This is a genomic window from Lentzea sp. NPDC006480, from assembly GCF_040611995.1.
GTDB lineage: Bacteria > Actinomycetota > Actinomycetes > Mycobacteriales > Pseudonocardiaceae > Lentzea.
Genome location: NZ_JBEXPJ010000022.1, coordinates 1 through 57247 on the forward strand (window position 1 = coordinate 1; position 57247 = coordinate 57247).

Consider the following 57247-nt stretch of genomic DNA (forward strand, 5'->3'; position numbering starts at 1 on the left):
CACAATCTCCGCCACCCTCTTCCCCTACCCGCCGCTCTCCCGATCGCCCGAACCCGCCACCCGGGCGATCCCGCCCCCCGCCGTCCGGGCCCGCACGCAGCTCACGGCGAGCTGCACCAGCAACGCGAGCGCCCAGGTCGTGTGTTCGTCGACCGTCAGATCGCCACGAACACCCACCAAGAAGGTCGCGTAGAGGCCCCAGCACTGCAGTGCGGCCAGCCCTGCGCCGATGATCGTCGTGCGCAGGGACACGATCACCACGACGGCGGCGAGCAGGATGAGGGCGAGCAGCGGCCAGGCACCGGTGAACGTGGTCACGCCGACTCCGCCGCCGAATCCGAGCGCGGAGCCGTAACCACCTTTCATTCTTCGCATCCAATCGGTGTATCGCCTCGGATGAGATCAGCGCCACCTCTCCAGCGTGAAGTTGGTGCTTTCGAGTGAGGCACGATCGCACGAATGAACCTGTACGAAGTAGTGCACCGCCGCAGGGACACCCGTGCCGAGTTCTCCGGCGAGGAAATCCCGCCGGAGGTGCTGCGCCGCGTGCTCACCGCAGCTCACGCCGCTCCGAGCGTCGGGCTTTCTCAGCCGTGGGACTTCGTGCTGGTGCGCGATGAATCGATTCGGCGCGCATTCCGGGACCACGTCCAGGCCGAGCGCTCGGTCTTCGCGGCCGAGCTCGATCAGGAACGGGCGGAGACCTTCTCCCGCATCAAGGTCGAGGGCGTCATGGAGTCGTCGCTGGGCATCGTCGTCACCTACGACCCGGAGCGGGGTTCGCCCGCGGTGCTGGGCAGGCACGCGATCGCGGACGCGGGTTTGTACTCCGTGTGCCTGGCCATCCAGAATCTGTGGCTGGCCGCGACGGAGGAGGGCCTCGGTGTCGGGTGGGTGAGCTTCTACCGAGAAGATGTGCTGCGCCGTCTGCTGGACATCCCCACGAGGGTCCGTCCGGTGGCGTGGCTCTGCGTCGGACCGGTGCGATCCCTGCCGGACACGCCTGACCTGGAACGGCACGGCTGGCGCAACCGGATGCCCCTCGAAGACGTGCTGCACTACGACTCATACGGCCGGCGAGACTGATGCGAACCATCTCTGTCGTAACACCTGTACATCCGCCTCACCTGTCTTTCCTGGCTGAGGCGTACGAGTCGCTGCGCGCGCAGGAGATGCCACCGGGCTGGCAGTGGGAGTGGTTGATCCAGCACGACGGTGAGACAGCGGCAGAACCGCCGTTCGAGGACCCGCGCGTCTCGTTCGCCTCGTCGCCGCCTGCCGGCGAGGCGTGCACGCGGAACATGGCCGTCGCACGGTCCACCGGCGAGTTCGTCCGCAACCTCGACGCGGACGACCAGCTGACGGCCGGAGCTCTGCGACGGGACATCGCGGTCCTGCTAGAGCACGAACGCGTCGGCTGGGTGACCTCGAGCGCGCGTGACCTGCTGCCGGACGGGGAGGTCGTCTCCCGGGCCTTCGGCGACCCCGACGAAGGGGTGCTCGAACCCGGACAGGTGCTCGACGCGTTCACCGGCAACGAGTGGCGGTTGCCCGTCCACCCGGTCACCCTGTGCGTGCGACGCGACCTGCTTCTCGCGATGGGCGGGTGGATGGCGCTGCCCAGGTCGGCGGACACGGGGCTGCTCATGGCGCTGCAAACGGTTTCGGCCGGCTACTTCATCGCGACACCCAGCCTGCTCTACCGCAAGCACCCGGCCCAGGTGACCGCACAAGGCATTCACAACGATCCCGTTGACAAGAAGCTGCGCTACGGAATGATCGTCGATCGAGCCCAGGCGCTGCGCAGCTTGTTGGCGCAACCGACTACCCCTCGATGACGTCCTGCACCACGATCAGCACAGGGCGCGACCGTCCCGGTAGCCTGTGCGGGCCGCTCGGCGAGTCGGAACGGAGTCGATGAACGAGTGGAGCAGCGCGATCCGCTGGTAGCGGGCCAGATTCCGCGGTTGGACCGAGAGGTCCGCGCGTTGCTCAACGCTGGCCGCCTGCCGGAGGCGAACAGTCTTTTCGACGAGGTGGTCACCAAGGTGTCACCCGGCGCGGACCGCTGGGTCCGATCCGCCGTGCTGGTGAACCGCGCCGTCCTGGCGTGGCGGCTCGGCCGCATTCCGCTCGCCCTGGAATTGGCTGCCGAGGGGTGGACGGACCTCGACGCGGACCGCGCGGACAGCCCCGCCGTCGCGCAGACGATGGGCTCGCTCGGCTATCTCATGGAGGGCATCGGCAACCGGCGCGCGGCGCTGGACATGCTGCGGCTGTCGGTGCAGGTGGCTCGCCGTGCGGGCAACACCGACACGTTGGCGCACTGTCTGCAGCGCCTCGGCGGGTCGCTGAACTTCCGCGCCTGCTCCGGCCCTCCCGCGGCGGCTCCGGCGATCTTCGAGGAGGCGCTGGCGTACCTCGACGAAGGCCTGGGGCTCGTCAAGGAAGAGGTCATGCGCCGCGCGTTGATGGGTGCCTATGCCCGTTCCTTGGCCGGTGTCGGTCAGTTGGAGAAGGCAGAGGAGACCGGCACCGAAACTCTGCGACTGTCGCTCGACGCGAGTGACCTCTGGGGCATCTCCGTCGGCAACTGGGTGCTGGCCGTGGTTCGGCGTGAGCAGGGCGATTTCGACGAGGCGCGCACACTCGCGTCGCGTGCGGTCTCCAATGCCGAACGCATCAACGACACGTCGCTGCTGCTGCGGTTCTCCACGGAGCTCGCGGACATCTGCCACTCGCTGGGCGACTCGGTCGGTGAGGCCGAGGCGTTGCGGCGGTCGATGCAGGCCTCGCGCACGGCCACGGAGACGTTGCAGGAAGGCCTGGGCCAGGCGCTGGAGCAGCGCCGGGTGGCCGTTCAGGCACAACGGCTGGCGGTCGCGGCGCAGGAGGCCGCGGCACGTGATCCGTTGACCGGACTGGCGAACCGGCTCGGGCTGGAACGTGCCGCGGCGGCGTTGCTGGAGTCGACGGCGGCGCGCGGGCGGGTGCCGTGGCTCGTGCTGGTCGACGTGGACTGGTTCAAGGGCGTGAACGACGACGCCGGGCACGCGGCGGGTGATGCGGCGTTGCGCGAGATCGCGGCGTTGCTGCGGCGCGAGTGCCGGGCGGACGACTTGGTGGCGCGCTGGGCCGGTGACGAGTTCGTGGTGCTGCTCGGCGACACCGGGCCGAACATGGACGTGGGCCCGAACGTGGCCGAGCGGATCCGCGCGGCCGTCGACGGCCACGACTGGACGATGGTGCTCGGCGCGGTCCGCCGCCCGACGGTGAGCATCGGCGTGGCGGCGGGGCCGGCCAAGCTGGACCAGCTGTTCGCGGCCGCGGACATGGCTCTCTACCGAGCCAAGCGCCACGGCCGGAACAGGGTCGAGGTCCAGCCATCGGTCGAGGACGTCCCGGAGATCGTCTCCGGGAACTAGTGCTTACGCGATCAGGCCGCCGCGATAGGCCACCAGAGCGGCCTGCACGCGGTTGACCGCGCCGATCTTGCCGAGCACCGACGACACGTAGCCCTTCACCGTCGCCTCCGACAGGTGCAGGGTGCCGCCGATCTCCGCGTTGGACATGCCCTGGCCGATCAGCACGAGCACCTCGCGCTCGCGTTCGGACAGGCTCGCGAGGAGCCTGCGTGCCGGCTCGGCCATCCGCTCGCCGTCCGCAACGGCCGCGAGCACCCGTGCCGCCACACCGGGGTCGAGAACCGCACCACCGCGCGCAAGATCACGCACGGCCTTGACGAGCTGTTCCGGTTCGGTGTCTTTCAACAGGAAGCCAGACGCACCGAGCCTCAAGGCTTCCGAAACGTACTCATCGACGTCGAACGTGGTCAGGATGCAGACCCGTGGCTGGTCCGGCAGGGTCCGCAGCCTCCGCAGTGCCGCGAGCCCGTCCGATGTGCGCATCCGGATGTCGAGCAGGACCACGTGAGGACGGTGCTGGCGCGCCAGGTCGGCCACCAGGTGCCCGTCATCGCATTCCGCGACGACCTCGATGTCCCCGACGCTGCTCAGGATCATGCGAAGGCCGGAACGGACGAGGTCCTCGTCGTCGGCCAGCAGAACCTTGATCACGACGCCTCCCGCATTGGCGTTCCGTGCTCCCTCATGTTCGCGATCTTCGCGTACACACGTCGAAGGTCACGTTAATTCTCAGTTATCTCATCATGTGGTAACGGTTTTTCGAGATCACGGGCGTCGTTCACAGTTACCGGATTTGAGCGGTGACTTCGCTGCGTAGGCATGCCACCAGGACTTAGTCGGTTCTGTCGGAACCCTGAGTGACCAAACCCGAAAATCCCACTTAGTGGAATGTCGTACCAGAAACACAGATACGACCGGCGGAATCGGATTGCCGTTCTCGTTTCTGCCCATACGGGTAGTTGATCCGCTTCTGAACCGATACAGGTCATTCCGTCCCGGTCACGAAAACGCGAAGGTCTTTCGCAATAGGCCTACCGGAAAGTAACCTGCGTCACACAGACCCTGTCTGCCCCTGCCCCTGCCCTGTTCGGAGAGGAGCTTCGCGCCATGCGGAGAGCCAATCCGGTGACGTCCCTGCTGGCGACCGCTGCCGTCACCGCCTCCTTCTTGATCGTTCCGTCAGCTGCCCAGGCCGACTCGCGAGAGTCCGCGTTCGCTGCCGACGACTACTGCCTCGGCCAGTGCGGCGACATCGTGCCGCCCGGCAACAACGGCAACGCGACGCTGGCCGAGATCCTCGCGCACAAGGCGTTCAAGACCATGCCTGCGCACTCGAACGACCAGCTCGGCAAGTACGACGCGCTGGTCAACGGCTACAGCAGCTTGACCAACGACCAGCTCACGAACTTCTTCAACGACTCGTCGTTCGGCGTGCCGGCGGACCAGGTCGAGAGCACGATCAAGCCCCGCGCGGACGTGACCATCGTGCGGGACAAGAAGATCGGGATGCCGCACATCACCGGCACCACGCGGTCCGGGACGATGTACGGCGCCGGATTCGCGGCCGCGCAGGACCGGTTGTGGCTGATGGACCTGTTCCGCCACCTCGGCCGCGGCCAGCTGTCGGGCTTCGCCGGTGGTGCTCCGTCGAACCGGGTGCTGGAGCAGAGCTTCTACAACCAGATCCCGTACACCGAGACGGACCTGCAGAAGCAGATCGACACGGCGGCGGTGAACGGTGGTGAGCGCGGGCGGCAGGCGGTGGCCGACGTCAACGACTACATCTCCGGGATCAACGCCTACATCACCCAGTCGGTGTCGGCCCGCAACTTCCCCGGTGAGTACGTGCTGACCGGGCACGCCGACGCGATCACGAACTGGAACGACATCCAGCCGTTCAAGTCGACGGACATGGTGGCGATCGCCTCGGTCGTCGGTGGCCTGTTCGGTGCCGGTGGTGGCGGCGAGGTGCAGTCGGCCCTGGTGAAGCTGGCCGCGCAGAACAAGTACGGTGCTGCCGTCGGTGAGCAGGTGTGGCAGGCGTTCCGGGCGCAGAACGACCCGGAGGCCGTGCTCACCCTCCACAACGGACAGTCCTTCCCGTACTCGGCCTCTCCCGCGTCACCGCAGGGCGTGGCTCTTCCGGACTCCGGCAGCATCACGCCGGAGCGGATGATCTACGACGAGGTGGGCGGGACGGGTACTGCTGTCGCGGTGCCTGCCGCTGAGGACGTCGCCAAGGCACGCGGCATCTTCGAGGACGGCGTGCTGCCCGCCGATCTGCTGAACAAGAAGCACGGCATGTCCAACGCGCTGGCGGTGTCCGGTGCGTACACCGACTCCGGCAACCCGATCGCCGTGTGGGGTCCGCAGACCGGTTACTTCGCGCCGCAGTTGCTGATGCTGCAGGAGCTCAACGGTCCGGGTGTCCGTTCGCGCGGTGTCTCGTTCGCCGGTGTGTCGATGTACGTGCAGCTCGGCCGCGGTGTCGACTACTCGTGGAGCGCGACTTCGTCCGCGCAGGACATGATCGACACCTACGCCGTGGAGCTGTGCAACGCGGACGGTTCTCCCGCTACCAAGGCCTCCACGTCGTACTTGTTCCACGGCGCCTGCCTGCCGATGGAACGCTTGGAGCGCAAGAACGCCTGGAAGCCGACAGTTGCCGATGGCACGCCGGCCGGCTCCTACACGTTGGTGATGTGGCGGACCAAGTACGGCCTGGTCACGAGCCGTGCGACGGTCGGCGGCAAGGTCGTGGCGTACGCGACGTTGCGTTCGACGTACATGCACGAGGTCGACTCGATCATCGGTTTCCAGGAGCTCAACGATCCTGGTGCGATTCATTCGGCCACCGACTTCCAGCGCGCGGCCAACAAGATCGGGTACGCGTTCAACTGGTTCTACGCGGACTCCCGTGACGTGGCGTACTTCAACTCGGGCCTGAACCCGGTGCGCCGCTCCACTGTGGACCCGAACCTGCCGACGTGGGGCCGCGCCGAGTACGAGTGGGTCGACTGGGACGGCAACGAGAACGTCTCCGCGGTGATGCCGTTCGCCGGGCACCCGAACTCGATCAACCAGGACTACTACATCTCGTGGAACAACAAGCAGGCGAAGGACTTCACGTTCGGCGGCTTCGGTCACAGCGCCGTGCACCGAGGCAACCTGCTGGACGTGCGGGTCAAGGCCTTGGTTTCGTCAGGTCAGAAAGTCACGCGTGCGTCGCTGACAAAGGCCATGGCCGAGGCCGCGGTTGCCGACCTGCGGGCCCAGGAGGTGCTGCCGGAGCTGCTCCGCGTGCTGGAGTCGGCGCCGCTGGACTCGACGCTGGCGCCGGTCGTGCAGAAGCTGAAGGACTGGCAGCGCTCCGGCTCGTTGCGCAAGGAGACCGCGAAGGGCAGCAAGACCTACGCCAACGCCGAGGCGATCAGGATCCTTGATGCCTGGTGGCCGCTTCTGGTGCAGGCCGAGTTCAAGCCGTCGCTGGGTGATGGCCTGTACGACGCGATCGTGGGCGCGCAGCAGGTGGACGAGGCCCCGTCGGACGTGCACGGCGCCGCGCCGCACAAAGGTTCGTCGTTCCAGTACGGCTGGTGGGGCTATGTGGACAAGGACCTGCGCAAGGTCCTCGGTGACCCGGTCCAGGGCGCCTTCCCGCAGACCTACTGCGGTGGCGGCACTCTGTCCGGTTGCCGCACGGCGTTGCTGAACTCGCTTTCGGCGGCCGTCGCCAAGCCCGCCAACCAGGTCTACCCCGGTGACGCCGACTGCGCCGCCGGTGACCAGTGGTGCGCCGACACGATCATCCACCGCGCCATGGGCGGCATCACCCAGGAGAAGATCCACTGGCAGAACCGCCCGACCTTCCAGCAGGTCGTGCAGTTCCCGTCCCGTCGCGGCCAGAACATCGTCAACGTGGCCGCGACCGGAACCGCTTCCGCGTCGTCCCACGAAACGGGCGCGAACAACCTCCCGCCGTCGCAGGTGCTGGACGGCAACCTCGGTTCGCGCTGGGCCAGCGACTGGAGCGACAACCAGTGGATCCAGGTCGACCTTGGCTCTGTGCAACGGATCGGTCGCGCAGTGTTGCACTGGGAGTCGGCCTACGGCAGCGGCTACCGCATCGACGTTTCCAATGACGGGACGACTTGGCGGAACGTTTTCTCCACAAGTAGTGGCGATGGAGGCGAGGATGTCGTAGCGTTTGCAGCACAGGACGCGAGATACCTCCGATTGACGGGTACCCAACGGGCCACTCGTTACGGATACTCCCTGTACGAGCTTGAGGTCTACAGCTTGTAGACCTTCGAGATGAGGCCGCCGATCCACCCCCAGGGGTCGGCGGCCTCTACTAATTTCAGGCCCTGAACAGGTAGTTCCGCATCTCGCCACCGATCTTGCCGGTCGGCACCCACCGGTTCGCCTGCCACGTGCTCATCCGGTACCCGCGCTCCGTCAGGAAGTCCGCGACGTCCTGCGCCCGGTACCCGAAGCGCTCGACGTGCCGTTCCTCGATCTCCAGCAGCAACGCCGGCTTGAACCGCTCGATGGTCTCCTTCCCACCCTCGAGCACCCGCAGCTCGGCCCCCTCGACGTCGGCCTTGACGAAGTCGAGCTGCGTGATCTTCTGCTCCTCGACGAAGTGGTCCAGCGTGTCCGTCTTCACCACGACGTCCAGGTGCTCGTCGAACTCCTCGTTGGACCCGAGCCCCTCGGCCCCCACCGTGAGGAACGACCTCCCGGTCACCGGACTCCCGTGCCTGATGGGCACGCTCATGACCTCGCGCCCCTGCCCGTTCCCCAGAGCCACCGAGTGCCTGCGGATGTTCTGCCCCTCCCGCGGCCTGAGCAGGTAGCTGAGGGCGGGATGCGCGAACACCAGCGGCTCGACACTGTGCACAGTCCCTTGTGGACCGACCAGTCTCGACAACGTGACGGTGTACAAGCCAAGCGCGGCCCCGACGTCCACGCAGACATCTCCAGGCTTGACGATCTGACGGAGCCCGATCAGCTCCGCCTCGGCATAAGGCGTGAGCCGGGCAAGCGCCCGCAACCCGGCAACCACCGCGGCACTGCGAAGTTCGGTCAGCACCCGAACCACCCTAGACGTGCCCGTTCGTGTGCTGCCCGTTCGCATGCTGTTCGCCCGCGGGCAACCCGATCTGATCAGCGAACTCGGCAGCCACCCGCGACCCGCCGTACACGCTCAACGCCTTGACCAGATGCTGCTTCAAATCCTTCCGATGCGCGTCCTCAAGCTCCGGCAACGCCCGCTCCACACTGCTGACCAGCGACTCGGCCCAGTGCTTCGCCGGCTGCTGCTGCGCGATCTGCACGAGCTCAGCGAGGTGATGGGAGAGCTTCACCGCCTCCTCGACCTGGTATCCGTTGCGCTGCAGCCACCAGATCGTCGCCGTGCCGACATCCGTCAGCACCTCGTCCCTCAAGTACCTGATCTCGGCCCGCTCAACATCCCGCTCGGCCAACTTGAGCGTGGAGTTCCTCAGCAGGGCGATGTGCTTTCTCGCCATCTCCAGGTCGTCGTCGTTGGTCGTGACCTTGACCCCCTCAGCCCGCGCCCAGATGTGCGTACCCGGCACCTGCCGCTCAGTCGCGAGCTCGTCGGCCAGCTGCACCTGCAGCGCCGCGTGGTGCACCAACATCGCCTTGCCGCTGATCTCCTTGGCCCGCTGCAAAACGTGATGGATCGCAGCACTCCGCGGCGCGTTGTGCCTGAGCCCCGTAGCCAGATCAAGCCGCCACACGATCGTCAGCTTGAGCTGGAAATCCAGCCCGTACACCGCACTGGGCAACGGCGTCTCGAACTCCTGCTGATGACTGCTGACCGGCGGCACGAACGTGATGTCCTCAGCACGTCGCGGCACCCGCCGACGCCACCAAGCCTTGACGGCACCAAGGGGTCCAGGACGGAAGTCGGGCCAGGGTCTGCTCACGCCCTCTCCCTACCTGACGTTTCTGCCCGTTTGAAGGTGGCCTGCCTCACTTCCCTCCAACGGCCGCAGGCATCCCACCGGCTCCCTCACAGTGCGTGAGCGATCGCCTCTCCGCGCTAGGCGGGGGCGCTGGTCAACTCGGTGGCGCCACCCCGCTAGACTGCTCGTGCCAGCCCTAGTAGCTCAGGGGATAGAGCATCGGTTTCCTAAACCGTGTGTCGCAGGTTCGAATCCTGCCTGGGGCACCACCTTTCGCCGGGTGAAATCAAGCTCTGACCAGCGGCAACGCAGGTCGGAGCTTGATCTTTTCCAGGGGTCAGGCGCCCGAGCGGACATGCGCGATGTACGGCTCGTAGGCCGAGAGGTCGCGAGAAGGTTCGTAGGTGCTCAGATAGTAGTAGTCGGCCACGATGTTGGCCTGCTGCTCGGTGTTGAAGTCGGCGAACGACTTCCCGCGCAAGCCCTCAGCCCCGCCGTAGTCGTAGAGCCCCTTCACGAAGAACCCAGCCACAGCGGTCGGCAGCATGCTCAGGACGCTGCGCCCGTGTTGGTACTGGTAGGCGTGGGTCAGCTCGTGGACCAGCCAGTGTTCGTAGCGTGCCTGGTGTTGCGGCGACGTCAGGACTCCCTTGGGGAACGTGACCAACCGAGGCAGGGTGCGGGCCACGCCGAAGCTGCCGAGGAGGCCACCCTCGGCCAGGCGCAGGCGGGTGAGGTCCAGGGCGTCGCCGAAGACGGAGCGAGCTATGTCGGCTTCGCGGGACTCCAGGTTGCGGCGGAACACCATGGTGAACCTCCTGGCGCGGCGGTTGCCTCACGATGGTAGGTCGGGCCTGCCCGGAATTGTGTTGCCCCAACGGTCATTGACTTAGGTAAACAAGGTTCCCTAATTTCCGAGCATGAGTGAGCCTCCGCGACGCAGGTCACAGAACGGTCCGCGGCTTCAGGAGCTGTACGAGGACGCGCGGCGGAGGTACTCGCGGCGCGGCGTGCTCAAGGCCGGGGCGGCGGGTGGGGCCGTGCTGGCCGCGGCGAACCTCGGTATCGCCAAGGCACAAGCGCCGGACGTCCTGATCAAGGGTGATGACCTCGGGCAGGCGTTGAGGCCGTTCGGACGGCACCTCGCGTTCGGGGCGGACCCGACCAGGCAGGTTGTGGTGTCGTGGCAGGTGCCGAAGAACGTGCGGAACCCGTACCTCCGCATCGGGACGAAGGCCGGCGAGTACGGCGAGGCGATCAAGGCTGAGACCAGGGCGCTCACCAGCGACCTCCAGTGGCAGGAGAAGGGGGCGCTGTTCACGGTTTCGCCGCACCTCGGGAAGGCCGTGACGCAGTACTACCAGCACGTCCAGATCAACGATCTGGTGCCGGACACGACGTACTACTACGTAGTTGGGCACCAAGGGTTTGAGCCCACGGAGTTCAGCACGTTCAGGACGGCGCCGACTACGAGCCAACCGTTCAGCTTCACGGCCTTCGGGGACCAAGGGGTTGGCTACAACGCGTTGGCCACCAACAGCCTCATAGCCGACCTCGGGCCGCAGTTCCACCTCGCGATGGGCGATTTGAGCTACGCCAACGATGGCGAGGGCGGACGGGTCGACGACGCGTTCGACGCGCGGAAGTGGGACTCGTTCTTCGCGCAGAACGAACTCGTCGCGGCTACGACACCGTGGATGGTGTCGCTCGGCAACCACGAGATGGAGACCTGGTACGGCGCGCACGGGTATGGCGGGATGAAGCAGCGGTTCACGATGCCCGACAACGCGTGGGACGGCTCCACGTGCATCTACTCCTGGCGGTACCTGAACGTCGGGCTGATCAGCTTGGACGGCAACGACATCTGCTACAACAGCGACGCCAACCTCGACTACACCGAGGGCAAGCAGCAGGCCTGGCTGAAGACGACCCTCGAGAAGTTCCGGAAGGATCCGAAGATCGACTTCATCGTCGTCTACTGCCACCAGTGCACGTACTCGACGTCGGGCAACAACGGGTCCGAGGTCGGCGCGCAGAAGCGGTGGGCGCCGTTGTTCGACCAGTACCAGGTGGACCTGGTTCTCAACGGGCACAACCACGTCTACGAGCGGACGGACCCGATCAAGGCCGGCAAGGGCACGAAGAAGGCGGACATCAAGTCCACCGTCAACCCGGTCAAGGACGGCACCACGTACATCACGGCGGGCGGTGGCGGCGAGAGCATCAACAGCTGGCAGGACGCGAAGGCCGGCGACTCGTACTTCGGCAACGTCAAGGACGCCACGGCGACCATGCGGGTGGACCAGGAGGACGGCGAGGAGAAGCTGGTCAAGGTCACCTGGTCGCGGGTGCGGTATCGCGGGTACGGGCTGGTTGCCGTTGACGTGACGCCGAAAACCGGCAGCACGCCCGCGCAGATGAAGGTCAGAGCGCTCACCGAGACGGGTGCGTTGATCGACGAGCTCACGATCCGGCGCGGCTGAGGGAAGGCGCAGCAGAGATGACTGAGACCACGCGGCGGTCGTTGTTCAGGCTCCTGGCGGCAACGGCACAGGCGCCGGACGGGCTGAAGATCAGGCCAGTGGGCCGGCACATCGCGTACGGCGCGAATCCGGAGAAGCAGGTCGTGATCTCCTGGCAGCAGCTGGAGAAGGTCAACGGGCCGTACGTGCGGATCGCCACCGAGGCAGGCAACTTCGGCGCGAAGATCAGCGCTGAACTTCGCACGCTCAAGAGCGAGATCGGCTGGCAGGAAGGCGACCACAGCTTCCCGCCGCACGGCCCGGATCCCCTGTACCAGTACTACCTGCACGTCAAGCTCGACAACCTGAAGCCGGACACGACGTACTTCTACGTTGTGGGACACCAGGACTACGACCCGATCACCAGCAAACGAAGCGGCGAGACAGCCCAGTTCCGCACTGCGCCAACGACGAACGCGCCCTTCACCTTCACCGCGTTCGGCGACCAGGGGTACGGCTACAACGCGCGCAAGCTCAACAGCCTGGCAAAAGACCAGAACCCCGCGTTCCACCTCGCGCTCGGCAACCTGAGCTACGCGATCCACGGCGGCACGAAGAACTCCGAAGGTGGGCACACCGACACGGACAAGTACGACGCCGCCAGGTGGAACTCGCTGTTCGCGCAGAACGAGTTCATCGCGCAGAACACGCCGTGGATGATCACGCTCGGCAACCGCGAGATGGAGAAGTGGTACTCCTCCAACGGCTACGGCGGCGTCAAGGCGAGGTTCACCATGCCGGACAACGCCTGGAGCGGGTCGACCGGCATCTACGCGTGGCGCTACCAGAACGTCGGGCTGATCAGCTTGGACGGCAACGACATCTGCAACCGCAACGCCGCGAACCTCGACCACACGAAGGGCAAGCAGCTGACCTGGCTGGAGAAGCAGCTCGCCGACCACCGCTCCAACCCGAAGATCGACTTCATCGTCGTCTACCTGCACCACGCCACCTACTCGACGGGTGAGAGCGGCGCGGAGAGCATCGCGCAGCAGAAGTGGGCACCGTTGTTCGACAAGTACCAGGTCGACCTCGTGCTCAACGCGCACAACCGCGTCTACGAACGCACCGACCCGATCAAGGCGGGCAAGAGCACCAAAACCGGCACCACCTACATCACGACCGGAGGTGGCGGCCAGGCGCTCGACACGTTCTACCAGAACGCGCCGGAGTCCTATTTGGGCCACGAGGACCCGAGCGGCACACCGACCATGCGCTGCTTCAAGAAGAACAGCGACAAGTCCACGGACACCAAGGTCACCTGGTCACGAGTGCGCTACCGCGGCTACGGCATCACGGCCGTCGACGTCTCGGCGAAGACGATGAAGATCCGCGCGCTCGACGAGGACGGAGTGCTGATCGACGAGCTGACGCTGCGGCGTGACTGACCCGACGTCAAGGCCACGTTGACACCCACCCTTGTCAAGGCTACCTTGACAAGGGTGGACCTGGCCGCTCTGATCAGGCACAACGCCGATCTGGTCGTGCGGGCGCTCGAAAACGAAGCGTCCGCCCGAGAGGCGTTGGTGGCCGCGTTGTCGTTGTCCGCACTGACCGAGGACGCCACGCGGGCGCTGGTCGTGCTGGCACGTGAGTCGGGCGCCACGTGGGCCGAGATCGGCGAGCTGCTGCACGTGAGCAGACAGGCCGCTCAGCAACGCTTCGGGGGTGCGGAGATGACCGAGTCCACAGTGGCCGGTGTCAAGCAGGCACAACAAGTGGTGGCACATCTGGGCAACGGCGAGTTCGCGGCCGTGCACGCCATGTTCGATCCGCTGATGAGCTCGAAGCTCTCAGGAGAAGAGCTCGGCACGGTGTGGCAGCAGCTCGTGAGCAACCTCGGCGAGCTGACCGGCACCGGTGCCCCGACACCGGCGAAAAAGGGTGGCTACACGATCGTCGACGTGCCGCTCACGTTCGCCGAAGCGGAGATGAAGGCCCGCGTCACCTTCAACGCCGACGGCTCGATCGGCGGTCTCTACATCCTCAACCCGGAGTGATGGCATGCGGAACTCCACGAACTACGACGACGGCCTCATCGCCTGCAACGACACCGAGCTGGTGATCCGGCGCTACTACTTCCCGTTCGGGCTGGCCAAGCGCGTGCGGTACGACCGGATCCGGTCGGCGAGGTGGTTCAAGATGACCGCGCTGACCGGCAGGTACCGCGCCTGGGGCAGCGGGAACCTGACGCAGTGGTTCAACCTGGACTGGCGGCGGCACCGCAAGTCGGCCGGGCTCGTGCTCGACCTCGGCGGCCGGATGCAGCCGGTGATCACCCCCGACGACGTCGACCAGGTGCTCGCGGTGCTGGCCGCTCACGGGGTCGAACGGCGGTAACGCACCTCCGTCAACTCGGCCGTGCCCTCCATCTCCGTTTTCGTCACGCCGTCGGCCCGGAAACCGATGCGTTCGTAGAAGCGGCGGGCCTGCACGTTCGTGTCCAGCACCCAAACGATCACGTCCGGCTCGTCGCCCAGTGCGGCCTTCGTCAGCTCGAAGCCCAGGCCCTTGCCCGCCGCGGAGGACAGCACGTAGATCGCGTACAGCTCGAAGGCCGCGTCGGGGTCGCGCGAGGGACCAGCGGAGGCGAAGCCGACCACGGCGTCGTCGACGAGCGCCACCCAGACGCCGCCGTTCGGGATGGCGCGCTGCCACATCGACGTGCGCGCTTCCACCGACTGGCCGTCGAGCACCTCGTCCGGCATCAAGCCCTTGTAGGCGGTGCGCCAGGTCTGGACCTGCACGGAAGCAACGGCAGGTGCGTCGGAAACCTCAGCGAGACGGACTGTCATGTCATTCCCCCGGTGGCATGATCGAGCGCATGCGGATCATCGTCGACGCGGACCCCGGCATCGATGATGCCCTCGCTTTGTACTACCTGCGCGCCCATCCGGACACCGAAATAGTCGCCATCGGCACGGTGCACGGGAACGTGCCGGTCGAGCAGTCCACGGCCAACGCCCTGCGGCTCACCGAACGCTTAGGCATCAAGGCCCCCGTGGCGAAAGGCGCCGCCAGGCCGCTCGCCCAACCGCTCATGACCGCCGAGGACGTCCACGGCGAGGACGGCCTGGGCGGACACGCCGGAGACGACCCCACCACCACGCACACGAACGAAAGCGCCGCCGAGCAGCTCGCCCGCCTGGCCCGGGCGAACCCGGGCGAGCTGAACCTGCTCGCCATCGGCCCGCTCACCAACGTCGCACTGGCGCTGCAGATCGAGCCACACCTCCCCCGCCTGCTCGACAAAGTCGTCGTCATGGGCGGCGCGCTCAACGTGCCCGGCAACATCACGAGCTACGCCGAGGCCAACTTCTGGCACGACCCGGAAGCAGCCGATCTCGTGCTGCAGGCGGGTTTCGAGGACCTGACGATCGTCGGCCTCGACGTCACGATGGCGAGCCACGCGCCGGGCGAGTGGCTCGAAGCCCTCCCCGAGACCAACTACGCCAGGCAGATCCTCGGCTTCTACGCCGACTTCTACGGCAGCTTCCTCGGCAGGACCGGCTTCGTCCCGCACGACCCGCTCGCCGCCGCGATCTTGCTCGACCCCGACCTGGCGACGTATCGGGAAGACCGGTTCGCGATCGAGCTCACCGGCCGCTACACCCGCGGCGCGCTCGTGGCCGACCAGCGGTTCCTCGCCGAGGGCAGCCCGTTCGGCCGGGACATCGCCATCGAACGCACGAAGGCCCGCTACGCCGTCACGGCCCAGCACGAGATCTTCCTCGACCAGCTGAGGCACGCTGTGACACAACCATGACAAACCACCGACGGGATCCGGACAAACAGCCGGGACCGTCGAGGGTATGAACGTCCACTTGAAACGATGGCTCGCGGTCTCGGGGGCCGCCGTGGTCATCACGGCGGGCGTCGTGGTCGGCGGCTCCTACTGGAAGCTCGAGAGCAATCTCAAGACCGTCGATCTCGCCAAGGAGATCACCCACCCCAGGCCTCCGTCGACGCCTGGCCGCCCGCTCAACATCCTCCTGATCGGCAAGGACGACGGCCGGTCCGACACCGCCATGGTCGTGCAGCTGAACGCCGCGGGCGACCAGGCCAGGGTCGTCAGCATCCCGCGCGACACGATGGTCTCTCGGCCGACGTGCGGCAACCACCCGCCGGCGAGCATCGCCATGTTCAACAGCGCCTTCTCCACGGGTGGCGCGGCGTGCACGGTGGCGACCGTCGAGCAGATGAGCGGCATCCGGATCGACCACTTCGTCCAGATCGACTTCAACGGCTTCCGCGACGTCATCGACCGGCTCGGCGGCATCGACATCAACGTCCCGGAGCCGATCGACGACGAGAAGAGCGGGCTGCACGTGCCGGCCGGGCCCACCAAGCTCGACGGGACGCAGGCGCTCGCATTCGTGCGAACCCGCTACAGCATCGGTGACGGCAGCGACCTGAACCGCATCAAGAACCAGCAGCTCTTCATGCGGGCGCTGAGCGAGAAAATCGCCAACGAGAACTGGCTCGCCAGCCCACAGAAAACGTTCCAGCTCGCGGACGTGCTGACGAAGTCGATCGTCACTGACGAGGAAATCGGGTCCATCTCGAAACTGGCGGACCTCGCGGGAAAACTCACCGCGTTGAAACCGGAGAGCATCACCTACGTGACGCTGCCGACGGAAACGTACCTGCCGGATCCGAACAGGGTTCAGCCCAAACAACCAGAAGCGGATGAGCTGTGGAAGGCAGCCTGATCTAGCAGGCCGCACCCTGCCATTCACTCGGCCTGGGCCACGGCTGAGGAGACCCCCAGTGCTCCTCAGCCGTGGAAACCAAGCCCCAGTTCGCCACTGCCACTTTGACGGTCTCCCCTGTCTCGTGAAGGACGTGCGGTCGAGGTTGTCAGACCACCTCGTTAGGGTGGGCGGAAGACAGCCTGTCCGGTGCGTGCGCCGCAGCTCAGACGGGCGGTCCACGTTTTCCGGTCCGGACGAGGTGGAGGCCGCTTGGGACCCCGTGGCGTCTTCGCGGAGCGCTTCGCGCTGCTCTACGCGGAGGCAGGTGACCCGCCCCTGAAGCGGGTCACGGAGTCGGTCGCCCGTGCCCGCCGAACGGACGAGCAGGGCAGACCGGTTCGCGTACCGGCACAGCGCGTCAGCGACTGGCGGCGAGGGCGAAACGTCCCCGCCAGGTTCAGCGGGCTGAGCGCCGTGCTGGAGATCCTCGTCGGCGAGGCGCGCAAGCGGAAGCCCCAGCCGGCGATCGACGGGTTGTACGACCTGGACGCGTGGCGCACCCTCTGGGAAGAGGCGCTCGCGAGCCCGGTCACGGAAGCGGACACACCCCCGCAGGAAGACAGCGCCGTCTGCCCGTACATGGGTTTGAGCGCATTCGGCCCGCAGGACGCGAATTGGTTCTTCGGCCGGGAAAGGGCGACGAACACCCTTCTCGCCAGAATCAACGAGAACGGCATCACGATGCTCGTCGGCGCATCCGGTGCCGGCAAGTCGAGTTTGATGAAAGCCGGTGTTCTCCCCCGGCTCGGAAAAGACGCCATCATCATTTCGCCCGGCACCGACCCGCTCAAAGAGCTCGCTCTGCAGGTGCCGGACCTGATCCTCACGCTGGAGGCCGCCGCCGACTCCGAGGCGCTGGTCGAGTTCGCGCACGAGGTGCAGCTCGCGGTCGGCAACCGGGTGCTGGTCGTCGACCAGTTCGAGGAGGCGTTCACCCTCGGCGGCGACGAGAACCGGCTGCGGATCTTCGTGCAGGCCCTGCACGCGGCCGCGGAGAAGACGTCGGTCGTGCTGGGCGTGCGGGCCGACTTCTACGCCCGCTGCCTCGACTTCCCCGAGCTGGCGGAGGCCCTGCAGAACCGCCAGATGGTGCTCGGCGCGATGTCCTCCGCCGAGGTGCGCGACGCCGTGACGAACCCGGCCAAGGCCGCCGGCCTGCAGCTCGAACCGGGCCTGGTCGACCTCCTGCTGCGCGACCTCGGCGCGCACAACCGCCGCGGCAAGGACGCCTACGACGCGGGTGCGCTCCCGCTGCTCAGCCACGCCCTGCTGGTCACGTGGCAGCGCAGGCAGGCGGGCAGGCTCACCATCGCCGGCTACCGGGCGGCGGGCGGCATCCAGGGCGCCGTCGCCACCACGGCCGAACGCGCCTGGGCCGACCTCGACGAACCGGCCCGAGCGGCCGCGAAACAGCTGCTCCTGCGCCTGGTCAGGGTGGGCGACGACACCCAGGACACCCGCCGCCGCTCCAGCCGGCACAGCCTGCTCGAAGCCGCCACGAACCTCACCGCGACGGAACGAGCGCTGGAGGTGCTCACCCGCGCCCGGCTGATCACCATGGACGCGGGCAGCGTCGAAATCACGCACGAGGCGTTGCTGCACGCGTGGCCCCGGTTGCGCAGCTGGATCGACGAGGACCGCGCCGGCAACCTGATGCGCCAGCGGCTCGAGGAGGACGCGGCGACGTGGGCCTCCAGCGAGCGCGACTCGTCACTGCTCTACCGCGGCGCCCGGCTGGAGGGCGCTCGACAGCAGGTCACCGCGCTGTCGAAGGAGTTCGTCGACGCCTCGGAACGCCAGCACCGCAAGAGCCAATGGCTGCGCCGCAGCGCCATCTCGCTCGTGGTGGTGTTCGCGCTGATCGCCGCCACGGCCGCGGTGATCGCCGTGCGGCAACGCGACGACGCGGTGTTCCGCCAGGTCGTGGCCGAGTCGGACCGGCTCACCGACACCGATCCGTCGGTGGCCGCGCAGTTGTTGCTCGCCGCGCGCCGGATGCGTCCGGACGACCAGGACGTGGCCTCCAAGCTGCTCACCACCCAGCAGACACCGCTCGCCGTTCCGCTCGCCGGGCACACCGGAGCCGTGTACCTCACGTCCTTCACCAAGGACGGCACGGTCCTCGCGACGGCGAGCTACGACCGCACAGCGCGCCTGTGGGACGTGCGGGACCGCTCGAACCCGAAGCCGCTCGCCGTGATCACCGGTCACACCGACTGGCTCACCTCGGCGGTGTTCTCCCCCGACGACAAGGTGCTCGCCACCACCGGCAACGACAAGACGATCCGCCTGTGGGACATCACCGACCGGGCCAACCCCAAGCATCTCAAGACCCTCGAGACCGGCAACGGCACCAGCTACCTGCTCGAGTTCAGCCCCGACGGCAAGACCCTCGCCGCGGCGAACGAGGACAGGACCGCACGGCTGTGGAACGTCAGCGATCCCGCGAACCCTCAACCGCTCGGCGAACCACTGCGCGGCCACACCGCGGCGGTGCGGACCCTCGCCTTCAGCCCTGACGGCACGAAGCTCGCCACCAGCGGTGACGACCGGACGATCCGGCTGTGGGACGTCGCCACCAGGGCCGTGATCGGAAAGCCGATGACGGGCCACACCGACGGTCTGCACTCGGTGGCGTTCAGCCCGGGCGGCAAGCTGCTCGCGTCCGGCAGCGACGACAGCACGGTCCGGTTGTGGGACCCGAAGACGCAGGAGCCGATCGGAGACGCGCTGGTCGGCCACACCGCCGGCGTGTGGTCGGTGAAGTTCAGCCCCGACGGGCTGATACTGGCCTCCGGCGCATCCGACGGCACCGCGCGGTTGTGGAACCTCAGCGACCCGGCGTCGGTGAGCCAGATCGGCAAGCCGCTGGCGGCTCCCAGCGGCGGCGTGTTCGCTGTCGGTTTCTCCCCGGACGGCCGCACCCTCGCCACCGGTGCCGGCGAGAACTCGGTGCGGTTGTGGTCGTTGCCGCAGAACATGGTGCTGCTCGCCCCTTCGGACGTGCAGGGCCCGACGTTCAGCGGGGACGGCAAGCTCCTCGTGACGGGTTCAGGTGCCAAGACCGCGCGGCTGTGGGACACCACGGATCCCACCGCGCCCAAGCCGGTCGGCTCGGTGGCGGTCGGGGCGGAACGCGGGCTCACCAAACCGAAGCTCGGGCCCGACGGCAAGATCCTCGCCACCATCTCGAACGCCAACGCGCTGCGCCTGTGGGACTCCAGCGATCCAGCGCACGTCGTCCCGCTCGGCCAGCCGATTCCGCTGGCCACCCGGTTCGCGTACCCGATGGCTTTCACGCCGGACGGCAAGGTTCTGGCGACCGGCAACGACGACAAGTCCGTGCAACTGTGGAACATCGCCGACCCGGCTCATCCCGTCCGGCTGGGCGAACCGCTGACCGGGCACGACGGTTACGTCAACGACATGACGTTCAGCCCGGACGGCAAGACGCTGGTCACGGCGAGCAGCGACCGCACGTTCCGGCTGTGGGACGTGACCGACCCGACGAAGCCGCGGCTGCTCGGCCAGCCGGTGACGGATCACCACGAACCCGTGCAGCGCGTCGTGTTCACGCCGGACGGCCGCACGCTGATCACCGGAGGCGTCGACAAGGCGATCCGGCTCTTCGACGTGCGCGACAGGGAGAAGCCGGTCGCGCTCAGCGTGCTCACCGGACACACGCAGCAGGTCAGCATCCTCGCCGTGACACCGGACGGGAAGACGCTCGCGAGCGGCAGCTCGGACAAGACGTTCCGGCTTTGGGACATCAGCAACCCCGCCGAGGCGGCTCCTCTGGGCCAGCAGATGTCGCTCGCTTCGGGCCAGGAGCTGAGCGTCCACTTCAGACCTCACAGCCGGGTGCTGGTGACCGGGTCCGGTGACGGAGTGCTGCGCCTGTGGGACCTCGACACCAAGCACGAGGAGGACCGCATCTGCGCGACCACGCGCGGGGTCCTCACCGAGGAGCTGTGGCAGGCCCGCCTCCCACAGGTCGACTTCCAGGCCCCCTGCTGACCGCCCACCCGATGGGAGAAGGCGCAACCCGGCTCACTGCCAGCACCTCATCGGTTACTGTCCGCGCCATGCGTCTACTTGCTCGGGTCGGCAGCTTGCGCGCGGTTGTGGCGGTGACCGTCGGGTTCATCGCTCTCAACATGCTTCTCGTGGTGCTCGGCAACGTCACGGACTACGGCACGAACGAAGCGTTCGTGAAGCACGTCCTCTCGATGGACACCACGTTCGGCAAAGAGCTGAAGTGGCGGGCCATCACCAGCCCCGCCGCGGTCACGATCGTCTACGTCGCGATCATCGTCTGGGAGGCGATCTCGGCGGTCCTGCTGACCGCGGGCACGATCGCCTACCTCCGCGACCGGGAGGACAGCGCGCGCAAGTTCGCGTCCGCCGGCCTGCTGATGATCGTGGCCCTGTTCCTCGGCGGCTTCATCACCGTGGGCGGCGAGTGGTTCGCCATGTGGCAGTCGAAGGACTGGAACGGCATCACCGCCGCCCTGCGCATGGTGACCATCGCGGGCTTCGCGCTGATCCTCGTGCACCTCAGCCCGCGTCGGGCCACTCAGTAGTCGGCTCCACGCAGAACACCGGCCCGACCCCGGCGTCGGCGCCGAGCTCATTCCACCAGTCCCGCTGCTCAGCGTCCTCGATCGCGTCGATCACGACGAGCCCACCGGCCTCGTGCACGAACCCGACGAGGTCGCTGAGCACGTGCGACACCAGTTCATCGGGCTTCTGGCAACGCCCCTTGATCCGCACGGCCTTCACGCCGAGCGCCCGCACCAGCTCGATCTCGGCCGTCGACCCCTTGAAGTCGCGCGCGCCGATGTGAATCCCCATGTCCGACAACAGATCCAGGTTGTCGGCGGCCTCACTGTCCTCGGACGCCAGCACGTGCACCGGGAACCCGAGCAGCAACCGCGCGGCGGGCAACCCGGTGTCCGCCAGCACCCGCCGCACGTCCCGCACCAGGTCCGGACTGTTGGCCATGCTCTCGGTCAGGCACACCGCGAGAATCTCGTCGTGCACACAGGCCGCCTCGGCAGCCCGGCGCAACATCCACTCGCCCAACGGCAACATCAACCCGGTGTGCTCGGCCATCGACACGCACTTCTCGTGCGCGATCAGCCCGACATCCCGATGCCGCCAGTTCAGCTCGGCCTCGACGCACACCCGTGCCGCCCCGTCGAGCTTCATCACGGGGTTGAACACGACCTCGATCTCGCCGTTCTCCCACGCCCCCGGCATCACCGCGGCCAGCGCGAACTCTTCCTGCTCCCGCTTGTCCTGCGTCGCGTCGTGCAGCCCCCACTGCCGGCGCCCACTCCGCTTCGCCCTGCGCAACGTCATGTCCGACGCCCGCAACACCTCGGCGGGATGCCCTCCAGGATGCAACCGCGGCAGCACTCCGATGCTCGCCGACACCGCGATCCCGTGTTCACCGAAGTAGACCGGTTCGGCCAGTTCATGCTCAATGGTCCGAATCGTGGAATCCACGTCCGGCGTCTCGGCCCCGTTCTCCACGAGCACCGCGAACTCGTCCCCCTCGAGCCGCGCCACCATCGCCTTCTCGCCGGAGAAGACAGAGCTCAACCGCTCCGCCACCAGCTTCAGCACCTTGTCGCCGATCTCCCGCCCCAGCCCGTCCGTGATCACCGCGAAGGCGTCCAGATCCAGGTGGTACAGCGTCACCCCGTGCTCGATGTCGCTGTGCAGCAACGACTCCAACCTCGTCGTCAGATACTGCCGGTTCGGCAACCCGGTCAACGCATCGTGCAGCGACTGGTACTGCAACCGCCCACCCAGCAACGTCAGCTGGCTGTCGTCATCGATCATCACCACGAAGTGCTTCGGGTTGTCCTCCGCGTCCTTCTGCACCGTCGCCGCGAGCAACACCCGGAAGTGCTCCCCGTCCCGGTCGATCAACCGGGGCCGCTCCTCGACCCGCCGCATCCGGCCGAACCTGAGGCCTGCCAACGCATCGTTGATCAACGGCAGATCCGCCGGCGCGACCAGATCCGTCAACGTCATCCCGGCAACGTCCTCGCGCCTCAGGATGTTGCACAACGCCTCGTTGGCCCGCTCCAGCTCCCCGTCGAGACTGACCATCGCAATGCCGGTCGAGGAGTGCGCGAAGATGTCCTCGAACCGCTCTTCACTGGCCTGCAAGTCCAGCTGCACAACCCTGTTGGCCCTGAGCAACGCCTGGCTGACACTCTCCTGCTGCTCCAGCACGAACGACTGAATGGCCCCCGTGTACGCAGCGGACACAGCCCCGATGACCAGCGCCGCGGTCAGCGCGTCGGCGCCTTCCTGCGCGACGAACACAGCCAGCACCTCAACCGACTTCCGCAGGCTCTCCGCCCCGACACAATGCATCTCGACCAGGCGAACACCAACCTGGGAGGCAACGTCAGGATCCTGCGCCAACGCCTCAGCCACGACGTTCAGCAGCTCGTGCAACTCTTCGGTGAGCTTCGCCGCCGACAACGGAATGTACGCAGTCCGGCTGACCTTGACAGCCCAGTCGCGCGCCAGCTCGTCACGTCCCAGCGGGCGTGACGATCTCGCGTCGTCCTGGCTCGGCAAATCATCCACCTGACCTGCTCGGCGAGCAACGGTGCGGAAGCCTACCGCCAGCAAAGCACAACGACCTCATACGCGACCCTCTTCGCCCCAACGGGCGTACCGAGATCTCGCAGCGTGACGACCTCGACTCGCTCGATCGGACCAATTTTGTCACGCACGCCCCCACCCCAACCCCCACGTGCGCCCACCGGCCCCCAAACAGCGCCAAACGGAGAACGCACGGCGGTGGAGCAGCAGCACCGGCAAGTTGGTGGTGGTTACCGGCGTTTCGATCATGTGTTGGCGGTACTTGCAGACGCCATCCCGCCCGCCGAAGGCGGCCCCGACCTCTAAGACCCGACGATATGCCGCAACTGAGCCAGCAAATCCGACCGAGAAGTACTCCCCAACCTCTGCCTCATCCGAGCCATGTGGTGCTCAACAGTCTTGGCCGAGATGAACAACCGGTCCCCGACCTGCCGATAGGTCATTCCCTCCAGAACCAGCCGGGCGACCTCCCTCTCCCGCTCGCTCAACTTCCCGGCATCCTCAGCCACAACAGCGGATTCCGAGTCGCCGGCACCAGGCCGCCGCGAGGAAACGGCCCTCCCCTGCAACAACCGGGCGCAGTCCAGCAACCGAACCATCGCCTGCCGATCAGAAGTCCGGATCGCAGCCTGCCCAGCCAACCGAGCCGCGTCCCACCAAAGCCCCACGGCGTGCAAACTCCGGGCAGCTTCCTCGACCCGATCCGGATCAACCTTCCCGGCGACCACATCCAGCCAGCACTCAGCCGCAGCCGACAAGATCGCGCAGTACCGCGAGTACTCCCGGTTGACCGCCAACGCGGCAGCATGCTCCTCAGCCGCGGCAGAATCCTCATCGATGATCGCCGCGTGCAGCAGCCCCCAATGCAGCTGCGTCGTCCACAACGGCGGATTCCCCAGCCCGCGCAACAGAGCCTGCGCCTGCGCCAGGTGCGGCGCCAGCCGCTCCTGATCCCTCAACCGAGCCGCAGCCGCAGCGAACTCCCCCAACGGCAACAACGAAAAGAGATCCACCGGATGCCGGAGCACAGCCTCACAAGCCTGCTCCCACGTCCGTCGCAACGTAGCCAGATCACTGTTTCGCCGAGCCACCCCGACCTCAAGCGCCACCGCAAAGATCCAGTCACGAGGCTCGAACGCCCCGCGCACGGCCATCAGCCCTTCCCTGGCCACCGCCAGGTTCCCGCGCAGCATGTGCATCCACGACTGCAACAACCGGTGCCGCACCGACATCAGCACACCACCGGTCGAGCACTCGACGGCCCGGTCCAGCACGGACTCGGCCACGTTCGGCTCACCGCAGTGCACCGCGACCAGCGCGGCCAGAGCAGCCGGCGAATCCGGCAGCAGCACCGCGCCGCCGGCGGGTTCGAGCATGGAGGAGGCCCGTACCAGCGTCGACAGCGCGGCGGTCTCGGCTCCGGAAACCGACTGCCGGACTCCTTGCAGCATCAGGGAAGCAGCCCCGCCGAGCATCGTCGGCGGCTGCGGCGGCGTCTCCTCGAACCGGTGCCCGGTGCCGATCAGCCCGATCCCGGCGAACGCGGCCGCATACGGCGTCGCGGCCCACCGGAACAACTCGGTGCTCCGAGCCAACTGCCCGCGGTGCGCCAACGCCACCGCCGCGACCTCGGCAGCCGTGCGCCGATGAGGCGTGTCGGAAGCGCTGATCACCTGATCGGCCAGCCGCAGAGCTGAGTCGAGATCCCCGGCCATCGCCGAAGCGGTGGCCCAGGCGGCAGCGGTCTCAGGCGAAGCCGCCCCTCCGCCGGTAGAAGCCTTGAACAGCCGCGCTGCCAGAGCAGGATCCGACGACAGCGCCTCACGGGCGGCAGCCGCGAACACCGGCCCACCGATTCCGGTGTCCAGCAACGGCCGCACCAGTTCCAGCACCGGCCCGCCGCGTTCGAGCTGCAGCTGCGCCAGCTTCTGCCGGACCGCGATCCGCCGCTCAGCACGGGTCAAGGCCCCGACGGCCCGATGCGCCAACGGCAGCAGAGTGCCGTCCTCGGCCAGCATCCCGGTGGCCCGAGCAGCCTCGATGATGTCACTGACCTCGTCGAAGTCCTTGTCCAGCAACGCTGACAAGAGATCCAACCGCTGAGCCGCGCCGGCCTCGGCAGCCAGCAGGAACTTCTGCAGATCCGGATCCAGCCAGTCGAGCTCGGACCGGAACCCGCTCAGCACCTCGGCGGAAACCTCGGACACAGCACCAAGAGCGGTGACCAACCCGGGCACACCACCGGTCTGCGCGAACACGAAGTCCACGACAGGCTTCGGCGCGTGCAGCAACTCCCGGACCTGCTCACGCGAAAAGGGCGCCAGCGGCACGACAACGGCACCGCGCGTCAGCTCAGCCAGAAGAGCACGGCGCGGCCAAGGCCGATACGCCACCACCAGCAACGGCTCAGCGGCCAAGGCGCGAAGAGCGGCGTCGTCGAGCAGATGAGCGTCGTCGACCACGCGCACAGCCGAGTTGGTGATCTCGTCCAGCAACGCTGTCTTGCCGTAACCACCAGGCGCCACAACGACAACGCGCAGGCGGGAGCCCTCGGCAGCGTCGTTGATCCGGTCGAGGACACCTCGCACGGAAGCGTCCAGCACCAACCTGGCTCGCGTGGTCACGCTCAACGGCCGTCCTCATCGTCGTCGTATTTGTCGGACTTCTCAGAGCGCGAACTGGAGCGCCTGCCGACCGGATTCAGTGCGCTCGCCATGCGCTTCACCCGGCGCGGGGGCAGTTCCAGCGGGGGGACGTCCACCGGCGGGCGGGGCGGCGGCGCGGTGAACTCCTCGTCATCGGGACGGGTGATCTCGCCGACCGGGAACCGCAGCAACGCCTCGCGGGTGTGCACCAGAACGGAGGTCTCGAACGCTTCCGGTTCGGCTTCGGGGCCCACCACGACCAGCCGCGCGGCGACGGCGGCGCCCTTCGCCACCGAGTGTTCCGGCGCGGCCTCGGCCAGCACGCGGCAGTCGACCGCGGCGGACAGCGAGTCGCCGATCACCTGCATCCGGCAGCCACCGCCGACCAGCAGCACCGCGTCCGGCTGAACCGCGCCGACCGCGCGCACGAAGGTGCAGACCAGGTGGTCCACGGACGGCCGGATCTCCTCGACGAACTCGTCGCGGGTGATCTCGACACCGCCGACGACCACCGACGGGCCGAACGCACGCTTCGCCGCCTCGCACTCGGCGGCCGACACGACGCCGTCCTTGCCGAGACGGCCGCGCACCAGCGCGCCGAGCACGTCGTCGAAGTCGCCGCCGGTCTGGTGATCGATGCCCTCGACGTGGTTGACCAGCTCGAACGTCCGCGACTGCGACCGACGGACGACCGATGCGGAGAAAGCGTGGCTGCCCAGCGAGAACACCGCCAACGACGTGTCCGGCACCACACGAGCGCGCACGGCGTGGTTCTCCGCGGCCGCCAACGGTTCCGGCACGAGCGTCACGTCGTGGACCCCGACGGCCCGCAACGCGCCGTAGAGCTGGCCACGGCGATAGGGGCCCCACCCGGCCGGGTGACTGACGGCCACGTGACGGGGCTGTTCACCCTCTCGGGCGACCACTTCGCCGATGACCCACATGATCAGCAACGCGGCGAGCTCCTCCGCCGGGCACGTCTCCGGGCCCAGCGAGAACGGCACCGCGTCACCGACTCTGCGCAGAAAACCGGTGGCCGTCCAACCGGCCACGCCGAACTCGCCGACAGAGAACGTGCCGGCGTCCGTGAGCTGCAGAAACGACGGCACCACCAGGGCGATCTCGGCATCCCGGGCACCGTCGAGACGGCACACGGCAGCAGTCGTGCGGGTGGTCCCGACATCGACTCCGAGTACGTACGCCAAGTCTCTTCCTCACCTGTTCGCAGCAGCGACCAGTACCTACACGGGTGAACAAGAGGCGCTCAAGCGCTGCCCCTAATCCCCTAGGGGGTCAACGAGCGTCACCCCTTCGGGGAACGGGGATCTACTGGGAGTGATCCCCGATGTTGGGGGTGGCCCCGCTCTCATAGCTTTTCGGCACACCAATTGATACGTGCTTCAACAGGAGAGTTCCTCTGATGATCGAGTCCAGCACGCTCCACGACTTCGTGCTCAACCTCCTCAGCGACCCGGCCCTCAAGACCGCGTTCGCGAACGACGCCCAGGGCACTCTGGAGCAGGCTGGCCTGGCCGACATCACCGCTGTCGACGTGCAGGAAGTCATTCCGCTGGTGCTGGACCTGGTCCCCGCGGTGGACGGCCTGCCCGCCGTCGACGGCATCGACCTGATCCTGCCGACCGACGACCTGCTCGCCGAGGGTCCGCTCGGTGCCATCAGCCAGCTGCAGGCGGTCGCGTCTCAGCTGACCTCGTCGGGTGTGAACCTCAGCGACCTGAACGCCTCGACCGGCACCGTGCTCGCGGCCGACGAGAGCAGCCTGCACCTCTGGGCCGCCAACACGGCCCTGGGTGAGTTCACCAACGCGGGCCTCGGCCTCGGCGGCGACTTCTCCGTCGTCGGCGACGTGACCTCGGTCCTCGACCAGACCGCGTCCCCGGTCACCGGCAGCGCGCTCGACGTCGCCGACACCGCGACCGGCACCGTCGACGGCACGCTGGGCACCGTCACCCACGCCGTTCCCGGTGTGGACGGCGTCCTCGGCAACCTGACCGGCGTGACGGGCCTCGGCCACGACGCGCTGGGCGTGCTCGGTGGCGGCGACGCCAACCTCGGCGTCCTCAACGTCTCGGGCCTGGACGACCTGTCCGGCGGCAAGCTCGTCGCGCACTCCACCGACACCGTGAGCACCGTCGAGCACACCGCGTCCGGTGTCGTCGACACCGCGACGGGCCTCACGGGTTCCGCGACCGGCCTGGTCGACCACGCGGGCGTCGGCAACGTGCTCGGCAACGTCACCCACGTCGCACACGACCTGCCCGTCGTCAACGACGGTCTGGACCTGCACGGCCTGCTCGGCTGATCCACCCTCCCCAACGCGGACCGGCCCTGTCTCATCCGGACAGGGCCGGTTCGTCGTCTTGGCAGGTAAAACGCCATTAAAGCCACGATCATCGGCCCGCGCGGTGAGCAACGTCACCGCCTCTCCGAGCAGCCCGGTCTCACCCGAACGGAACCGGTCTTGCGTTCGAGGCTTTCACCCAAGGGGGTGAACACGGCACTATGAGTCAGGTGATGGCACCGCCCTGGCTCGACGTGCTCGACGAGACGATCGGGGCCTGCGTCACGCACCGGAGGCCCGATCTGGAGGCCCGGCTGCGGGAGAAGCGGGCTCAGCAACTCGACCCCAAGTTGCGCGTTCTCGTCGTCGGCGAGTCCAAACAAGGCAAGAGCCAGCTCGTCAACGCGTTGCTCAACGCACCTGTGTGCGCGGTGGGCGACGACATCACGACGACTGTGCCGACCTTCGTCCAGCACGCCGACACCCCGTCGGCTGCGCTGGTCCGCAACGCGTCCGCTCGCGGATCGATCTTCCACACCCCCACCGAGCGCATCGCGGTGCCGATCGAGCAGGTCACGAAGCAGGCCGCCGCGCAGCACGTCGTGCGCGCCGAGATCGGCATTCCGCGCGCGCTGCTCGACAGCGGTCTGGTCCTGATCGACACCCCCGGAGTGGGTGACACCCGCTCCGCTCACACCGCCAGCACGTTCGCGACGCTGATGCAGGCCGACGCCGTGCTGCTGGTCTCCGACGCCACCGGCGAGCTGACCTCGGCGGAGATGACGCTGCTCAAGAAGGTCATGGAGGCGTGCCCCAACGTCACCGTGGTCGTCACCAAGATCGACCTCGTGCCGAGCTGGCGCAGCGTCGTGGAGCGCAACAAGGCGTTGCTCGCCCGCGCCGGCGTCCCGGCCAAGCTCATCCCGGTGTCGAGCGCGCTCCGGCTGCGCGCGGCCAAGACCGGCGACCAGCGGCTCAACACCGAGTCCGGCTTCCCGGAACTGCTGGCGTGCGTGCAGCGCGACATCGTCGCGTCAGCGGACCTCCTGGCCCGCCGCGCCGTCGCCGTCGTCGCGTCGAGCGCGCTCGCCCAGCTCGTCACGCCGCTGCGCGAGGAGCTGACCGCACACGACTCGTCCCACACCGTCGCCACGATCTCGACGCTGCAGGAAGCCCAGCGGCGCGTCGACGAGCTGCGCCGCCGGTCCGCCCGTTGGCAGAACGTGCTCAACGACGAGATGGCCGACCTGATCTCCGACGTCGAGTACGACCTGCGCGACCGCACCCGCAAGATCCTGCGCGAGGTCGACCGGACCTACGACGAGGCCGACCCCGCGATCGGCTGGGACAAGTTCGAGCAGTGGCTGGAGGACAACCTCAACGAGGCCGCCACCACGAACTTCGCCTGGCTGATGGAACGCGCGGAGTGGGTCGCCGCCAAGGTCGCCAAGAACTTCCCGGTCTATCGCGAGGACCTGATCCCCGGTTCGGTGCTGCCCGACGACCTGCTCGAACCCGCGAGCAAGCTGGAGAAGCCGAAGATCGAGCCGTTCTCCATCCCGCAGAAGCTCTTCACCGGTCTGCGCGGCTCCTACGGCGGCGTGCTGATGTTCGGCCTGGTCACCTCGCTCGCCGGCCTGCCGCTGATCAACGTGATCTCGCTCGGCGCCGGTGCGCTGTTCGGCGGAAAGTCCATTTTGGACGAAAGCGACCAACGGCTGAAGCGTCGTCAGGCCGCCGCCAAGGCCGCCGCGCAACGGCACGTCGACGACTTCTTCGTGAAGTTCTCCAAGGACGTCCGCGACTCCGGCCGCCACATCCAGCGCTCGCTGCGCAACCACTTCAGCACGCTCGCCGAGGAGCTGCAGGAGACGTTGCTGGAGTCGGCCCGCAGCGCCAAGCGCGCGGTGCAGGACGACCAGACCGAGCGCGAACGCCGGCTGCGCGAAGGCCGCAAGGAACTGGACAAGCTGATCACGCTCTACAAGCGGGTCCAGACGCTCGGGGGTCCCGCGATGGAGCTCACCGCGTGACCTTGGACCGCGTCGTCTGGTCGATGCTGCAGGAAGCACTGGCCGTGTACCGCGACAGCCCGCGCGCCACCGGCTGGCTGCGCACCCACCTGGAGCGCTACACCGAACCCGTGCGGATCGCGGTGGCCGGTCGATCCCGCATCGGCAAGTCCACTGTGGTCAACGCGCTGATCGGCGACGAGTTCGTGCCGCTCAGCTCCTTCACCTGGTACCGCGGTGGCACCGAGCCGCGGGCGCACGTCTTCTCCGGGCCCGGCCGTCCGCACGAGGTCGCGGTGGGCAGGCGGGGACACCGCCACCACGTGGAGATCGGCCAGATCGACCGGGCCGACCGAGTCGTCGTCGAGTGGCCCGCGCGGACCTTGCGGGACGTCGTGCTGATCGACACGCCGTCCGAGGCCTCGCCCGAGCAGGTGCTCGGCGAGGCGGACGCGTTGCTGTACCTGATGCGGCACGTCCAGGACGACGACCTGAAGTACCTGCAGGCGGCCAACGACCACCCGATCGCCCGCACCGCCGCGATCCACACCGTCGCGGTGCTCGCCCGTGCCGACGAGATCGGTGCCGGGCGGATCGACGCGCTGTCGTCGGCCAAGCAGATCGCCCGCCGCTACCGCAAGGACGTGGCGGTGCAACCGTTGTGCCAGAACGTGGTGTCGGTCGCCGGGCTGCTGGCGGTGGCCGCGAAGACGTTGCGGGAGGACGAGTTCGCGGCACTGCGCACGCTCTCGTCCTTGGGCCGCGAGGAACTTGAGGACAACCTGCTGTCCGCCGACCGGTTCGCCGGCGAGCAGTTCCCGTTGCGAATGGAACCGGCAGTGCGACTGGCGTTGCTGGAGCGGTTCGGGATCTTCGGCGTCCGGCTGATCACGGCGTTGATCCGGCAGGGCTTCGACACCCAGGTCAAGCTGACCGGCCAGCTGGTGCAGCGCAGCGGGCTCGGCGAGCTGCGCGACTCGATCGCCGTCCACTTCACCGAACGCCGCGAGATCCTCAAGGCGCGCTCGGCGTTGCTGGCGCTCGACGTGCTGTTCCGGATGGAGCCGCGGCAGAACGCCCGCAAGCTGATGGCCGATCTCGAACGGGTCGTCGCCTCCGCGCACGACTTCCGCGAGCTGCGCCTCGTGGCCGCGTTGCAGTCCGGGCGCACGAAACTGCCGGGCGACCTGCAGGCCGAAGCGTTGCGGCTGATCGGCGGGGAGGGCACGAACCCGTTGGCCCGCCTGGGTTTCGACTACGAAGCCGACACGCGCGAGCAACGGGAGGTGCTGCTCGACGCGCTGGTCCGGTGGCAGGCGCAGGCTGCCGACGTGCACGCCCCGCACGACCAGCGCAAAGCAGCCCAGATCGTCGTGCGCACCTGTGAAGGGCTTCTTCCGCAGCTGCGCTGAGGCAGGATTGGCCCCATGGAATTCGTGCCGTGGAGCGACGACCACTTCGAGCACATGCTGCGATGGGCGACCGACCCTCGAATGATCACGTACGTCGCCGACGGGAAGCCCTGGACGCCGGAGTACGTGGCCGAACGGCACGAGCAGGCGTTGCAGCACTGGGAAGCGCACGGCTTCGGCCTGCACCTCGTCGTCGAGGACGGGATCGTCGTCGGACTGGCACAACTGGCCCACCGCGGTCCGGACGAGATCGAGATCGGCTACTGGGTCGACCCGGACCACTGGGGTCGCGGGCTCGCCACCAGGATCGCTGCCGAGCTGCGCGACCGGGCGCTCGCCAGGAGGCCTCGCGTGTTCGCCGGGTACCAGGCGGAGAACGTCGCGTCCGGGCGCGTGCTCGAGAAAGCCGGGCTGCGGTACGTCACCAGCAAGATCGTGTTCGGACGGCTTCAGCACGGCTGTGCGTTGGGAGAGGGTATGACCGATCACGGCGTTCTGCGGTACAGCGCGTTCACGGAGGACCCGGCCGGCGGCAACCCGGCCGGGGTCGTGCTGGACGCGACTGGGCTCTCCGACGAGGAGATGCTCGTCATCGCCGCGAAGGTCGGCTACTCGGAGACGGCGTTCGTGCTGCCGCGGGGAGGGCGCGAGTTCGACGTCCGGTACTTCAGCCCCAAGGCGGAGGTGCCGTTCTGCGGCCACGCGACCATCGCCACCTCGGTCGCACTGGCGGAACGGATCGGCGACGGCCCGCTGACGTTCCACACCCGCGCCGGAGAGATCACCATCGAGACCAACGGCGGCACGGCGTCGCTCACCAGTGTGCCGACCAGCACGTCCGAAGCAGACCCCGAGCTCGTGCGCCAGGCGCTGGAAGCGTTGGGGTACGAGGAGACCGCCGGTCCGGTGCACGTCGGCTTCGGTGGCGCCCGGCACCTGCTGGTCCCGCTGAAGTCCCGCGAAGAGCTCGCCGACCTCGACTACGACTTCAACGCGTTGCGCGACCTGATGCTGGCGCACGACCTGACGACCGTGCACCTGTTCTGGCGTGAGTCGGAAGACCTCGTGCACGCCCGCGACCCGTTCCCGGTCGGTGGTGTGGTGGAGGACGCGGCGACGGGAGCTGCCGCCGCCGCGTTCGGTGGTCATCTACGCGATCTCGAAGGGCCGCAACGGTTCGTCATCAGCCAGGGCGAGGACATGGGCCGCCCGTCACGGCTGGAGGTCGACGCCACGCGCGAAGACCGCCGAGTAACCGTGACGGGCGCGGCCGTGGTCATCCCTTGACCGGCTCCAGCACGACAACGGGAATCTCGCGGTCGGTCTTCTTCTGGTACTCGGTGTAGTCCGGCCAGACCTCGTTCATCAGCTTCCACAGCCGGTCCCGCTCCTCGGGTCCGGCCGTGCGAGCGCGCGCCTGGAACTTGTCCGCGGCGACCTGCACGTCCACCACGGGATCTTCCGCCAGGTTCAGGTACCAGGACGGGTGCTGGGGCTTGCCGCCCTGCGAAGCGACCACCACGTAGTTGTCGCCCTCGCGCTGGTAGATCAGCGCGGTGCGGCGCAGCTCGCCGCTCTTGCGCCCCTTGGTGGTCAGCAGCAGCGTGTGCACGCCGGGCCGCCACTCGTGGCCTTCCGCGCCGTCGGTCTCGACGTACTTCTGAATGTGCTCGTTCACCCAGCCAGTGGGAGAGTCCTTCACCGCCATGGGTTCGACGCTACTGCCGCGGAGCGCAGGGTGCGCGGCAGCAGCGTCGAACCGAGGGGTGCGCACCCTCCCGCGCCGGACCCGTTGCGCTGCCGCAAGCGCCGGGCCGGAAGATCGATCGAGGACCACTATGACCCGATCGACGGGTGGCGGCGCATTCAGAAGGGGGATACAAGGTCTTTATGCCCGAGCTGGAGCTCCGCCACCTCCGCGCGGTACGCACGATCGCCGAGGAAGGCAGCGTGACCAGGGCCGCCACGCGGCTCGGACTGACCCAACCCGCCTTGTCCGCGCAGCTGCGCACGGTTGAGAGACTGGTCGGCGGACAGCTGTTCGACCGAACGCGCAACGGTTGCGTCCCAACGGACCTGGGCCGTCGTGTGCTGGGCACGGCCAGACTCGTGCTCGACGAGATGGCTCAGCTGATGGCCACCGCGAGAGAGACGGACCGGCGCGGCCCGTTGTACCTGGGCTGCATCTCGATCCTGTACTTCGCGGCACTGGTCGAGGGGCTGCGGCAGCTCAACGCCGACGTGCGGGCGGAGGTGCGGCAGTCGTCGGCGGAGATCGTGGACCTGCTGGAGCAGGGCCGGGTGCACGTGGCGCTGTTCGAGTTCTTCGACGGCATGCCCTCGCGCGACCTGGCCGGCATCGAGCTGCGCAAGCTGGTCAGCGAACCGGCGTTCGTCGCGGTGTCGGACAAGGACCCGCTGGCCGAGCAGGAGGAGATCGACCTCTCCCAGCTCGCCGACCACGACTGGGTCACGCCGACCGCGCAGATGATGGGCAACCGGATGACGATGTTCCAGGCGTGCTCGGATGCCGGGTTCGTGCCGAGGCTGACCCACCACACCGGCGAGTCGAGCATGGCGCGCGGCCTGGTGGCGAGTGGTGCGGTGTCGTTCGCGGCGGCGCCGTCCCGCACCGGGGACGGCATCGTGATCCGCAAGCTGCGGGGCACCCCGTTGATGACGGACATCTTCGTGGCGACGCGGCGGGACTCACCGGTGGCGGGGCGGGCGCACGAGGTGTTCGCGTGCGCCGCCGACGCCTACCGGTCGGTGCTCGACCGCAACCCGGAGTACCGCAAGTGGTGGGACGCGCATCCTGAGGCGCACCCTGAGTTCACCTAGCCGGTTGTTTCCAACTCATCCATGAACGGTGTGGGAGGCGCGCCCTTGGAATCAACGGTCTAGATGGCGATCGGGCGGGTCGGGCGGCCGATCAGCTTCTCCAGGTCCGGGCGGACCTCGGCGAGCACGCCGTTGCGGATCGCCACGAAGAAGTCGACCACGAACGGCGGCATGCCCGCGGCGATCAGGTCCTCGTCGCTGACGTCGCGGTACCTCTCACCCGCGACCTCGGGGAACGACCAGCTCGTCGAGCCGGTGAGCTCGTAGGTGGTGTTCTCGTGGCCGTCCGTCGTCAGAGAGACAGCAGCGGCCAGTGCGAAGTCGTCACGCGGGGCGCTCGCGATGCGGCCGTCCTTGGTGGAGGTGGCGACCACGTCCTGGGCCAGCGAGTCCAGGTAGTTCTCGTGGTACATGCCGTTGCGCAGGAACGTGAACGTGATGCCGGTGGCGCGGATGGCCTCCTCGGCGGCCTTGTGCACCTCGGCGACACCGAGCGTGGACGTGTCGGCGTCGGTGACGCTCGTGTAGAAGATGTGGCCCACGCCGTGCTCCTCGGCGGCAGCGATGGCGTTGGCGTGCTGCTGGATGCGGATGGCGGGGTCGTGCGCGTCGGCGGACACGATCAGCAGCTTGTCGACGCCGCGGAAGTCGAGCGTCTCCGGCTTGTCGAAGTCGCCCTGACGGACCTCGACGCCTTCGACGGTGAACTTCTCCGGACTGCGCACGGACACGATGACCTGCTCGTCCGTGCGGTCGAGGACGTAGCGGAGGGCTGCTCCGCCGAACTGGCCGGTTGCTCCGGTGATGAGGATCGTCATAGCCACGAAGTTATGGTTAGCGCTAACCTATGGAAAGTACCCACTTTGAAGTGGGGTACTTACGTGGAGGTGAGCATGCAGGTCACGATGTGTCCCGAGCGGGCGATCATGGAGCACGTCACAAGCCGATGGGGCGTGCGGGTGCTCCAGGCGCTCTCGAACGGCGAGGCTTGGCGGTTCAGCGACCTGCGCCGTGAACTGGAGCTCGTCAGCGAGAAGATGCTCACCCAGACGTTGCGAACGCTGGAGCGCGACGGGTTCGTGCACCGAGACGTGAAGCCGGTCATCCCGCCGCACGTCGAGTACACCCTGACGCCGCTCGGCAAGGGCGCCGCGAACCACCTCGTCGCACTCGCGCACTGGATCGAGGCGAACCACCCCGAGGTCGCCCAGGCGCAGCAACGCTACGACGACGCCTGAGACTCGCCGGAGTGTCGACAGATAGACATCGGATTACTCACTCGAATGCGTAGTGAAAGATCTCACTAGGACCCTAGAACTGCGGACCAAACATCGGATGGGTCACGATCAGGGGGCGCGATCTGGCCCCTTGTTTTGGCACAATGGACCAATGGCCCAACCGTTCACCGACGAAAGCCATCCGGCGGAGCCCTATCCGGGCACTCGTCCAGACCACTGTTTCGTCCACGTCGACGAAACGGGCTGGCCAGTGCGACCGGACCTCACGATGGAGTCGGGATGGCGAGTTGAGCCGGAGAACATCGATCTGGACCAATGGCTCGCAAACCACGGTGAGCCCCCGCTAGCCGCCCGAATGCCGGTGCTCGGCTACGGCTCGAACGCCAATCCCAGCAAGGTGACCTGGCTCCGCGAGGAGCTCGGTCTCGAAGGCCCCGCAGTCGTGCTTCGCGCCCGCTGCGAGGGCTTTTCTGCTGTCTGGGCCGCGGGCATGCGCGCCCGCGACGGCCAGCGCCCCGCGACCCTGGCGGCCGAGCCGGGTCACATCGAGGAGCACTCCGTCTGGTTCGCCACACCCGAGCAGCTGCGCGTCCTGGACCGCTGCGAGGGCCGCGGACTGCGCTATCGCCTCGTACGCCTGCACACGGGCCGTGTGGTGCTCTACAACGGCGGTGTCATCGACAGCGTGCTGGCCTACACCGCGGGCTCCAAGAAGCGGATGCCCGTGCTCGTCAACGGCCGTATGGTCCGCTGCGAGGACGTCTCGCAGCGGCACGCCCTCACGCTCGGCGAGAGGCCTGCCATGACGGACGGACTGGACGTGACCGAGGTGCTCGGCGACCCGTCCGCCGACGACTGGCCCGAGCTGCTGTTCGTCTACGGCACCCTCCAGCCGGGCGCAAGCGCTTGGCACCTGATGGAACCGCACGTCGTGGAGTCCGAGGAGACCCACCTGCCCGGCACGCTGTTCGACACCGGCCAGGGCTACCCGGCACTGCGTCCCGGCGCCGGCCTGGGCGTGCCCGGGTTCGTGCTGCGCCTGAAGTCTCCCGAGGCGGCGCTGCCGTTGCTCGACGAGTACGAGGGCGAGGACTACCGGCGCGTGCGCGTGGTGCTGCCCGACGGCCGGATCGCGTGGACCTACATCTGGACCTCGGCGGTGAAGGGCATGTCGGAGCTGCCCGACGGCTGGGACGTCCACCAGATCCGGTCAACTTCCCAACCCTGAAGGGCCGGGCTTGCACCCGGTTCCTTCAAGCCAGGTCGCGTTCCTCGGCCACCAGTGGCTGTGGTGTTCGGGCCGCATCTACCGGTGACTCAAGCAGCCATCGATACGGGCACGTTGACGAGTGCCCACGCGCGCCGTGCTCGATCACGGATGTTCACGGCGGCGACGACGTCAGCGGGTCCAGCGAGACCGCACCGACGACAGGAGAACGTGTCCCTGGTGGGACGATTCGAGCGAGCTGTGTGTTTGCACCGAGGGCACGTCTGCGAGGTGTAACGGGCGTCCACCAACAGCACTGGCACCCCCACGCGGCGGGCCTTGTAGGCGATGTGCCGTTCGAGCTGATGGAACGGCCACGAGGACTGGGTGGCTCGCTGGTGCCGGTGCAGCCGTACCCGATCGCGGATGCCCCGTAGTTCCTCGAGGGCGATGCCGCGGCCGGTGCGTTGGGCAACAGCCACAATGTCGTTTGCGATGCGGTGATTGACACAGGTGGCGTGACGCGCCTCTTTGCGTGCCCGCTTCTTGAGCAGGCGGTTCGCTGACTTCGTCTGTTTGGCTTGGAGTTCGGCGCGCTTTCGCGCGTGCCAGCGGCGATGGCGGCGCAGTCGGCGGCCTTGGAAGTTGTCCACATCCGAGGTCGTAGCCAGGTTGACGATGCCGCGGTCCACGCCGATCCAGTCCGTGGGCTCGAACACTTCCGGCTCGGGCACCTCACAGGTGGCAATCAGGAACCACATGCCATCGCGAAACAGCAGATCCGACTCGCCACGGCGGTGGGCACGCAGCGTCGCGAGCTGATCGGCCGAGCCAGCGAACCTGATGTCCTTGAGTCGCCCGGCCACGGTCCAGATGGACACCGTGCTCGCGTCGTGGCGCCACGACAGACACCGATCGTCGAACGGCTGCGCCGCCGATGCGCGGAACGCGATCGGCTTCGACTCGGCTTTGACGCGGCGCCGAGACCTCTCGCCGCCGAGAGTCCCCGCGCGGATGCCGCTGTGCAAGGCGGTGTAGGCGTCGACGACCTTCTTCACCACCCTCACCGCGGGCTGCGCCGACAGACCGAACCGCTCCTTGATCTCGCGGTAGCAGAGCTTCTGCAACTCGTTGCGGGATTTCACGTTCCGCTCGTAAGCCACTCGCGACGTGTACTCCGCAGCCGCGTTGCAGGCGCGCAGGGTCATCGCCAGCGCCGCCGCCTGGACGGGCGTCGGCAGCAGCTTCACCTGCACCACGAGCTTCACGAGGATGACCGTATCGAACACGCGTTCGGCCTTGCATCCACGGCCAACCCATCGAGTGAATTACCGGCACGTTGTGTGGCCGAGTTGATATTTGGGCACATCCTTCGGTGGTAGGAGGTGCACCCATGACTCGACGGTTGATCGTGTGCGGACTGCTGGTGCTCGCTGGCGTGACGGCCTGCGGCGACAGAACTTCGGACAACGGCACGCAGACGATGCCGACGTCCACGCCGTCGTCGCCTCCCAGCACCACCGCGGCACCGGCCAACTCGGGCGCCCCCGCACCGGTCGTGAAGCGCTGCGACTCCACCGTGCTGAAGGGCCAGGTCGACCCGACCGACGCCGGCGCGGGCAACCGGTACGGCAAGTTCGTCGTCCAGAACTCCGGCACCACGCCGTGCACGTTGAACGGCTACAGCGGTTTCCAGCTGGAGAACGGTTCCGGCGCGGTGCCGACGAAGCTGGAGCGCAAGGCCGATCCCGGGCCCCAGGCGCTGACGCTGGCGCCGGGTGCGAAGGCCTCCGCGAACCTGCACTGGGGCGTTGTCCCGTCGGGCAACGAACCCGTCGAGGGGCCGTGCCAGCCCGAGCCGTCGAAGGCCGCGGCGATTCCGCCGGACGAGACGGCGCCGCTGACCGTGCCGTGGACGCTCGGCCCCGTGTGTTCGGGTGGCCGGATCGAGATCAGCGCGTTCTACGCTTCCTGAATGAGCGCACCCGGATGGCTCGCCGTGCTGCCGCACGGCGAGCGCATCGCCGTTGCCTTGCGCACCACCGGTGTTCCGGCCGTGGTGACCGAGAACATCGACGCGGCCGTGAAGGCGTCCGAGCTGCCGGTCGTCCTCATTGGACACTTCACGGGCGCACCGGCAGCGGTCCGTTACGCCCAGACGCACGCCAACCTGTCGGCGCTCATCCTCATCTCACCGGTGCTGGGCATGTGGGACGGCGCGTCCGACGAGCTCGCCGACCTGATGGACGAGGTCAACTTCGGCCCGCCGCTGACCACCCTGCCGACGCTCTGGCTGCACGGGAGCGACGACGAGATCGTGCCGATTTCGGACACTCGGGCGGGAACCGACAGGATTCGCGGGGCCGCGTTCGAGGAGCACATCGCCACCGGGCTGCTGACCGACGGGGAGGTCGTCACTCGGGTGCAGGAGTTCGTCCGCCGGGTCGTCTGACACCATTCGCGGCGTGGATGACCTCATCCTGCTGATCACCGTGGTGGTCGAGGCGGCGGACGAGCAACAGGCGCTGGCCGCGTGCGAAGCGCTCATCAGCCGTGCCGGGGGCCAGGTCGTGGACGCCCGTGACTGCTCCGACGAGGAGCCGGGGTGCTGGGCCGTCGTCATCACGCGGCCGAGCCCGGAGAAGGCCACTCACAACGTGTCAGCCGCCCTGGCGCGGACGGTGCGCACCTTCGTGCGCGGGCTGGGTGACGGCTTCCCGACCCCGCGGGTGGCGTGCGAGCCGCCGACCGCCTGGACGGTGCTGGACGACCCCGAGCTGATCAGCGGACTCGTGCCGGGGGCGGAGCGCGTCCTGGTGGAGGCGTGGGCCGGAGATGACCCGTTTGGTGCAGGCACTCCGCGTGACAAGTCACCCGTCAGGCCGTCTTGATTCACCCGCTCGGTCGCCAGGTTTGAACGACAGGGTGTTAGCGGCTTTGTGAGTGTCGCTACACGGGTAGTCAAGGGGCCAGGGCCGCGCCTAACTGATCATTAAATCAAGGCCCGTTCGAGTGGATTCAGGCATCCACCCAGTTAGCCGATCTTCGGTCTCAACTGTGAAAATCACGCCACAATCTCTACTGAGGGTGGTTGTACGACCGCCCTGTTCCGGGAGGGTTCGGGAGCCGACATGGCCAGCATCGAAGAGGTCCGTGCCGCAATTGCCCAGGCGATCGACAAGGCGAGTCAAAGCCAGTCGGCCCTCCAACAGGCGGCTGAGCTCGCCGAGGACGCGCAGCAGCTGCTGACATCGGTCACGCAGGGGTCTGTGCAGGCGGACGTCGAGACGACGAACGCTCAGTTCGCCCAGGTCGTCTCCGGCGTGAGTGAGCTGCAGAACTACCTCGGGGCGGGCATTTCCGGCGCCGAGGGCATCAACAGCAGGCTTTGATGGCATCCATCGCCGAGGTTCGCGCCGCGCTCGAGCAGGCGAGCGAGATCCTGCGTGAGTCGTACCGGAGTGTGCGGTCCGCGCAGGCCGGCCTCGACGAGGCGGTCGCGATCCTCGCCGAGTCGAGCGAGAACCACCACGAGTCGCTGCTTCCACCGGAGTTCGTGCGCGCGAAGGAAAGATTCCCCGATCAGCTGGAGCTGATGGTGGGAACCCTCGAGCGCATCCAACGACTCACCGTGGAGCTGTGATGAGCAGGCGCGACGACCGGCGACGGAGGATCGAGGAAGCCTTCGCGGAGTTCCAGCGCGCTGTTTCGGCCGCGCTGGGCTCCGTGGCGCGCGAGCACCGGGCGCTCGCCACCGAGCACGCGAAGGACATGTTCGAGTTCACGGTGCGCGGCATGGGGGTCGACCAGGCCCTGCGTGACGTCGCCCTGAAGGACGTGACCCCGTTCCTGGTCGTCGACGAGAAGCGCGAGCGCAACCCCCGCCAGGCACCGCTCTCGATGGCCCAGTTCGACGAGCGGCTCGCCCAGATCAAGCACGACTGGCAGCAGTCGTTCCACGACTGGACCGAGACCGGGCCGGACCGGCTGACCGCGCTGGTGAACACGGTCGCGGCCGGGCCGGCGTCGTGGCCGCACGAGTCGTGGCTCGGCACGCCGGGCACGCACGACGGCAGCGAGGGCGTGCCGGAGCTGTGGCGGATCGGCACGGGCGTGGTGACGTCCGCGCCGCAGCCGCAGCCGTTCCCGGTCGCGGTGCCGCTGCTGGACCAGGCACACCTGCACATCTCGTCCACTTCGGACAGTCGCCAGCTCGCGGACACACTGGTGGAGAACCTGTTGCTGCGGGTGCTGTCGCACTTCCAGCCGGGTCTCGTGCACGTCCACGTGTGGGACGTGGGCCAGCTGACCGGGTCGTTGCCGGGCCTGTACCCGTTGACCCGCGCCAACTTGCTGACGGTGCACGACCCGGCGCGGCTGCACGAGCTGCTGGACGAGCTGTCCGAGCACATCCGCCAGGTGCACACGAAGGTTCTGGTCGACGGGCATCTGACCGTGCGTTCGGTCAGCGGTGAGGGCCGGCGCACCGAACCGTGGCGGATCGCCGTGCTGTTCGGCAACCGCAAGGCGTTGAAGGAAGAACACCAGCAGCAGCTGCAACGCGTGGCGCGCAACGGTTTGGCGTGCGGTGTGCAGCTGTTCATCATCGACATCCCGATCACGATCAACTCGCCGGTGGAGACCGTGACGTTGCGCGGCGACGGCACCGCGTTCTGCACGATGACCGGCAAGCACGTGACGGTGACGCTGGACCCGGCACTGCCGCGGACCCTCGTGCCGCGGGCCTGCGCGGCCATCGCGGAGAAGCGCGAGGAACGCCGGACGCGCATGAGCACGTTCGGCGACCTGCTGCCGGAACGCCCGTGGACCGAGAACTCCGCCGCCGGAGTCATTGCGCCCGTTGGGTTCGACGACGGCGAGCCGGTCTGCGTGCAGCTCGGCGACACCTCGCCGCACGCGTTGATCGGTGGTCCGTCGGGGTCCGGCAAGACGAACTTCCTCTACGCGATGCTCGGTTCGTTGTGCGCCCGGTACTCGCCGGACGAGCTGGAGCTGTACCTGCTGGACTTCAAGGAAGGCGTGTCGTTCGCGCAGTTCGCGCCGGGCCGCAAGGACCCGTCGTGGCTGCCGCACGCACGTCTGGTCGGCGTGAACGTCAACACCGACCGCGAGTTCGGCGTGGCACTGCTGCGGTTCCTGTCCGACGAGATGCGCCGGCGGGCCGATGCCGCCAAGCAGCACGAGGTCACGAAGCTCGAACACCTCCGCGCCGAGGACCCGAACGGCCGGTGGCCGCGGATCGTCGCGGTGATCGACGAGTTCCAGTACCTCTTCGGCGAACGCGACCAGGTCACCGCCGCCGCGACGCAGCTCCTCGAAGACGTCGCCCGGCGCGGCCGTTCCCAGGGCATCCACCTGGTGCTGTCCTCGCAGGACGTCTCCGGCATCGAGGGTTTCTGGGGCAAGTCCGCGATCTTCGAGCAGTTCACCGTCCGCATCGCCCTGCCAAAGGCCCGCCGCGTGCTGGCCGAACCGCAGAACGACGCGGCCGTCGAGCTCCCCCGCTGGCACGCGGTGATCAACCACGAGTCGGGCGTCAAGCCGGGCAACGAGATCTGCCGCGTCCCGGACTCGACGTCCAAGGGCACCATGGACTTCCTGCAGAACGAGCTGTGGCGCCGCGAGCCGGGCCAGGCGCCGGGCCTGTTCGACGGCAGCAAGGTCCCGCTGCTCGACGCCCTGCCGGACTTCCTCGATCTGCGCCCCGGCGACGCATCACCTACCGTGCTGCTAGGACAGGTCATCGACGTCGCGGGCAGCGCGGCACGCGTGCGTTTCGCCCGCACCCCGGGCCGCAACATCGCGGTGATCGGCTCCGTGGTCCAGGACGCGGCCGCAGTGCTCGGCGGAGCGGCCGCGTCACTGGGCAGGCAGCACGAGCCGGTCGAAGCGGCGTTCAGCCTGGCCTGCCTGGTCGACGAGGCCATGCCGTCCGCGTTGCATCTGGCAAAACGCCTGAGCACGGACGGCCATGATGCTTCGGTGATCGGCATCGACGGCATCCGCGAGCTGCTGGACCGCACGGCGGCCCGCCTGCAGTCGATCAGCACGGGCACGTCCGACACGCCGCCGAGCCCGCACTACCTGGTGCTCTACGGCGTGGACGCGGCACACACGTTGCTGGAACAGAAAGATCCGACAACGCGATCGTCCGGTTTGGACAGCCTGCGCGCGGTTCTCAAGCACGGCCCGGAGAACCGCACGCACGTGCTGGGCTGGTGGCGCGGCGTCACGAGGCTCAAGGCGAGCCTCCCACCGGGTGTCTACGACGACATCGGCGCCTGGGTGGCGTTCGACGTCCAGGGCAAGGAACTGCTGTCGCTCGGCCCCGAACAGGTCATGGCCTGGTCCCCACGACCACGCCGAGGCCTGTTCTTCGACCGGTTCGAGCACTCGCGACCGCAGGTGATCATCCCGTTCGACACAGGAGAAGCGTGATGAACCCGATGATGACGACCATGTTCGAGTCGGTCCCGTCGCAGCGCCAGAGCGAGGAGGTGATCGAGGTGCCGACGTTGTCCGCTGTTGAGCGCTACAAGGAGATCATCGCCATCGCCACGGACGCCGCCGCCCGCCAGCGCAAGCTGGACGAGGTCCGCTGCGCCGAACTGGCAAAGCGAATCGTGGCCACCCAGCAGGAGATCGCCGAGGTCCGCGACCGCGAGAGGGTCGTCCGCATGGGCGCCGCCCTGCACTGGGAGCAGGCCGTCGAACAGCTCTGGAACGAACGCTGGCTCCAGATGGTCACGCCCCCACAGCCCGACGAGTCGGTCCCGCAGCGCCCCCAAGGCGAGTACAACCGCGCCATGGACCTCGCCTACCAGGCCCTGGAGGACTCGCTCGCCAAGCGAACCCTGTTGCGCCGCAAGCAGAAGGACTGAGTGCGCCGCTTACGCACCACCGCCGACGTCCAGGACGCCTCCTCCGACCCGCTGGTCCGCTGGGCGTCCCAGGCCCTGTCGGCGGGAGGTGCCGCCTGGGAACACAAGGGCGCCGTAGCCGTCCACGCCCCGTCCCTCACCCGGCGCCGCCGCCTGGTCTTGTCCGGCCCGGCGGAGGGCGTCGCGTCACTGCTCGCCGCCCACGGCCGAGGCGTCGAGTTGCGCCCACTCCTGGAACGCCCTTTAGCCGCCGAAGTCGCCTCTCTGATGCCCACCCCGTGGGTCGAGGACAAGCCCTTCGGCTGGATGGACCGCTCAGGCAAGTTGGACCTGCCACCCGACGTCTCCTGGCTACCGCACCTGGACGACGTCCCACCCCTGCTCCGCGCGGCCAACCCGGACTCCTGGGCCTGGCCGGGCGAACACGGCGTCCACCGCTGGGCAGGCGTCCGCGTGGACGATCAGCTGGTCGCCACCGCAGCCGAAGCCTGGTGCTCACCCGACGTCGGCTTCATGATGGGCGTCGCCGTCCACCCCTCCCACACGGGCCAGGGCCTGGGCCACCGCGTCTGCCAGTTCGTAACCTCTTCCCTGCTCACCCTCTACGGCACCTGCGCCCTCTTCGTGGAGAACTACAACGCCCCGGCCATCGCGCTCTACCGCAAGCTCGGCTTCGCCTATCGAGACATCGTGACCCTTCTTCCTGCGGCGTAGCTCACATCCCGGAACACTCCTCAACAGAGCACTGTTGAACCGGATAACTGATCCGCAATTCCAGGATGGAGATGGTTCGACCATGACCAGCACCGCACTCGAAGTCCGCCTCGCCTCCCGCCCCACGGGCTGGCCGACCGAGGACAACTTCGAGATCGTCGAGGTCGACATCCCAACCCCGGCCGAGGGCCAGATCCTCGTCCGCAACGTCGTCATGAGCGTCGACCCGTACATGCGCGGCCGCATGAACGACGTCAAGTCCTACGTACCGCCCTTCCAGGTGGGCCAGCCCCTCGAAGGCGGCGCGGTCGGCGAAATCGTCGCCGTCGGCTCCGGTGTCGAGGGTCTCGCGATGGGCGACAACGTTCTCCACGGCCTGGGCTGGCGCGAGTACGCCGTCCTGGACGCCAAGCACTCCGTCAAGGTCGACCCGACCATCGCCCCGCTGAGCGCCTACCTGGGCGTCCTGGGCATGCCGGGCCTCACCGCCTACGCCGGCCTCCTCGCCACCGCGGAGTTCAAGCCGGGCGACGCCGTCTTCGTCTCCGGCGCAGCAGGCGCCGTGGGCCAGCTCGTGGGCCAGATCGCCCGCCTCAAGGGCGCCTCCCGGGTCATCGGCTCCGCCGGCTCCCCGGAGAAGGTCAAGTACCTCACCGAGGAACTGGGCTTCGACGCCGCCTTCAACTACAAGGACGGCCCGGTCTCCGAGCAGCTCGCAGCCGCCGCCCCCAACGGCATCGACGTCTACTTCGACAACGTGGGCGGCGAGCACCTTGAGGCAGCCATCGACTCCCTGAACATCAACGGCCGAATCACCATGTGCGGCGCCATCTCCCAGTACAACGCCGACAAGAAGCCCACCGGCCCGAGCAACATGATCCAGATCCTCGCCAAGCGCCTCACCCTGCGCGGCATGCTCGTGGGCGACCACAAGGCCCTGCAGCAGCAGTTCGTCCAGGAAGTCGGCGCCTGGATCGCCTCCGGCGAACTGAAGTACTCCGAGACCACCATCGAAGGCGGCGCCCGGAAGGCCCCCGCAGCCTTCCTCGGCCTGCTGCGCGGCGAGAACACCGGCAAGATGCTGGTCCAGTTCTGAGCTGATCCGACCGCACGCGGGGAGCCTTCGAGCACGAAGGCTCCCCGCCGTTCGCTAAACCAGCTTGCCCGGGTTCAAGATGCCGGTCGGGTCCAGCTGGGCCTTCACGGCCCGCAGCACGTCCACGCCGATCGACCCGATCTCGTTCTCCAGCCACGGCTGATGATCGCGGCCCACCGCGTGGTGGTGCGTGATCGTGCCGAGCCGCGAGATGGCGTCCGACGCGGCGACCTTGGCCCGTTCCCACTGACCTACCGGGTCCGTGAGATCCCGCGGCACCAGCACGGTGAAGTACAGCGAAGCCCCGGTCTCGTAGGCGTGCGAGATGTGGCACATGACCACCGGGGCGCCCAGTTCTCCCGCCAGGGCGGACCGCACGGCCTCCCGCATCTCGGAAACACGGGACCAGTGCGTGGCAGTCTCCAACGTCTCCACGCAGACACCGGCATCCAGCAGAGCATCACGCTGACGCGGCCCGTTGAACCGCCCGTGCAGCCAGGACGCCCCCATCGCGCGCCCCAAACGCACAACCTTCTTGCCGCTCAACGCGCTCATCGTGGCGGACCGAGACCGGCACTCCCACCCGAGAATCACCAGACAAGGCTGCTTGATCCCGCGCAACCGCAGGTACTTCCTGACGGGAGCAGCCTTGGCACCGGCCAGCTCCAGAGCGACCTCGGTCTCGTCCACATCGGACAGCCGGGTGACGTCGGCGAGCACGCCGTCCTGAGCCAGTGTCCGCACCAGGTCGACGCCGGCCTCCCAGCCGTCGACGACGAAACCCTCGTAACGGGCACCGTAGGGCTTGGGCCGCACCCGCACGGACACCTCGGTGATCACCCCGAACAGTCCTTCGCTACCCAGCACCAACTGCTTGAGGTCCGGCCCCGCAGCAGAAGCCGGCGCAGCCCCCACCACCCACTCGCCCACCGGCGTGGCCATCCGCACGGACTCGACCATGTCCTCGAAACGGCCGTAGCCGGAGGACGCCTGCCCAGCAGACCGAGTGGCCGCGAACCCACCGATCGTGGCCCTCTCGAACGACTGCGGCACATGCCCGAGCGTGAACCCGTGCTCCCCCAGCAACCGCTCAGCCTCAGGCCCGGTCAACCCGGCCTGCAACACAGCCACGCGCGACACCGGATCGACGGACACCAGCGAGCCCAGCCCAGCCAGATCCAAAGCGATCACGGCGGACTTGGAGCCGCGCAAGGCTTCCACCCCGCCGACCACGGACGTCCCGCCACCGAACGGCACCACAGCGACGTCGTGCTCAACGCAGACCTTCAACACCTCGACGACCTCGTCAGGCGTGGCGGGTTGCACGACGGCGTCCGGCACCGCGGGAGTGCCGTGCCCGCGATGGCGCAACAGGTCCAGGTAGGACAACCCACCGGACCGCCCCAGGCGATCCACGGCGTCGACCGACACCGTGCACACAGCCTCCAACGCCGTGAAGGCGTCAGCGGACAGAGCCGACTCAGGTGCCACGAGAGGCACCTCGTCGAACGGTTCACCCAGCCCGACCCGCTGGCTCAACCAAGCCAGCGCGTGCGGCGGCAACGGCACAGTTTCAGTGGTCCAACGAGCCCGAGTCACTGCTACAGTGTTACACATGACGTCTCAACGTCACACCCAAGACGCGCTGCTCGACGCGACCCGTGAGTGTGTTCTGGAGGTGGGCGTACGCCGAACCACCCTCACTGACGTGGCAAAACGCGCCAACGTGAGCCGAATGACCCTCTACCGGCGCTACCCGGACGTGGACCACCTGGTCCGCGCCCTGATGACCAGAGAGTTCGCCGCGCTCCTGGAGCAAGTGGAACAAGCCACCACCAAGGGCACCGCGAGAGAACAGCTCGTAAGCAGGGCCGTGGAGGCGATCAAAGCCCTCTCCGACAACCCGCTCATGCAGCGAGTCCTCCAGCTCGACGCCGAGCTGATGCTCCCGTACCTCACCGACCGCCTGGGCAGCACTCAGCGCCTGGTGGAGCAGTTCCTGATCGGACAGGTCGAAGCCGGCCACCACGACGGCTCGATCCGGTTCGGCGACGCGAAAACGCAAGCGCGCGTGGTGCTGCTGACCACGCAGTCGATGGTCCTCTCCACGAAGCCCGCCACGTCCGGGCTCGACTTCACCTCGCTGCTGGACGAGTTGGCCAAGCAGCTGGACGGAGCTCTGCGACCGTGAACACGTCCCAAAGAACATCACTGAACGCCACCCGCCGCGCGCAAGACCTCCAGGCGGCACAGGAAGAAGTCGCCGACCTCCTGGTGATCGGCGGCGGCGTCACGGGCACGGGTGTCGCGCTCGACGCGGCGTCCCGGGGCCTCAAGACCGTGCTCCTGGAGGCGCACGACCTGGCGTTCGGGACGTCGCGCTGGTCCAGCAAGCTCGTCCACGGCGGCCTGCGCTACCTCGCGAAGGGCGACGTGAAGCTCGCCCACGAGAGCGCGGTCGAGCGCGGCATCCTGATGACCAGGACCGCGCCGCACCTCACCCGCACGCTGCCGATGCTGTTCCCGTTGCACGCCAAGGCGAACAACTTCGTCATGGCCGGCCTCAAGGCGGGCAACGCACTGCGCATCACCGCCGGCACGCCCGCCAGCGTCCTCCCGCGCCCGCGCCGGGTCCCGAAACACGAAGCACTCGCGCTGGTTCCCGGCCTCGACCCGGCCGGCCTCACCGGCGGCCTCCTCAACTACGACGGCCAGCTGGTCGACGACGCCCGCCTCGTGGTCGCCCTCGCCCGCACGGCCGCGGGGTACGGCGCACGAATCATCACCCGCGCCAAAGTCCTGACGCTGCAAGGCGACGGCGCCGAAGCCCAGGACACGCTCACCGGCACCACCTTCAGCATCAGGGCCAAAGCGGTGATCAACGCTACGGGTGTCTGGGCAGGCACGCTCGCGCCGGTGAGCCTCCGCCCGTCCCGCGGCTCACACCTGGTCGTCGACGCGAAAACCGTTGGCCTGAGCGGAACAGCGCTCACGATCCCGGTACCAGGCGAACGCAACCGCTACGCACTCCTGCTCCCCCAGGCGAACGGCCGAGCGTACCTCGGCCTCACCGACGAGCCGGTCGACGAGATCCCGGACGTGCCACAGGTGCCGGAGTCCGATGTGGACTTCCTGCTCGACACTGCTTCCGGTGTCCTGCAACGAAAGCTGACCAGACATGACGTCATCGGCAGCTACGCCGGCCTGCGCCCGTTGCTCGAAGCCGAGGGCCAGACCGCGGACCTGTCCCGCCATCACGCCGTGCTCAGGGCCCCGAACGGCGTGATCACCATCGTCGGCGGCAAGCTCACCACGTACCGCAAGATGGCCGCGGACGCGGTCGACGCCACGCACCTGACGCAGATCCCCTGCCGCACCAAGGACATCCGCCTGGTCGACGACAAACCGCACCCGACCACGCCGATCGCGCCGGGCGTCACCGAGGCCGACGTCGTCCACGCGATCCAGCACGAGGGCGCGCTCGACATCGACGACATCCTCGACCGCCGCACCCGAATCGGCCTGGTACCGGCGGACCGCGAAAAGGCAGCGCCGGAGATCGCGAAACTCCTCGCCGCCGTCGTATAGCGAAAGGGCGTCTGCAAGTACCGCCAACACGAGGTCGGTAGTACTTGCAGACGCCCTCAGCGCAAGAACTCAGCTCATTCGCCGATGACCGGCTTCGCGGCCTTGGGCGGGTCGACCAGGGCCTCGCCCTCCAGCCGCACCTTCCGCTTGTGCTCGCTGTTGCCGCCCTGCTGACCGCCGGCACCCGCGCCGGCGCCCATGCCGCCCATCATGCCGCCGCCGGCACCACCACCGGCGCCGCCACCAGGACCGTGGGCACCGCCGCCACCGGCCGCGGCAGCACCGTGCGCACCACCGGCGGACATGACACCGGCCGCGCCACCGAACTGCGTCGCCGAGGTACCACCGGCGCCGCCACCACCGGCCGGGCCGCCGCCGAGGCCGGCGGGCATGCCGCCACCGCCACCGCCGCCGCCCTTGGGGATGCCGCCGCCCCCGCCACCACCGCCGCCACCACCGGCAACAGCCGTCGCGGCGTGGTCAGTGGTCGTCGGGCGGTACCAGTCGGCGTGCGTCGTGGTCGGCGTGGCGCCGAACGACGGAGGCGTGGTCACGCCACCGGCCGTGGTGGTCTTGTCGGCCTCCCAGTGACCGGGAACCCAATGGCCTCCCTGACCGGAGCCGGTACCGGGGCCACCGGGAACACCAGGGCCACCGGGAACACCCACACCGCCGGGCGGGATGTAGCCACCACCACCGCCTGGGGGCCGGTGGTGATCGGCGTCGGTGTGCCCGCTGCCGGGAAGGTGGTGGTCGGCGTCCGTGTGACCGGGAGGCAGACCCACGCCACCCGCACCACCGCCGGCGCCACCGCGCACCGGGGTGGGTGGGGTGTAGGAACCGCCGCCGCCACCCGCGTTACCGCTCCAGCCTGGCTGGTAGTCACCGGGGTTGCCGCCGGCGACCGGGTCGAACGGCCTGACCTGGCCGCCGGACGAGCTCAGGCCGCCGCCCTGGTACGCACCCGCGCCGCTGGTGTACGTCCCACCCGCGCCCGCGTGAGCCTGGTTCTGGTGGGCGCTGTCGATACCGCCGAAGCCACCCGAGGTCGGCCTGCTGATGCCGCCCGCGCTGCCTCCACCGGCCTTCTGCGCCATCGACGAGATCGCGTCGATGATCTGCTCGGCCATCTTGGCGATCTGCGAGACCGACTTGACCAGATCCATCAGCTTCTTGACCGAGCCGAGCAGCTTCTGGATGAAGTCCGCCAGCTTCTTCGCGTACTTGACCGCGGTCGTGACGATGTCCGCGATCGCGCCCGCGATGGCCGCGCCGAAGGTGAGGATCGACGCCGCCAGCCACTGGATGATCTTCATGACCATGTCGGCGACGGCCTGGCTGATCAGGTCCATGATCTGCTTGCGGACCTCGGCGACGAGCTTGCCCGCGCCCTCGACCGCCGCGGCGATGCCGTGGGTGGCCTTGGAGAGCGACTCCATGCCGTCGGCGTGCTTCTTGGCCGCCGAGCGGTAGGCGTCGGCCGCCTTGCCCTGCCACTCACGGGTCTGCGAGACGCAGATGCGTTCGTACTCGGTCGCGATCTCCTGCACCTGCTGGCCGGCCGACCGGTAGGTACCCGCCATCCGGGAGATCGACTCCGGGCTGCCGAGCAGCGCGTCGAACGGCTCGCGCAGGAAGTCGACGTGCTGGATCGCCCAGCTGAAGCCCGCGGCGAGGAAGCCGCTCAGCGGGTTGCCGGACATGCCGATCATGCCCATGGCCGTGTTGGCCATGCCCAGACCCGCGTTGACCCAGTCGCCGCGTTCGATGGACGAGTAGGTGTTCGAGATGCTGCTGATCAGCTGCTGAGGGTTCGTGCCCTGAGACGACTGCGTGGTCATCCTCGACCTCCGTTGAAGCCGAACATGTTGTCGAGGTCGACCTGCTCGTACTGCTCGACCGTCTCCTTGAGCCCGGTCGCCATGTCCATCAGCGAGTTCGTGGCCTTGCCGAGCACGTCCTGCCCGAATCCGGCCTTCTCCAGGATGAACTGGGCCAGGAAGCCGCAGATGACGCCGAAGGCCTCGGTGGTGAGCGAGCCCGGGTCGCACGTGTCGGTGGCCTTGCGCAACCGGTCGGTGAGCCGGTCCACGGCCGCGGCGTGGTGTCTCAGCTCGTCGAGATCGATGTTGAAGTGCTGCTGCATGCTCTAACCCCCTCCTGCACTCAGGCCATGACGTCGGGCGGGTTGGTGAAGTACTCGTCGTCGGGCCGAAGGTCCTTGCGCTCCAACTCCGACTTCGGTTCTTCCTCGTCGGTTCCGTCGCCCGCGTATCCGTTCGGCATCTGCGCCTTCACGAAGTCGAGCGCCGGGCTCTCGCCGACGAACTCACCCATGATCTGCACGACGCGGCCCGATGCCTCACGCTGTGCGTTGGTGGAGGCGGCGAGCACGGCCGCGGCGATCTCGCTGGGGTCCATGCCGCGAGCCTCTGGCTTGATCTGCAGGTCTGTCAGCACCCCCGTGGCGTTGACAGTCACCGTGATCAGGCCGTCCGGCGAGCTTGCGCTCCCACCTACACCGCCGAGCTGGCCGACAGCCTGCTCAGCCTGCTGCTTCGCCTGCTCGATCTTGGCCCCGTACGTCTTGAGCCACTGATCGGGGTCGATGGTCTCCATGGTCACCCCCGTTGAGTGAATTGGTCGTTCGTTCGATTCGCCGTAGACGCCCGTATCGTTTCACTCGTTCCCTGCTCACCGATACTTTGAGTCCGATTACCGCCATCCGGGCTAACGAAGGGGTGCACCGTGCCTGAGGGGGTGCTGGAGATCGACCGGATCTCCAAGCGCTACGGGGAGGTCGTCGCCCTGCGGGACATGTCCTTCGACGTTCGCGCGGGCGAGCTCTTCGGTTTTGTCGGCAGCAACGGCGCCGGGAAGACCACGGCCATGCGGATCGCGCTGGGCGTGCTCGTCGCCGACTCCGGAGAGGTGCGGTGGAACGGAAGAGCAGTCGACCTGGACACCCGCCGCCGGATCGGGTACATGCCGGAGGAGCGAGGTCTCTACCCGCGCATGAAGGTGCTCGACCAGCTGGTCTACCTCGCGGAGCTGCACGGCATGAGCACCAACGAGGCCCACACGAGCGCGGAGAACTGGATCGCGCGGCTGGGCCTGCGCGACCGCCGCACGGACGAGGTGCAACGGCTGTCGCTGGGCAACCAGCAACGCGTGCAGCTCGCCGCCGCCCTGGTGCACGAGCCCGACGTGCTGGTGCTCGACGAGCCGTTCTCCGGCCTCGACCCGGTCGCGGTGGACGTGATGAGCCAGGTGCTGCGCGAGAAGGCGGCCGCCGGCGTGCCGGTGGTGTTCTCCAGCCACCAGCTCGACCTGGTGGAACGGCTGTGCGACCGGGTCGGCATCATCAGCGCCGGTTCGATGGTCGCGAGCGGAACGGTGGATGAGCTCCGCTCCGGCGGAGTGCCGCGACTGGTGGTTGAGTCGCCAACGACCGACTGGACTGTCACGCTGGACGGCGTGCGGGTGATCGAGAAGAACGGGACGCGCTGCGTGCTTGAGCTGGCATCCGGCGTCGACGACCAGACCGTCCTGCACGCCGCCCTCGCCGCCGGTCCCGTGCACGAGTTCTCCCGCCAGCGGCCCTCGCTGACCGAGCTGTTCCGCAACGTCGTGACCACTGAGGGCAGGAGCGCATGACGTCGGCCCGAGCGGTCTCGTTGGTGGCCAAGCGCGAGTTCGTCACGAAGGTGCGCACCAGGTCGTTCCTGATCGGCACGGCGGTGATCATCGCCGTGCTCGCCGGGTACGTGGTGCTGCAGTCGGTGCTGTTCGACGACCAGCAGCGCAGCGTCGTCGGGTTCTCCGGCCAGGCGACGCAGCTCGCGGACCCGTTGCGGGAGAAGGCTCGCGCGTTCGGCATCGACGTCGAGACGCGCGACGTCACGACGATGGGCGACGCCGAGCAGCAGGTGCGCGACGGCTCGCTGGACGCGCTCGTCACCGGTGCGCCACCGGAGCTGAAGATGATCGTCAAGGGCTCCGGCGACGAGGTGCTGACGACCGCCCTGAACGACGTGCTGCGCCAGCAGGTGCTGATCGCGCAGCTCGCCGAGACCGGCAAGACCCCGCAGCAGGTCGCGGAGAGCCTGGCCGACGTCAACGTGGCGGTGACCGCACTTGAACCCGTTGACCCGCAACGAGGTCAGCGCCTCGCGATCGGGTTGATCGTGGCCGCGCTGCTGTACTACTCGCTGCTGGTCTACGGCACGATGGTCGCCCAGGGCGTGGTCGAGGAGAAGTCCAGCCGCGTCGTCGAGATCCTGCTCGCGACCGTCCGCCCGTGGCAGTTGTTGCTGGGCAAGGTGATCGGGCTCGGCGCGGTCGGCCTGTTGCAGCTCCTGGTGATCTCCACGATCGGGCTGGGGCTGTCGTCCGCGTTCGACGTGATCGACGTGGGAGCTCTGGGCGGCACCGCCTTGCTGACCGGTGTGTTGTGGTACCTGCTCGGCTTCTTCTTGTACGCCACGGTGTTCGCGGCGGCCGCTTCTCTGGTGTCGCGGCAGGAGGAACTGCAGTCGGTGCTGACACCGATCAGCATGACGATCATCGTGGCGTTCGTGGCCGGCATCAACCTGATGATCGGCAGTCCGTCCGGCCCGACCGTGACGGTGCTGTCGTTGCTGCCGCCGTTCGCGCCGATCCTGATGCCGGGCAGGATGGCACTGGGCGTCGCGCCGGCCTGGCAGGTGCTGCTGGCCGTGGTGCTGGCCCTGGCGGCCATCGCGGCGATCACGTGGCTGGGCGGCAAGGTCTACGCGAACGCGGTGCTCCGGACGGGCGCTCGCGTGAAGCTGCGGGAAGCGTTGAAGATCTAGTGCGTTCGGAGCGAAAGGCACGTTCGTGCGAACTGGCCGTACCAGCGCGCCTTTCGCTCCACAACAACAGAGCCGGCGGGTTTCTGGCGCAGAGCCGGGCCGCGGCGACCTACGCCCAGCACGCCCGCGTGAGGCTCACTTGATGGCCTGATACCGGTCGAGGGCCACCTGTCGTTCGACGGCGTGGTCGACGACCGGTGTCAGGTCGATGCTGTCGGGCGCGTACTTCCGGACATAGGCGCCGTCCGGATCGAACTTCTTGGCCTGCGTCAACGGGTTGAACACGCGGAAGTACGGCGCCGCGTCCGTGCCGCAACCCGCGACCCACTGCCAGTTGTGCTGGTTCGACGCGATGTCGCCGTCCACCAGGTGCTTCATGAAATGCCTTGCACCCCACCACCACGGCAGGTGCAGATCCTTCACCAGGAAGCTGGCCACGATCATGCGAACCCTGTTGTGCATGAAGCCTTCCTGCAGGAGCTGCCGCATGCCGGCGTCGACGATCGGATAGCCGGTGCGGCCGTTCTTCCAGGCCTCGAACAGCTCCTCGTCGTTGTCGTGCTGCATCCGGTCGAACTTGCGGTCGTAGTTCTCGCGCGCGGTTTCCGGCTTGTGCCACAACACATCCGCGTAGAACTCGCGCCAGGCCAGCTCGCTGCGGAACGTGCCGTCGCAGTCCTGCAGCAGCGTCCGCGGGTGCAGCACGCCGAACCTCAGGTACGCCGCCAGCCTGCTGGTCGCATCGAGGTCGGGACGGTCGCGGGTGGTGTCGTAGTCCTCCAGCCGCTCGTCGCGGAACTCCTCCCACAGCTTGATCGCGTCGGGCAGCTTCTCTTTGATGCCCGGAAGTTCGGTGCTGTGGCCTGGTTCGATCCAGTCCAGAGTGGACGCGTCGGTGTCCGCGGGCTTGCGCCAGCCGTGGTCCAGCCAGGCGTTGCGGAACGGCGTGAAGACCTTGAACGGCGTTCCGTCCTGTTTGCGCACCCTGCCCGGAGTCACGGCGTAGGGCGAGCCGGACCGGACGAGTTCGATGTCCCCCAACGCTTCCTCGACGGCCTGGTCGCGCCGGCGCCCGTACGGCGCGCAGTCCGCGGAGATGTGCACGCTCTCCGCACCGACCTCCCGTGCCACCCGAGGCACCGCCTTCACCGGGTCGCCGTGCACCACCATCAAACGCCCGCCGAGCTGGTCGTTCAACGCGTGCAAACAGCGGTGCAGGAAATCGATTCGCGGCTGTCCGGACGGTTTCAGCAACCGATCGTCGAGAACGAACAATCCGAGGGCGCGAGGTGACCTTTCCGCTGCCGCGAGAATGGCGGGATGATCGGATGTCCGCAAATCGCGGCGAAACCAGACGAGCGATGGAGAACTCACCCCTAGACGCTACGGCGGGACCACCTCGGCCGCGACTTCGAGAGTGATCAACCGCATCATTCTGAGGAGCCGGCCGTAGTAGTGGGCCGCGTAGGGGCGGTACCACTCCGAGCGCGGATCAGCGAACAGCGGGACCACCTTGCGCAGCTCGTGAAGGTGACGTGGCGCCCACCACGCGACATGCTCGTCGACGTCGGCACCACCCTTCAGCCAGCCGGAAGCACAGCCGGCGGCATCCGCGTCGACCAGGATCAGTTCCACGCCCGCGAGCTCCAGGCCGCGCTGCCCGTTCGGGTACCGCAACTTCCTGTGCTGCTCGTACAGCCGAGCCACCTCAGCCCGCACGTCCGTCACGCACCACCCCCAGGACATGACAAAAGGCGCGCCGCCTGTGGCGACGCGCCTTCAGCTTGCCAGAAGAACTAGCCCGTGATCAGCGGTTTTCCATCGAGATGAAGTCGCGCTCGGTCGGGCCGGTGTAGATCTGCCGCGGACGGCCGATCTTGGTGGCCGGGTCGTTGATCATCTCGCGCCAGTGCGCGATCCAGCCGGGAAGACGGCCGAGCGCGAACAGCACGGTGAAGAACTTGGTCGGGAAGCCCATCGCCCGGTAGATCAGACCCGTGTAGAAGTCCACGTTCGGGTAGAGCTTGCGGGAGATGAAGTACTCGTCGCTCAGCGCGGCCTCTTCCAGCTGCTTCGCGATGTCGAGCAGCTGGTCGTCGGCGCCGAGCTTGCCGAGGATCTCGTCGGCCGTCTTCTTGATGATCGCGGCGCGCGGGTCGTAGTTCTTGTAGACCCGGTGGCCGAAGCCCATCAGGCGGACGCCGTCCTCCTTGTTCTTGACCTTGTTGACGAACGCCTTCACGTCGCCACCGTCGGCCTTGATCTTCTCGAGCATCTCCAGCACCGCGGAGTTCGCGCCGCCGTGCAGCGGGCCGAACAGGGCGTTGATGCCGGCGGAGATGGACGCGAAGAGGTTCGCCTCGGACGAGCCGACCAGGCGCACGGTCGACGTGGAGCAGTTCTGCTCGTGGTCGGCGTGCAGGATGAACAGCAGGTCGAGCGCGCGGACCAGGTCCGGGTCGAGGTCGTAGGCCTCGGCCGGGAAGCCGAAGGTCATCCGCAGGAAGTTCTCCACCAGGCCAAGCGAGTTGTCCGGGTAGAGGAACGGCTGACCGATCGACTTCTTGTACGCGTAGGCCGCGATGGTCGGCAGCTTGGCGAGAAGGCGGATCGTGGAGATCTCCACCTGGTTCGCGTCGAACGGCGACAGCGAGTCCTGGTAGAAGGTCGACAGGGCCGACACCGCAGAGGACAGCACCGGCATCGGGTGCGCGTCACGCGGGAAGCCGTCGAAGAAGCGCTTGAGGTCCTCGTGCAGCAGCGTGTGCCTGCTGATCTTCGAGGAGAAGTCGTCCAGCTGGGCCTGGGTGGGCAGCTCGCCGTAGATCAGCAGGTAGCTGACCTCGATGAAGTTCGAACGCGCGGCCAGCTGCTCGATCGGATACCCGCGGTAACGCAGAATGCCCGCGTCACCGTCGATGTAGGTGATCTCGGAGGAGCAGGAGGCCGTGTTGACGAAACCGGTGTCCAGGGTTACCAGACCGGTCGTCGACAGCAGTTTGCCGAGCTCGATGCCGGACGCGCCTTCGGTCGCCGGCACCACCTTCATCTCGAGCTCTCCGCCCCCGTGGCGCAGCGCGACGGTCTGGGTGTCGTTCGGCGCAGTCGTCGCGTCGGGCATTCAAGTCCCTCTCAACGCTCGGACGGGGTGGCGGCAGGTCGCACGGCCTGCCGTCGTCTCGGACCAC

51 protein-coding genes and 1 tRNA gene are annotated in these 57247 nt (G+C 67.8%); 33 read left to right on the top strand and 19 right to left on the bottom strand.

Going from position 1 to position 57247, the window contains the following annotated elements:
- Positions 1–24 precede the first annotated feature (24 nt).
- Positions 25–375 (bottom strand): hypothetical protein, encoded by a 351-nt coding sequence (locus ABZX92_RS11710; RefSeq protein ID WP_355556888.1) that lies wholly within the window; start codon positions 373–375, stop codon positions 25–27.
- An 84-nt stretch (positions 376–459) separates the two neighbouring features.
- On the opposite strand from ABZX92_RS11710, the gene bluB reads away from it, so the two are divergent.
- The 3 genes from bluB to ABZX92_RS11725 all read left to right on the top strand — a co-directional run bounded on the left by bluB (position 460) and on the right by ABZX92_RS11725 (position 3425).
- Positions 460–1086 (top strand): 5,6-dimethylbenzimidazole synthase, encoded by a 627-nt coding sequence (bluB, locus tag ABZX92_RS11715; protein ID WP_355556891.1) that lies wholly within the window; start codon positions 460–462, stop codon positions 1084–1086.
- On the top strand, positions 1086–1838 hold the full coding sequence (locus tag ABZX92_RS11720; RefSeq protein ID WP_355556893.1) for a glycosyltransferase: 753 nt from the start codon (positions 1086–1088) through the stop codon (positions 1836–1838). Before bluB ends, ABZX92_RS11720 begins: the two co-directional genes overlap by 1 nt.
- A gap of 129 nt (positions 1839–1967) precedes the next feature.
- Positions 1968–3425: a diguanylate cyclase gene (locus ABZX92_RS11725; protein WP_355556896.1), complete on the top strand. Its 1458-nt coding sequence runs from the start codon at positions 1968–1970 to the stop codon at positions 3423–3425.
- 3 nt (positions 3426–3428) lie between these two features.
- Here ABZX92_RS11725 and ABZX92_RS11730 read toward each other — a convergent pair whose 3' ends face one another.
- The gene (locus ABZX92_RS11730) at positions 3429–4076 is read right to left on the bottom strand and encodes a response regulator transcription factor (protein WP_045311865.1); all 648 of its coding nucleotides are present in this window, start codon (positions 4074–4076) and stop codon (positions 3429–3431) included.
- Positions 4077–4532: 456 nt separating this feature from the next.
- On the opposite strand from ABZX92_RS11730, the gene ABZX92_RS11735 reads away from it, so the two are divergent.
- Positions 4533–7730 carry a penicillin acylase family protein gene (locus ABZX92_RS11735; RefSeq protein WP_355556899.1) on the top strand — a complete coding sequence of 1066 codons (3198 nt, stop codon included), beginning with the start codon at positions 4533–4535 and terminating at the stop codon, positions 7728–7730.
- 55 nt (positions 7731–7785) lie between these two features.
- On the opposite strand, the gene ABZX92_RS11740 is transcribed toward ABZX92_RS11735, so the two are convergent.
- Both ABZX92_RS11740 and ABZX92_RS11745 read right to left on the bottom strand, forming a co-directional pair.
- The gene (locus ABZX92_RS11740; RefSeq protein WP_355556902.1) at positions 7786–8520 is read right to left on the bottom strand and encodes an FkbM family methyltransferase; all 735 of its coding nucleotides are present in this window, start codon (positions 8518–8520) and stop codon (positions 7786–7788) included.
- Between the two features lie 10 nt (positions 8521–8530).
- Positions 8531–9382, bottom strand: coding sequence for a hypothetical protein (locus ABZX92_RS11745; protein WP_355556905.1), 852 nt, complete (start codon positions 9380–9382; stop codon positions 8531–8533).
- A 172-nt stretch (positions 9383–9554) separates the two neighbouring features.
- Between ABZX92_RS11745 and ABZX92_RS11750 the strand changes: the two genes are divergently transcribed.
- Positions 9555–9630: transfer RNA gene (locus ABZX92_RS11750), tRNA-Arg, on the top strand.
- 68 nt (positions 9631–9698) lie between these two features.
- On the opposite strand, the gene ABZX92_RS11755 is transcribed toward ABZX92_RS11750, so the two are convergent.
- Positions 9699–10169 (bottom strand): hypothetical protein, encoded by a 471-nt coding sequence (locus tag ABZX92_RS11755; protein WP_355556907.1) that lies wholly within the window; start codon positions 10167–10169, stop codon positions 9699–9701.
- A 112-nt stretch (positions 10170–10281) separates the two neighbouring features.
- On the opposite strand from ABZX92_RS11755, the gene ABZX92_RS11760 reads away from it, so the two are divergent.
- From ABZX92_RS11760 to ABZX92_RS11775, 4 genes are read left to right on the top strand one after another with little or no spacing between them, the layout of a single operon-like run.
- Positions 10282–11844, top strand: a complete 1563-nt coding sequence (locus tag ABZX92_RS11760; RefSeq protein ID WP_355556910.1) for a metallophosphoesterase family protein — start codon at positions 10282–10284, stop codon at positions 11842–11844.
- A gap of 17 nt (positions 11845–11861) precedes the next feature.
- Positions 11862–13271 (top strand): metallophosphoesterase family protein, encoded by a 1410-nt coding sequence (locus tag ABZX92_RS11765; protein WP_355556913.1) that lies wholly within the window; start codon positions 11862–11864, stop codon positions 13269–13271.
- Positions 13272–13325: 54 nt separating this feature from the next.
- The gene (locus ABZX92_RS11770) at positions 13326–13883 is read left to right on the top strand and encodes a DUF3887 domain-containing protein (RefSeq protein ID WP_355556916.1); all 558 of its coding nucleotides are present in this window, start codon (positions 13326–13328) and stop codon (positions 13881–13883) included.
- A 4-nt stretch (positions 13884–13887) separates the two neighbouring features.
- Positions 13888–14223 (top strand): hypothetical protein, encoded by a 336-nt coding sequence (locus tag ABZX92_RS11775; protein ID WP_355556919.1) that lies wholly within the window; start codon positions 13888–13890, stop codon positions 14221–14223.
- On the opposite strand, the gene ABZX92_RS11780 is transcribed toward ABZX92_RS11775, so the two are convergent.
- Entirely contained in the window at positions 14202–14678 is a 477-nt protein-coding gene (locus ABZX92_RS11780; RefSeq protein WP_355556921.1) for a GNAT family N-acetyltransferase, read from the bottom strand. The genes ABZX92_RS11775 and ABZX92_RS11780 overlap by 22 nt on opposite strands.
- 29 nt (positions 14679–14707) lie before the next feature.
- Between ABZX92_RS11780 and ABZX92_RS11785 the strand changes: the two genes are divergently transcribed.
- The 4 genes from ABZX92_RS11785 to ABZX92_RS11800 all read left to right on the top strand — a co-directional run bounded on the left by ABZX92_RS11785 (position 14708) and on the right by ABZX92_RS11800 (position 21220).
- A complete protein-coding gene (locus ABZX92_RS11785) occupies positions 14708–15649 on the top strand; it encodes a nucleoside hydrolase (protein ID WP_355556924.1) in 942 nt (313 codons plus the stop codon).
- A 46-nt stretch (positions 15650–15695) separates the two neighbouring features.
- A complete protein-coding gene (locus tag ABZX92_RS11790) occupies positions 15696–16595 on the top strand; it encodes an LCP family protein (protein ID WP_355556927.1) in 900 nt (299 codons plus the stop codon).
- A gap of 252 nt (positions 16596–16847) precedes the next feature.
- A complete protein-coding gene (locus tag ABZX92_RS11795) occupies positions 16848–20654 on the top strand; it encodes a hypothetical protein (protein ID WP_355556930.1) in 3807 nt (1268 codons plus the stop codon).
- Between the two features lie 68 nt (positions 20655–20722).
- On the top strand, positions 20723–21220 hold the full coding sequence (locus ABZX92_RS11800) for a DUF2165 domain-containing protein (protein WP_355556933.1): 498 nt from the start codon (positions 20723–20725) through the stop codon (positions 21218–21220).
- Here ABZX92_RS11800 and ABZX92_RS11805 read toward each other — a convergent pair.
- From ABZX92_RS11805 to ABZX92_RS11815, 3 genes are all read right to left on the bottom strand, one after another.
- Positions 21195–23249 carry a diguanylate cyclase gene (locus tag ABZX92_RS11805; RefSeq protein WP_355556936.1) on the bottom strand — a complete coding sequence of 685 codons (2055 nt, stop codon included), beginning with the start codon at positions 23247–23249 and terminating at the stop codon, positions 21195–21197. The genes ABZX92_RS11800 and ABZX92_RS11805 overlap by 26 nt on opposite strands.
- Positions 23250–23569: 320 nt before the next feature.
- Positions 23570–25891 (bottom strand): helix-turn-helix transcriptional regulator, encoded by a 2322-nt coding sequence (locus ABZX92_RS11810; RefSeq protein WP_355556939.1) that lies wholly within the window; start codon positions 25889–25891, stop codon positions 23570–23572.
- Positions 25892–25893: 2 nt separating this feature from the next.
- Positions 25894–27117, bottom strand: a complete 1224-nt coding sequence (locus tag ABZX92_RS11815; RefSeq protein ID WP_355556942.1) for an Hsp70 family protein — start codon at positions 27115–27117, stop codon at positions 25894–25896.
- Positions 27118–27332: 215 nt separating this feature from the next.
- On the opposite strand from ABZX92_RS11815, the gene ABZX92_RS11820 reads away from it, so the two are divergent.
- The 4 genes from ABZX92_RS11820 (at position 27333) to ABZX92_RS11835 (ending at position 32925) form a co-directional block, all read left to right on the top strand.
- Complete coding sequence (locus tag ABZX92_RS11820; protein ID WP_355556945.1) at positions 27333–28235, top strand: IniB N-terminal domain-containing protein; 903 nt, start codon at positions 27333–27335, stop codon at positions 28233–28235.
- Between the two features lie 212 nt (positions 28236–28447).
- Complete coding sequence (locus ABZX92_RS11825; RefSeq protein ID WP_355556948.1) at positions 28448–30247, top strand: dynamin family protein; 1800 nt, start codon at positions 28448–28450, stop codon at positions 30245–30247.
- Entirely contained in the window at positions 30244–31638 is a 1395-nt protein-coding gene (locus tag ABZX92_RS11830; protein WP_355556951.1) for a GTPase domain-containing protein, read from the top strand. The genes ABZX92_RS11825 and ABZX92_RS11830 overlap by 4 nt, the downstream gene beginning before the upstream one ends.
- Positions 31639–31653: 15 nt before the next feature.
- Positions 31654–32925, top strand: a complete 1272-nt coding sequence (locus ABZX92_RS11835) for a PhzF family phenazine biosynthesis isomerase (protein WP_355556953.1) — start codon at positions 31654–31656, stop codon at positions 32923–32925.
- Here the strand turns inward: ABZX92_RS11835 and ABZX92_RS11840 are convergent.
- Positions 32915–33346, bottom strand: coding sequence for a nitroreductase family deazaflavin-dependent oxidoreductase (locus ABZX92_RS11840; RefSeq protein WP_355556956.1), 432 nt, complete (start codon positions 33344–33346; stop codon positions 32915–32917). The genes ABZX92_RS11835 and ABZX92_RS11840 overlap by 11 nt on opposite strands.
- 182 nt (positions 33347–33528) lie before the next feature.
- Here ABZX92_RS11840 and ABZX92_RS11845 point away from each other — a divergent pair, with 182 nt between their 5' ends.
- Positions 33529–34479: a LysR family transcriptional regulator gene (locus ABZX92_RS11845; protein WP_355556959.1), complete on the top strand. Its 951-nt coding sequence runs from the start codon at positions 33529–33531 to the stop codon at positions 34477–34479.
- 59 nt (positions 34480–34538) lie between these two features.
- On the opposite strand, the gene ABZX92_RS11850 is transcribed toward ABZX92_RS11845, so the two are convergent.
- Positions 34539–35297: an SDR family oxidoreductase gene (locus ABZX92_RS11850; RefSeq protein ID WP_355556962.1), complete on the bottom strand. Its 759-nt coding sequence runs from the start codon at positions 35295–35297 to the stop codon at positions 34539–34541.
- Positions 35298–35372: 75 nt separating this feature from the next.
- Between ABZX92_RS11850 and ABZX92_RS11855 the strand changes: the two genes are divergently transcribed.
- Positions 35373–35717, top strand: a complete 345-nt coding sequence (locus ABZX92_RS11855; protein WP_355556965.1) for a helix-turn-helix domain-containing protein — start codon at positions 35373–35375, stop codon at positions 35715–35717.
- A 151-nt stretch (positions 35718–35868) separates the two neighbouring features.
- Positions 35869–36945: a gamma-glutamylcyclotransferase family protein gene (locus ABZX92_RS11860; protein ID WP_355556967.1), complete on the top strand. Its 1077-nt coding sequence runs from the start codon at positions 35869–35871 to the stop codon at positions 36943–36945.
- Positions 36946–37034: 89 nt separating this feature from the next.
- Here ABZX92_RS11860 and ABZX92_RS11865 read toward each other — a convergent pair whose 3' ends face one another.
- Positions 37035–38192 carry a transposase gene (locus ABZX92_RS11865; protein WP_355556970.1) on the bottom strand — a complete coding sequence of 386 codons (1158 nt, stop codon included), beginning with the start codon at positions 38190–38192 and terminating at the stop codon, positions 37035–37037.
- A 125-nt stretch (positions 38193–38317) separates the two neighbouring features.
- Between ABZX92_RS11865 and ABZX92_RS11870 the strand changes: the two genes are divergently transcribed.
- From ABZX92_RS11870 to ABZX92_RS11910, 9 genes are all read left to right on the top strand, one after another.
- Complete coding sequence (locus ABZX92_RS11870; RefSeq protein WP_355556973.1) at positions 38318–38899, top strand: DUF4232 domain-containing protein; 582 nt, start codon at positions 38318–38320, stop codon at positions 38897–38899.
- Positions 38900–39376 carry a hypothetical protein gene (locus ABZX92_RS11875; protein ID WP_355556976.1) on the top strand — a complete coding sequence of 159 codons (477 nt, stop codon included), beginning with the start codon at positions 38900–38902 and terminating at the stop codon, positions 39374–39376.
- Between the two features lie 13 nt (positions 39377–39389).
- A complete protein-coding gene (locus ABZX92_RS11880; protein WP_355556979.1) occupies positions 39390–39815 on the top strand; it encodes a hypothetical protein in 426 nt (141 codons plus the stop codon).
- A 240-nt stretch (positions 39816–40055) separates the two neighbouring features.
- On the top strand, positions 40056–40316 hold the full coding sequence (locus tag ABZX92_RS11885) for a hypothetical protein (RefSeq protein WP_030467713.1): 261 nt from the start codon (positions 40056–40058) through the stop codon (positions 40314–40316).
- Entirely contained in the window at positions 40316–40567 is a 252-nt protein-coding gene (locus tag ABZX92_RS11890; RefSeq protein WP_355556981.1) for a hypothetical protein, read from the top strand. Before ABZX92_RS11885 ends, ABZX92_RS11890 begins: the two co-directional genes overlap by 1 nt.
- Positions 40567–43383 carry an FtsK/SpoIIIE domain-containing protein gene (locus tag ABZX92_RS11895; RefSeq protein ID WP_355556984.1) on the top strand — a complete coding sequence of 939 codons (2817 nt, stop codon included), beginning with the start codon at positions 40567–40569 and terminating at the stop codon, positions 43381–43383. The genes ABZX92_RS11890 and ABZX92_RS11895 overlap by 1 nt, the downstream gene beginning before the upstream one ends.
- Positions 43383–43826 carry a hypothetical protein gene (locus tag ABZX92_RS11900; protein WP_355556987.1) on the top strand — a complete coding sequence of 148 codons (444 nt, stop codon included), beginning with the start codon at positions 43383–43385 and terminating at the stop codon, positions 43824–43826. Before ABZX92_RS11895 ends, ABZX92_RS11900 begins: the two co-directional genes overlap by 1 nt.
- Positions 43827–44540 (top strand): GNAT family N-acetyltransferase, encoded by a 714-nt coding sequence (locus ABZX92_RS11905; RefSeq protein ID WP_355556990.1) that lies wholly within the window; start codon positions 43827–43829, stop codon positions 44538–44540. It begins immediately after the preceding gene.
- An 82-nt stretch (positions 44541–44622) separates the two neighbouring features.
- Complete coding sequence (locus ABZX92_RS11910; protein ID WP_355556993.1) at positions 44623–45636, top strand: NADP-dependent oxidoreductase; 1014 nt, start codon at positions 44623–44625, stop codon at positions 45634–45636.
- Between the two features lie 54 nt (positions 45637–45690).
- Here ABZX92_RS11910 and ABZX92_RS11915 read toward each other — a convergent pair whose 3' ends face one another.
- Complete coding sequence (locus ABZX92_RS11915) at positions 45691–47253, bottom strand: FAD-binding oxidoreductase (RefSeq protein WP_355556996.1); 1563 nt, start codon at positions 47251–47253, stop codon at positions 45691–45693.
- Here ABZX92_RS11915 and ABZX92_RS11920 point away from each other — a divergent pair.
- Positions 47252–47827, top strand: a complete 576-nt coding sequence (locus ABZX92_RS11920; protein WP_355556999.1) for a TetR/AcrR family transcriptional regulator — start codon at positions 47252–47254, stop codon at positions 47825–47827. The two genes, ABZX92_RS11915 and ABZX92_RS11920, sit on opposite strands and share 2 nt — an antisense overlap.
- Positions 47824–49224, top strand: a complete 1401-nt coding sequence (locus ABZX92_RS11925) for a glycerol-3-phosphate dehydrogenase/oxidase (RefSeq protein WP_355557002.1) — start codon at positions 47824–47826, stop codon at positions 49222–49224. The genes ABZX92_RS11920 and ABZX92_RS11925 overlap by 4 nt, the downstream gene beginning before the upstream one ends.
- Before the next feature lie 74 nt (positions 49225–49298).
- Here the strand turns inward: ABZX92_RS11925 and ABZX92_RS11930 are convergent, their stop codons facing one another.
- From ABZX92_RS11930 to ABZX92_RS11940, 3 genes are read right to left on the bottom strand one after another with little or no spacing between them, the layout of a single operon-like run.
- Positions 49299–51065, bottom strand: a complete 1767-nt coding sequence (locus ABZX92_RS11930) for a hypothetical protein (RefSeq protein ID WP_355557005.1) — start codon at positions 51063–51065, stop codon at positions 49299–49301.
- Positions 51062–51370, bottom strand: coding sequence for a hypothetical protein (locus ABZX92_RS11935; protein ID WP_355557008.1), 309 nt, complete (start codon positions 51368–51370; stop codon positions 51062–51064). The genes ABZX92_RS11930 and ABZX92_RS11935 overlap by 4 nt, the downstream gene beginning before the upstream one ends.
- 20 nt (positions 51371–51390) lie before the next feature.
- Positions 51391–51843 carry a YbaB/EbfC family nucleoid-associated protein gene (locus ABZX92_RS11940; RefSeq protein WP_355557010.1) on the bottom strand — a complete coding sequence of 151 codons (453 nt, stop codon included), beginning with the start codon at positions 51841–51843 and terminating at the stop codon, positions 51391–51393.
- Between the two features lie 129 nt (positions 51844–51972).
- Between ABZX92_RS11940 and ABZX92_RS11945 the strand changes: the two genes are divergently transcribed.
- Both ABZX92_RS11945 and ABZX92_RS11950 read left to right on the top strand, forming a co-directional pair.
- Positions 51973–52881: an ATP-binding cassette domain-containing protein gene (locus ABZX92_RS11945; protein ID WP_355557013.1), complete on the top strand. Its 909-nt coding sequence runs from the start codon at positions 51973–51975 to the stop codon at positions 52879–52881.
- Positions 52878–54059 (top strand): ABC transporter permease, encoded by a 1182-nt coding sequence (locus ABZX92_RS11950; RefSeq protein WP_355557016.1) that lies wholly within the window; start codon positions 52878–52880, stop codon positions 54057–54059. The genes ABZX92_RS11945 and ABZX92_RS11950 overlap by 4 nt, the downstream gene beginning before the upstream one ends.
- A gap of 135 nt (positions 54060–54194) precedes the next feature.
- Here ABZX92_RS11950 and ABZX92_RS11955 read toward each other — a convergent pair whose 3' ends face one another.
- From ABZX92_RS11955 to ABZX92_RS11965, 3 genes are all read right to left on the bottom strand, one after another.
- Positions 54195–55433 carry a deoxyribodipyrimidine photo-lyase gene (locus ABZX92_RS11955; RefSeq protein ID WP_355557019.1) on the bottom strand — a complete coding sequence of 413 codons (1239 nt, stop codon included), beginning with the start codon at positions 55431–55433 and terminating at the stop codon, positions 54195–54197.
- Positions 55434–55442: 9 nt separating this feature from the next.
- Positions 55443–55787, bottom strand: coding sequence for a hypothetical protein (locus ABZX92_RS11960; protein ID WP_355557022.1), 345 nt, complete (start codon positions 55785–55787; stop codon positions 55443–55445).
- A gap of 79 nt (positions 55788–55866) precedes the next feature.
- Positions 55867–57180, bottom strand: coding sequence for a citrate synthase (locus ABZX92_RS11965; RefSeq protein WP_045316400.1), 1314 nt, complete (start codon positions 57178–57180; stop codon positions 55867–55869).
- Positions 57181–57247: the final 67 nt, after the last annotated feature.

What these genes read in the sequence shown, in the direction of transcription:
- ABZX92_RS11845 (WP_355556959.1), top strand. Translation starts at nt 33,529, where the DNA reads ATGCCCGAGCTGGAGCTCCGCCACCTCCGCGCGGTACGCACGATCGCC.
- ABZX92_RS11855 (WP_355556965.1), top strand. Translation starts at nt 35,373, where the DNA reads ATGCAGGTCACGATGTGTCCCGAGCGGGCGATCATGGAGCACGTCACA.
- ABZX92_RS11835 (WP_355556953.1), top strand. Translation starts at nt 31,654, where the DNA reads ATGGAATTCGTGCCGTGGAGCGACGACCACTTCGAGCACATGCTGCGA.
- ABZX92_RS11920 (WP_355556999.1), top strand. Translation starts at nt 47,252, where the DNA reads ATGACGTCTCAACGTCACACCCAAGACGCGCTGCTCGACGCGACCCGT.
- ABZX92_RS11775 (WP_355556919.1), top strand. Translation starts at nt 13,888, where the DNA reads ATGCGGAACTCCACGAACTACGACGACGGCCTCATCGCCTGCAACGAC.
- ABZX92_RS11930 (WP_355557005.1), bottom strand. Translation starts at nt 51,065, where the DNA reads ATGACCACGCAGTCGTCTCAGGGCACGAACCCTCAGCAGCTGATCAGC.
- ABZX92_RS11840 (WP_355556956.1), bottom strand. Translation starts at nt 33,346, where the DNA reads ATGGCGGTGAAGGACTCTCCCACTGGCTGGGTGAACGAGCACATTCAG.
- ABZX92_RS11950 (WP_355557016.1), top strand. Translation starts at nt 52,878, where the DNA reads ATGACGTCGGCCCGAGCGGTCTCGTTGGTGGCCAAGCGCGAGTTCGTC.
- ABZX92_RS11910 (WP_355556993.1), top strand. Translation starts at nt 44,623, where the DNA reads ATGACCAGCACCGCACTCGAAGTCCGCCTCGCCTCCCGCCCCACGGGC.
- ABZX92_RS11875 (WP_355556976.1), top strand. Translation starts at nt 38,900, where the DNA reads ATGAGCGCACCCGGATGGCTCGCCGTGCTGCCGCACGGCGAGCGCATC.
- ABZX92_RS11800 (WP_355556933.1), top strand. Translation starts at nt 20,723, where the DNA reads ATGCGTCTACTTGCTCGGGTCGGCAGCTTGCGCGCGGTTGTGGCGGTG.
- ABZX92_RS11860 (WP_355556967.1), top strand. Translation starts at nt 35,869, where the DNA reads ATGGCCCAACCGTTCACCGACGAAAGCCATCCGGCGGAGCCCTATCCG.
- ABZX92_RS11710 (WP_355556888.1), bottom strand. Translation starts at nt 375, where the DNA reads ATGCGAAGAATGAAAGGTGGTTACGGCTCCGCGCTCGGATTCGGCGGC.
- ABZX92_RS11735 (WP_355556899.1), top strand. Translation starts at nt 4,533, where the DNA reads ATGCGGAGAGCCAATCCGGTGACGTCCCTGCTGGCGACCGCTGCCGTC.
- ABZX92_RS11940 (WP_355557010.1), bottom strand. Translation starts at nt 51,843, where the DNA reads ATGGAGACCATCGACCCCGATCAGTGGCTCAAGACGTACGGGGCCAAG.
- ABZX92_RS11720 (WP_355556893.1), top strand. Translation starts at nt 1,086, where the DNA reads ATGCGAACCATCTCTGTCGTAACACCTGTACATCCGCCTCACCTGTCT.
- ABZX92_RS11900 (WP_355556987.1), top strand. Translation starts at nt 43,383, where the DNA reads ATGAACCCGATGATGACGACCATGTTCGAGTCGGTCCCGTCGCAGCGC.
- ABZX92_RS11825 (WP_355556948.1), top strand. Translation starts at nt 28,448, where the DNA reads ATGGCACCGCCCTGGCTCGACGTGCTCGACGAGACGATCGGGGCCTGC.
- ABZX92_RS11765 (WP_355556913.1), top strand. Translation starts at nt 11,862, where the DNA reads ATGACTGAGACCACGCGGCGGTCGTTGTTCAGGCTCCTGGCGGCAACG.
- ABZX92_RS11890 (WP_355556981.1), top strand. Translation starts at nt 40,316, where the DNA reads ATGGCATCCATCGCCGAGGTTCGCGCCGCGCTCGAGCAGGCGAGCGAG.
- ABZX92_RS11785 (WP_355556924.1), top strand. Translation starts at nt 14,708, where the DNA reads ATGCGGATCATCGTCGACGCGGACCCCGGCATCGATGATGCCCTCGCT.
- ABZX92_RS11755 (WP_355556907.1), bottom strand. Translation starts at nt 10,169, where the DNA reads ATGGTGTTCCGCCGCAACCTGGAGTCCCGCGAAGCCGACATAGCTCGC.
- bluB (WP_355556891.1), top strand. Translation starts at nt 460, where the DNA reads ATGAACCTGTACGAAGTAGTGCACCGCCGCAGGGACACCCGTGCCGAG.
- ABZX92_RS11850 (WP_355556962.1), bottom strand. Translation starts at nt 35,297, where the DNA reads ATGACGATCCTCATCACCGGAGCAACCGGCCAGTTCGGCGGAGCAGCC.
- ABZX92_RS11885 (WP_030467713.1), top strand. Translation starts at nt 40,056, where the DNA reads ATGGCCAGCATCGAAGAGGTCCGTGCCGCAATTGCCCAGGCGATCGAC.
- ABZX92_RS11780 (WP_355556921.1), bottom strand. Translation starts at nt 14,678, where the DNA reads ATGACAGTCCGTCTCGCTGAGGTTTCCGACGCACCTGCCGTTGCTTCC.
- ABZX92_RS11895 (WP_355556984.1), top strand. Translation starts at nt 40,567, where the DNA reads ATGAGCAGGCGCGACGACCGGCGACGGAGGATCGAGGAAGCCTTCGCG.
- ABZX92_RS11935 (WP_355557008.1), bottom strand. Translation starts at nt 51,370, where the DNA reads ATGCAGCAGCACTTCAACATCGATCTCGACGAGCTGAGACACCACGCC.
- ABZX92_RS11965 (WP_045316400.1), bottom strand. Translation starts at nt 57,180, where the DNA reads ATGCCCGACGCGACGACTGCGCCGAACGACACCCAGACCGTCGCGCTG.
- ABZX92_RS11820 (WP_355556945.1), top strand. Translation starts at nt 27,333, where the DNA reads ATGATCGAGTCCAGCACGCTCCACGACTTCGTGCTCAACCTCCTCAGC.
- ABZX92_RS11915 (WP_355556996.1), bottom strand. Translation starts at nt 47,253, where the DNA reads ATGTGTAACACTGTAGCAGTGACTCGGGCTCGTTGGACCACTGAAACT.
- ABZX92_RS11790 (WP_355556927.1), top strand. Translation starts at nt 15,696, where the DNA reads ATGAACGTCCACTTGAAACGATGGCTCGCGGTCTCGGGGGCCGCCGTG.
- ABZX92_RS11760 (WP_355556910.1), top strand. Translation starts at nt 10,282, where the DNA reads ATGAGTGAGCCTCCGCGACGCAGGTCACAGAACGGTCCGCGGCTTCAG.
- ABZX92_RS11870 (WP_355556973.1), top strand. Translation starts at nt 38,318, where the DNA reads ATGACTCGACGGTTGATCGTGTGCGGACTGCTGGTGCTCGCTGGCGTG.